General features: G+C 44.4%; 46 protein-coding genes and 1 tRNA gene. 22 read left to right on the plus strand and 25 right to left on the minus strand.

What is annotated here, in order from left to right:
* The 10 genes from fpoL to fpoA form a co-directional block, all read right to left on the minus strand.
* The coding region (gene fpoL, locus EO95_RS05550) for a F420H2 dehydrogenase subunit FpoL (protein ID WP_048132996.1) at positions 1-1,643 on the minus strand (1,643 nt) is incomplete at its 3' end.
* Positions 1,637-1,945 (minus strand): F420H2 dehydrogenase subunit FpoK, encoded by a 309-nt coding sequence (fpoK, locus tag EO95_RS05555; protein WP_048132999.1) that lies wholly within the window; start codon positions 1,943-1,945, stop codon positions 1,637-1,639. The genes fpoL and fpoK, both read right to left, overlap by 7 nt.
* The gene (gene fpoJ / locus EO95_RS18430) at positions 1,942-2,193 is read right to left on the minus strand and encodes a F420H2 dehydrogenase subunit FpoJ (RefSeq protein WP_048133001.1); all 252 of its coding nucleotides are present in this window, start codon (positions 2,191-2,193) and stop codon (positions 1,942-1,944) included. Before fpoJ ends, fpoK begins: the two co-directional genes overlap by 4 nt.
* A complete protein-coding gene (locus tag EO95_RS18435; RefSeq protein WP_048133003.1) occupies positions 2,183-2,473 on the minus strand; it encodes an NADH-quinone oxidoreductase subunit J in 291 nt (96 codons plus the stop codon). Before EO95_RS18435 ends, fpoJ begins: the two co-directional genes overlap by 11 nt.
* On the minus strand, positions 2,470-2,880 hold the full coding sequence (gene fpoI, locus EO95_RS05570; RefSeq protein ID WP_048133005.1) for a F420H2 dehydrogenase subunit FpoI: 411 nt from the start codon (positions 2,878-2,880) through the stop codon (positions 2,470-2,472). The genes EO95_RS18435 and fpoI overlap by 4 nt, the downstream gene beginning before the upstream one ends.
* A gap of 4 nt (positions 2,881-2,884) precedes the next feature.
* Complete coding sequence (gene fpoH / locus EO95_RS05575) at positions 2,885-3,922, minus strand: F420H2 dehydrogenase subunit FpoH (protein WP_048133007.1); 1,038 nt, start codon at positions 3,920-3,922, stop codon at positions 2,885-2,887.
* 5 nt (positions 3,923-3,927) lie between these two features.
* Complete coding sequence (gene fpoD, locus EO95_RS05580; RefSeq protein ID WP_048133013.1) at positions 3,928-5,052, minus strand: F420H2 dehydrogenase subunit FpoD; 1,125 nt, start codon at positions 5,050-5,052, stop codon at positions 3,928-3,930.
* Positions 5,053-5,062: 10 nt separating this feature from the next.
* Positions 5,063-5,539, minus strand: coding sequence for a F420H2 dehydrogenase subunit FpoC (gene fpoC, locus EO95_RS05585; protein ID WP_048133016.1), 477 nt, complete (start codon positions 5,537-5,539; stop codon positions 5,063-5,065).
* 30 nt (positions 5,540-5,569) lie between these two features.
* On the minus strand, positions 5,570-6,121 hold the full coding sequence (fpoB, locus tag EO95_RS05590) for a F(420)H(2) dehydrogenase subunit B (RefSeq protein ID WP_048133018.1): 552 nt from the start codon (positions 6,119-6,121) through the stop codon (positions 5,570-5,572).
* Positions 6,109-6,498: a F420H2 dehydrogenase subunit FpoA gene (fpoA, locus tag EO95_RS05595; protein ID WP_235282881.1), complete on the minus strand. Its 390-nt coding sequence runs from the start codon at positions 6,496-6,498 to the stop codon at positions 6,109-6,111. Before fpoA ends, fpoB begins: the two co-directional genes overlap by 13 nt.
* A 1,318-nt stretch (positions 6,499-7,816) precedes the next feature.
* Between fpoA and EO95_RS05600 the strand changes: the two genes are divergently transcribed.
* From EO95_RS05600 to cofC, 6 genes are all read left to right on the plus strand, one after another.
* Entirely contained in the window at positions 7,817-7,978 is a 162-nt protein-coding gene (locus tag EO95_RS05600) for a 4Fe-4S binding protein (protein WP_048133022.1), read from the plus strand.
* The gene (locus EO95_RS05605; protein ID WP_048133024.1) at positions 7,975-9,252 is read left to right on the plus strand and encodes an NAD(P)/FAD-dependent oxidoreductase; all 1,278 of its coding nucleotides are present in this window, start codon (positions 7,975-7,977) and stop codon (positions 9,250-9,252) included. The genes EO95_RS05600 and EO95_RS05605 overlap by 4 nt, the downstream gene beginning before the upstream one ends.
* Positions 9,253-9,291: 39 nt before the next feature.
* The gene (cofG, locus tag EO95_RS05610) at positions 9,292-10,323 is read left to right on the plus strand and encodes a 7,8-didemethyl-8-hydroxy-5-deazariboflavin synthase CofG (protein WP_048133026.1); all 1,032 of its coding nucleotides are present in this window, start codon (positions 9,292-9,294) and stop codon (positions 10,321-10,323) included.
* Entirely contained in the window at positions 10,320-11,450 is a 1,131-nt protein-coding gene (gene cofH, locus EO95_RS05615; RefSeq protein WP_048133029.1) for a 5-amino-6-(D-ribitylamino)uracil--L-tyrosine 4-hydroxyphenyl transferase CofH, read from the plus strand. Before cofG ends, cofH (EO95_RS05615) begins: the two co-directional genes overlap by 4 nt.
* 185 nt (positions 11,451-11,635) lie before the next feature.
* Complete coding sequence (gene cofH, locus EO95_RS05620; protein WP_048133031.1) at positions 11,636-12,790, plus strand: 7,8-didemethyl-8-hydroxy-5-deazariboflavin synthase subunit CofH; 1,155 nt, start codon at positions 11,636-11,638, stop codon at positions 12,788-12,790.
* 79 nt (positions 12,791-12,869) lie between these two features.
* On the plus strand, positions 12,870-13,496 hold the full coding sequence (gene cofC / locus EO95_RS05625) for a 2-phospho-L-lactate guanylyltransferase (protein ID WP_048133033.1): 627 nt from the start codon (positions 12,870-12,872) through the stop codon (positions 13,494-13,496).
* Positions 13,497-13,613: 117 nt separating this feature from the next.
* Here the strand turns inward: cofC and EO95_RS05630 are convergent, their stop codons facing one another.
* Complete coding sequence (locus EO95_RS05630) at positions 13,614-13,904, minus strand: hypothetical protein (protein WP_156163987.1); 291 nt, start codon at positions 13,902-13,904, stop codon at positions 13,614-13,616.
* Between the two features lie 15 nt (positions 13,905-13,919).
* Here EO95_RS05630 and EO95_RS05635 point away from each other — a divergent pair, with 15 nt between their 5' ends.
* The 3 genes from EO95_RS05635 to EO95_RS05645 all read left to right on the plus strand — a co-directional run bounded on the left by EO95_RS05635 (position 13,920) and on the right by EO95_RS05645 (position 16,566).
* Positions 13,920-14,558: a TetR/AcrR family transcriptional regulator gene (locus EO95_RS05635; protein ID WP_048133038.1), complete on the plus strand. Its 639-nt coding sequence runs from the start codon at positions 13,920-13,922 to the stop codon at positions 14,556-14,558.
* A 605-nt stretch (positions 14,559-15,163) separates the two neighbouring features.
* A complete protein-coding gene (locus tag EO95_RS05640; protein WP_048133040.1) occupies positions 15,164-15,340 on the plus strand; it encodes a 4Fe-4S binding protein in 177 nt (58 codons plus the stop codon).
* Positions 15,337-16,566, plus strand: a complete 1,230-nt coding sequence (locus tag EO95_RS05645) for a digeranylgeranylglycerophospholipid reductase (protein WP_048133042.1) — start codon at positions 15,337-15,339, stop codon at positions 16,564-16,566. Before EO95_RS05640 ends, EO95_RS05645 begins: the two co-directional genes overlap by 4 nt.
* 123 nt (positions 16,567-16,689) lie before the next feature.
* Here the strand turns inward: EO95_RS05645 and EO95_RS05650 are convergent, their stop codons facing one another.
* The 8 genes from EO95_RS05650 to EO95_RS05690 all read right to left on the minus strand — a co-directional run bounded on the left by EO95_RS05650 (position 16,690) and on the right by EO95_RS05690 (position 26,917).
* Positions 16,690-18,120, minus strand: a complete 1,431-nt coding sequence (locus EO95_RS05650; RefSeq protein ID WP_048133044.1) for a TrkH family potassium uptake protein — start codon at positions 18,118-18,120, stop codon at positions 16,690-16,692.
* Positions 18,121-18,563: 443 nt separating this feature from the next.
* On the minus strand, positions 18,564-19,910 hold the full coding sequence (trkA, locus tag EO95_RS05655) for a Trk system potassium transporter TrkA (RefSeq protein WP_048133046.1): 1,347 nt from the start codon (positions 19,908-19,910) through the stop codon (positions 18,564-18,566).
* 266 nt (positions 19,911-20,176) lie between these two features.
* Complete coding sequence (locus EO95_RS05660) at positions 20,177-20,398, minus strand: hypothetical protein (RefSeq protein ID WP_048133048.1); 222 nt, start codon at positions 20,396-20,398, stop codon at positions 20,177-20,179.
* A 61-nt stretch (positions 20,399-20,459) separates the two neighbouring features.
* Positions 20,460-21,806, minus strand: a complete 1,347-nt coding sequence (gene trkA / locus EO95_RS05665) for a Trk system potassium transporter TrkA (RefSeq protein ID WP_048133050.1) — start codon at positions 21,804-21,806, stop codon at positions 20,460-20,462.
* A 545-nt stretch (positions 21,807-22,351) separates the two neighbouring features.
* Positions 22,352-23,521, minus strand: coding sequence for a molecular chaperone DnaJ (gene dnaJ, locus EO95_RS05675; RefSeq protein ID WP_048133056.1), 1,170 nt, complete (start codon positions 23,519-23,521; stop codon positions 22,352-22,354).
* 111 nt (positions 23,522-23,632) lie between these two features.
* Entirely contained in the window at positions 23,633-25,483 is a 1,851-nt protein-coding gene (dnaK, locus tag EO95_RS05680) for a molecular chaperone DnaK (RefSeq protein WP_048133058.1), read from the minus strand.
* A gap of 276 nt (positions 25,484-25,759) precedes the next feature.
* Positions 25,760-26,389 (minus strand): nucleotide exchange factor GrpE, encoded by a 630-nt coding sequence (grpE, locus tag EO95_RS05685; RefSeq protein ID WP_048133060.1) that lies wholly within the window; start codon positions 26,387-26,389, stop codon positions 25,760-25,762.
* Positions 26,390-26,515: 126 nt separating this feature from the next.
* Positions 26,516-26,917 (minus strand): heat-shock protein, encoded by a 402-nt coding sequence (locus EO95_RS05690; protein ID WP_235282882.1) that lies wholly within the window; start codon positions 26,915-26,917, stop codon positions 26,516-26,518.
* Between the two features lie 524 nt (positions 26,918-27,441).
* Between EO95_RS05690 and EO95_RS05700 the strand changes: the two genes are divergently transcribed.
* From EO95_RS05700 to EO95_RS05740, 9 genes are all read left to right on the plus strand, one after another.
* On the plus strand, positions 27,442-28,404 hold the full coding sequence (locus EO95_RS05700) for an ATP-grasp domain-containing protein (RefSeq protein ID WP_048133066.1): 963 nt from the start codon (positions 27,442-27,444) through the stop codon (positions 28,402-28,404).
* Positions 28,405-28,459: 55 nt separating this feature from the next.
* The gene (locus EO95_RS05705; RefSeq protein ID WP_048133090.1) at positions 28,460-29,449 is read left to right on the plus strand and encodes a hydantoinase/oxoprolinase family protein; all 990 of its coding nucleotides are present in this window, start codon (positions 28,460-28,462) and stop codon (positions 29,447-29,449) included.
* A gap of 126 nt (positions 29,450-29,575) precedes the next feature.
* The gene (locus EO95_RS05710) at positions 29,576-30,253 is read left to right on the plus strand and encodes an amino acid kinase (protein ID WP_082105941.1); all 678 of its coding nucleotides are present in this window, start codon (positions 29,576-29,578) and stop codon (positions 30,251-30,253) included.
* Positions 30,254-30,449: 196 nt separating this feature from the next.
* Positions 30,450-30,620: a zinc finger domain-containing protein gene (locus EO95_RS05715; protein ID WP_048133068.1), complete on the plus strand. Its 171-nt coding sequence runs from the start codon at positions 30,450-30,452 to the stop codon at positions 30,618-30,620.
* Between the two features lie 97 nt (positions 30,621-30,717).
* Positions 30,718-30,987, plus strand: coding sequence for an elongation factor 1-beta (locus EO95_RS05720; protein ID WP_048133070.1), 270 nt, complete (start codon positions 30,718-30,720; stop codon positions 30,985-30,987).
* A gap of 66 nt (positions 30,988-31,053) precedes the next feature.
* A tRNA-Ala gene (locus EO95_RS05725) sits at positions 31,054-31,125 on the plus strand.
* Positions 31,126-32,241: 1,116 nt separating this feature from the next.
* A complete protein-coding gene (locus EO95_RS16675) occupies positions 32,242-35,823 on the plus strand; it encodes a PAS domain-containing protein (RefSeq protein ID WP_162197348.1) in 3,582 nt (1,193 codons plus the stop codon).
* Positions 35,820-36,233 carry a response regulator gene (locus EO95_RS05735; RefSeq protein ID WP_048133072.1) on the plus strand — a complete coding sequence of 138 codons (414 nt, stop codon included), beginning with the start codon at positions 35,820-35,822 and terminating at the stop codon, positions 36,231-36,233. The genes EO95_RS16675 and EO95_RS05735 overlap by 4 nt, the downstream gene beginning before the upstream one ends.
* A gap of 427 nt (positions 36,234-36,660) precedes the next feature.
* Complete coding sequence (locus tag EO95_RS05740; RefSeq protein WP_048133073.1) at positions 36,661-37,059, plus strand: response regulator; 399 nt, start codon at positions 36,661-36,663, stop codon at positions 37,057-37,059.
* A 346-nt stretch (positions 37,060-37,405) separates the two neighbouring features.
* On the opposite strand, the gene EO95_RS17485 is transcribed toward EO95_RS05740, so the two are convergent.
* Both EO95_RS17485 and thiI read right to left on the minus strand, forming a co-directional pair.
* The gene (locus EO95_RS17485; RefSeq protein ID WP_156161132.1) at positions 37,406-37,555 is read right to left on the minus strand and encodes a hypothetical protein; all 150 of its coding nucleotides are present in this window, start codon (positions 37,553-37,555) and stop codon (positions 37,406-37,408) included.
* 589 nt (positions 37,556-38,144) lie between these two features.
* Positions 38,145-39,383 (minus strand): tRNA uracil 4-sulfurtransferase ThiI, encoded by a 1,239-nt coding sequence (thiI, locus tag EO95_RS05750; RefSeq protein ID WP_048133097.1) that lies wholly within the window; start codon positions 39,381-39,383, stop codon positions 38,145-38,147.
* Between the two features lie 479 nt (positions 39,384-39,862).
* On the opposite strand from thiI, the gene EO95_RS05755 reads away from it, so the two are divergent.
* On the plus strand, positions 39,863-40,042 hold the full coding sequence (locus EO95_RS05755; RefSeq protein WP_048133077.1) for a hypothetical protein: 180 nt from the start codon (positions 39,863-39,865) through the stop codon (positions 40,040-40,042).
* A 474-nt stretch (positions 40,043-40,516) separates the two neighbouring features.
* Here the strand turns inward: EO95_RS05755 and EO95_RS05765 are convergent, their stop codons facing one another.
* Positions 40,517-40,963: a hypothetical protein gene (locus EO95_RS05765; protein ID WP_048133080.1), complete on the minus strand. Its 447-nt coding sequence runs from the start codon at positions 40,961-40,963 to the stop codon at positions 40,517-40,519.
* Between the two features lie 466 nt (positions 40,964-41,429).
* On the opposite strand from EO95_RS05765, the gene EO95_RS16680 reads away from it, so the two are divergent.
* Both EO95_RS16680 and EO95_RS05775 read left to right on the plus strand, forming a co-directional pair.
* Positions 41,430-43,490, plus strand: a complete 2,061-nt coding sequence (locus EO95_RS16680) for a histidine kinase dimerization/phosphoacceptor domain -containing protein (protein ID WP_052733516.1) — start codon at positions 41,430-41,432, stop codon at positions 43,488-43,490.
* Between the two features lie 85 nt (positions 43,491-43,575).
* Positions 43,576-44,016, plus strand: coding sequence for a universal stress protein (locus EO95_RS05775; protein WP_048133082.1), 441 nt, complete (start codon positions 43,576-43,578; stop codon positions 44,014-44,016).
* Positions 44,017-44,259: 243 nt separating this feature from the next.
* On the opposite strand, the gene EO95_RS05780 is transcribed toward EO95_RS05775, so the two are convergent.
* Together EO95_RS05780 and EO95_RS05785 are read right to left on the minus strand one after the other, a co-directional pair.
* Positions 44,260-44,538: a hypothetical protein gene (locus EO95_RS05780; RefSeq protein ID WP_048133084.1), complete on the minus strand. Its 279-nt coding sequence runs from the start codon at positions 44,536-44,538 to the stop codon at positions 44,260-44,262.
* A 2-nt stretch (positions 44,539-44,540) separates the two neighbouring features.
* On the minus strand, positions 44,541-45,299 hold the full coding sequence (locus EO95_RS05785; RefSeq protein WP_048133086.1) for a PspA/IM30 family protein: 759 nt from the start codon (positions 45,297-45,299) through the stop codon (positions 44,541-44,543).
* A 390-nt stretch (positions 45,300-45,689) separates the two neighbouring features.
* Between EO95_RS05785 and EO95_RS05790 the strand changes: the two genes are divergently transcribed.
* Complete coding sequence (locus EO95_RS05790; RefSeq protein ID WP_048133088.1) at positions 45,690-46,430, plus strand: V4R domain-containing protein; 741 nt, start codon at positions 45,690-45,692, stop codon at positions 46,428-46,430.
* A gap of 166 nt (positions 46,431-46,596) precedes the next feature.
* Here the strand turns inward: EO95_RS05790 and EO95_RS05795 are convergent, their stop codons facing one another.
* Positions 46,597-47,292 (minus strand): DUF2110 family protein, encoded by a 696-nt coding sequence (locus tag EO95_RS05795; protein WP_048133101.1) that lies wholly within the window; start codon positions 47,290-47,292, stop codon positions 46,597-46,599.
* Positions 47,293-47,365: the final 73 nt, after the last annotated feature.

Below are 47,365 nucleotides of genomic sequence, written 5' to 3' on the forward strand. Positions count from 1 at the left end.
AGATGTGTATAAGAGACAGGTCCTGCTGCCTCTACAAGCTCGTTTCCGCCTATGCCGGCAAGGCTTCCTATGTCAAGGTTTACGAAACTGTTGGCAAAGGTCTCTTCAAGGAACTTCATGAACCCGGTATGGGTCAGTGCGCCGAAAACAAGGGCAAAGAGTGCCAGAATGGAAAGAGGAATGGTCATAATGGCAGGGGACTCGTGCCCGTGATAGTTGCTTCTCGGCTTCCCTGTAAAGGTCATGAAGATCAGCCTGAAGATGTAGAGGGATGTCAGGAAGGCAGCAGCAATTGAGAATATGTACGGGATCCAGTTGTTGCTGTGTTCTCCGAAGAGGTATGCAGCTTCAATAATTGCATCCTTTGAAATGAAGCCGCTTGTCCCTATTGAGGTCCCGGGGATACCGAAACCTGCCAGTGCAAGAGCTGCAATTGTCATGGTGGCAGCAGTAATTGGCATTACCTTTCCTACGCCTCCGAGTTCCCTCATATCCTGGGTGCCGACTGCATGGATTACACTGCCTGCACAGAGGAAAAGGAGAGCCTTAAAGAAAGCATGGTTGATCAGGTGGAAAAGGGATATACCAACTGCTTCAAGCCCTATTGCCGAACCGAGACCAAGACCCAGCATCATGTATCCGAGCTGGCTGATGGTTGAGAACGCAAGTACACGCTTGAGGTCGTTCATTACAATGCCCATTGTGCCTGCAAAGAGAGCGGTAAAGCCTCCAAAGTAAGCGACTACCATAAGGGAGTCAGGGGCTGCAATAAACATCGGGAAGGTCCTTGCGACCAGATAAACACCGGCAGTAACCATTGTTGCTGCATGGATGAGAGCTGAGACGGTTGTTGGGCCTTCCATTGCGTCAGGCAGCCACACATGGAGGGGAAACTGCCCGGACTTTCCTACTGCTCCTCCGAAGAAAAGCAGGGTGATAATAGTAAGGTGGCTTATTTCAAAGCCGAAAATGTTTGCCTGCAGAGCCGAAAGCTGGGGGATATAACTGAAGATTTCATCAAAACGAAGCAGGTAAACTCCGTCCTGGAACCCGCCTGCAACCTTAAGAAGATCGGAAGTGAGCACGATTATTCCAGTAAGGAACATTACGTCTCCGATCCTGGTTGTAAGGAAAGCTTTCTTGGCTGCGGCTGCAGCTGAGGGTTTTTCGAACCAGAAACCGATCAGGAGATAAGAACAAAGCCCGACAAGTTCCCAGGAAACAAAGAGCTGCACAATGTTGTCCGAGAGGATCAGGGAAAGCATTGCCGCGGTGAAAAGTGCGGTTTCTGCAAAATACCTGGCCTTTCCGGCATCATGGGACATGTAGCTAACTGCGTAAATATGGATCAGCAGGCTCACGAAGGTGACCATTGACAGCATGACTGCAGCCAGGGGGTCAATTAACACTCCGAGATTGAGCACTGCAAACCAGGAATAGGACTGGTTTACGACCTCTTCGGGGTTTGCCAGCAGCCCGAGGGTAATCGCAAAAGAGATTACGAAGGAGGCAGCAATGGCAAGGATGGGAACGATTGCCCCTCCGGATGGCATTTTCTTGCCAAAGAAGAAGGTGATCGCAAAAGCCAGTGCCGGAAGCAGGGGGATCAAAAATGCAAATTCTTCCAGAGCCGTTTTTACCACCTCAGGATGTTAAGCTCATCAAGATTAATTTTTTCGTGCATTCTGTAGATTGCCATGAAAATCGCAAACCCGACTGCTGCTTCAGCAGCTGCAAGGGCAATCGAGAATATGGCAAAGACCTGCCCGTTAAGGGTATCCGTATAGCTTGAAAAAGCCACAAGGTTCAGGTTTGCGGAGTTCAGCATGAGCTCTATACACATGATCATCCTGATACCGCTTTTGTGTGTCATCACGCCATAAAGCCCGATTGAAAAGAGCAGGGCTGCCAGGCCTAGATAAAATGTTAATGGAATAGCAGTCATCTGTTGCCCTCCCCTTTTGCCATGTAGATTGCTCCTATAAGGGATGCGAGCAGGACAATTGACAGGACCTCGAAAGGCACTACATACTGGGTAAAGATCAACATACCTATGCCCTCGATATTGCTCGGGTCAGCCGGATTCTCAGGGAGTTCCGAAACCGTATTCCAGGAAGTCCCAAAAACTCCTGTAACAACAACAGCAACAAAGAGCAGGACTACGAGAAGAGCCGGGAGTCTGTTAATTCGCACCGGACCCACCTCCCAGTTCGCGCTTTGTAAGCATAACTGCAAAGAGGATCAGCACTCCGATTGCTCCGATATAGACCAGCACCTGGACAACTCCCAGGAACTGAGCGTTTAAGAGGATATAACACGCTGCAATGCCGAACATGCACATGATCAGGGAAAGCCCGGCTCTTACAACGTCCTTTGCAATAACAACAAAGATTGCAAAGAAGACTGTGACAACCGCAAGAAGCCCGAAGACAGCCATTTCCAGAGCTGCTCCGATAGTTTCAATTCCGATCATTTTTCATCACCTTCATCGATATCTACTTCCCTTGCGAGTTTGTCAGGAGTCATGAGCAGGTCTTTATGAGTCCATTTCACCATGCCTTTGGCGTATTCTTTCCCGCTGGAAAGAGCACCTTTGGGACACTGGTCAATGCAGAGCCCGCAGAAGAGGCAGTGGCCTATGTCGATTTCAGGGAACCACCTCTGTTTGCCGCTGCCAGGGGCAACCGGGGCTTTAATGATCTTAATCGCGCTGTTAGGGCAGGTGTTGGCACAGATTCCACAGCCAATACATTTGCTTTTATCGAGGATCTGAAGCCCTCTGAACCTGTCGGAGAGCGGAGTTTCCACTTCCGGGCACAGCCTGGTTACGCGTTCTTTAGGGATGTTTTTAAGCGCATATCTGATGTTTTTAAGAACCATACTCTTAAGCCCCCAGATATAGTCCAAGGCCCACTGCCCAGACAAGGTTCAAAAGGGACAGAGGGAGGAGTTTCTTCCAGCTAAGGTCTACTACCTGATCGATCCTGTACCTTGGGACAGCCCATCTCATTCCGATGATCGTCATCAGCACAAGCACGGTTTTAAGAAGCAGGAAACCTGTGGGGACAATAAAACCAAGCACCGGGCTGTTTGAAACAAAAGCCGGCACGTTCCAGCCGCCAAGGAAGAGGAGTGCAACAAGGAAGGAACCGAGGATCATGTGGATATACTCGGCAAAGAAACCGAGACCGAAACGCATTCCACTGTATTCGGTAATCCATCCTGCGACCAGTTCTTCTTCAGACTCGTTCTGGTCGAAAGGAAGCCTCCCCATATCAGCCATAAGTGCAATAAAGAAAACAATGAATCCGATCGGCTGCAGGAAGATATTCCAGAGAAGCCCCTGGGCGCTGGCAATTTCCACTATGTTCAGGGAACCTGTCATTATACCAACACTGACAACAGTGATCCCAAGGGGCACTTCATACCCGACCATCCGGGCAAAGTTCCTGAAAGCTCCGAGAAGGGAATACTTGTTGTTAGAACCATAGGCAATCATGAAGATCCCGAAAATGGTAAGCGCAGACATTGCCTCAATATAAAGAATACTGATATCCATCTCGGTTACAGCCAGAGGGTACTCGACCCCGTTGATGAAGACTGCACCTACCGGGATTGCGACAAGCATCAGGAAAACCGAGCTCATCATGAAGATCGTGGCGTTGTCAAAGAGCATGCGGTCAGCATTCTTCGGCCTCAGGTCTTCTTTAGTAAAGAGCTTAATAGCGTCAGCCACCAGCTGCAGGAGCCCGAACTTACCTACTCTTGAAGGCCCGTACCTGAACTGGATGTCGGCTGAGAGTTTACGCTCAATCCAGACAGCACCCATTGCTCCAAGGAAGATGGCTCCCACAAGAGACAGGCCCACAAGCCCGCGGATCCAGGGGATAAAGGGAATTATTAATTCAGGGATTTCTATCATTACAATCACCTGTCCGCTTCACTGGTGCAGCCGTCCATACTGCCTGAAATCGCTGCAACGTCTGCAACTGTTGTGCCCTTGATCAATGGAGGCAGAGCCTGAAGGGTCGGGAAGTAAGGTCCTCTGACTTTTACCCTGTATGGCTTGTCTGTGCCGTCGGAGATCATGTACATGCCCATCTCGCCTCTTGGGTCTTCGACTCTGTGGAACACCTCACCTGCAGGAACTCTCATTACAGGAGTCCTTCTGCCGTAAGGGGTCCCTTCAGGGAATAGAGGGCCATTGGGGATCTGGTCAAGGCACTGTTCAAGGATGTAGATACTTTCCCGCATTTCGTTAAGCCTGACCTGCACCCTTGCAAAACAGTCGCCTGCAGTTTCCGTGCAGACCTTGAAGTCGAGGTCTTTATACACAAGGTAGGGTTCATTCTTCCGGATATCGAAAGGAACACCCGTTGCCCGCAGAGCAGGCCCGGAAACCCCGAAGCTCTTTGCAACGTCTGCAGTCAGGACTCCGACTCCTATGGTCCTTTCCCTGTAAATTCTGTCCGAGTAGAACATTCCCTCGTAATCTTCAATAACTTTCTTGAGGTTGTTCAGGATCGGGAGAGCTTTTTCTTTGAACCCGGCTGGCAGGTCGTCGCGTACCCCTCCGAATTTAAGGTAGCTGTGAGTGACCCTTGCCCCGGTGACCATATCAATAAGGCCTACAACTTCTTCCCTTTCCTTAATCGTATACATGAACATGGACACGAAGCCGATGAACTCCCCGAACTCTCCCAGACCAAGCAGGTGACTCTGGAGCCTGGAGAGTTCTTCTAAAATAACCCTTATATACTGTGCTCTCTCCGGCGGTTCGATGCCTAACAGCTTTTCGGCGCAGCCCACAAAACATTCTTCGTTTGTCAGGGCTACAAGGTAACAGATCCTGTCAACTATCGTGATTCCCTGAAGGTAGGTCTTGTTCTCCAGGATTTTTTCAATGCCTTTGTGAATATAACCCAGTTCCACTTCAGCATCCATCACAGTTTCCCCTTTCAACCTCAGGTTTAACCTGAAAGGTCCGGGCTGCATGGGATGCTGGGGGCCCAGGTGTACGATCATTTCATTTGGTTCAAGCATTTCTTCCATTTTTCACCCCTCACACCAGGTTTCTTGCGGTCTTATTCGGGAAACCCTCGTAGTCTTTTCGAAGAGGCCACTCACCCAGCATATCTTCGGGGAGCACAAGAGGCTTCAGATTAGGGTGGTTTTTAAACATAATCCCGAAAAGTTCGTAGGTCTCTCTCTCATACCAGTTTGCATTCCAGTATACCGGTACAATAGACTCGATTTCCGGAGTATTCCTGGGCAGCCTCGCTTTCAGCATCAGAACTACAGGATGGTCATATGAAGCTATATGATACACCGCTTCCAGCTCGTTCCTCGGAGGGTAATCCACTCCGCAAACGGAACAGAGGTGGTCGAACTGAAGGGAGTCCTTAAGGTACTGGCAGACTTCTTTTGCTTTCTCCTTATTCACATATGCCCGGATACGGATCGGAGATTCGATCCCGGCTTCGGAAATTGCCTCCGGAAATTTGCCGGTTAATGATTCTATGATTGTTCTGGCATCCATTGTATTCCCTCAAATAAGCCTGAAATCTCCTCAGTATTCCGTTCCCAGGTCTTTTTTGGCTGTTATCTTTTCCTGCAGTTCCACAAATCCCTGGATCAGGGCTTCGGGTCTGGGAGGACATCCGGGAATGAAGACATCGATAGGAAAGAGCTCATCGATATTCTGCACCGTGCTGTAGGACTCATAAAAGGGACCGCCGCTGATCGAACAGTCTCCCATGCAGAGAACCCATTTAGGAGCAGGCATCTGTTCCCAGAGCCTCTTCAGGGCCGGCAGATATTTTTTTGTCACATAACCACTGATGATCATGACATCTGCATGCCTTGGGGAGTTCCGGGGAATGATCCCGAAGCGGTCAGTATCATAGTGGGCACAGCCCGTAGCGATCATTTCCACACCACAGCAGCCCATTGGCTGGGTCATGAACCAGAGCGAGTTTTTCCGCCCCCAGTTGATAAGATCCTGAGCCTTGGTTTTCTTAAGGAATTTGTGGATTGCACTGGTGGTTGTTGTGATAACGCCGGGGATTTCTTCCGGAGTTTCTTTTGAGTAATTCGTTTTTTTCTCCTTCACTTCACCCATGTAAGGGCCTCCTTCTTCCAGAGATAAACGTATCCGAAGAGCAGTATGAAGATAAATGCAAACATCTCAACTACTGCAATTGAGGTAATCCCATGCCCCTTATAGACTGTAGCCCATGGGTAAAGGAAAAGGACCTCAATATCAAAGAGAACAAAAGCAATCGCATAGAGATAATACTCGACATTGAACTGGATCCTGGCAGTTCCTATAGGAACGGAACCTGATTCGTATGTCGTGTATTTGCTGGCTGCCTTGCTCCTCGGACTCAGTTGCTTTACGATAAACATTGTCATGGGCGGCATGACCAGTCCCACGGCAAGAAATATTGCAACCGGTATATAGCTATCAATTATTCCAGACATTGTATCACCTATCAAAGTGCAGCAATCTGAAACTGCAGTTCCGCATGATCATAATTTTATATTTATAAAGATGAGCGGACAAAAAAACTGTATCCGGATTCCCAGGTTATTTAGAAAAACCATAATGATCCGAATACAGGTCCTGTAGGGAATGCCCGTATCCGGGTACCCCCTCTTCCGAATAGGGCCCTTTGAATACAGACACCTGACTGCCGGGCTCTGAAAAATTTATTTTTTCCTTGCCCTATTTTAGGTAATAAATTACCGAAAGTCAGGGGAAACCCTTCTTCCGGTGGCATGGATTCAATTGCCGTGAAAGTAGTATTATTAATAATTAAGATTCCAGGTAGCTATGCTAGTTCTGCAAATGAATCAGGGGTTATTTATAGCTATTTGCTAGATAATTAATATTATATAAATATTAAGTCTAAATAATTAAAACTCTGTTTTTAAAATATACATATGTTGAAATAAATCTGAGGAAAAGCCTTGACCTGCTGACGAAATTATATATACAACATAAATATGTTATTATCTTTGAACCGCCACAAAATTTTGTGAATAATTTAATATAATGACAACATTTTCTCCGGAAATGGCAAGGAATTATATATATCAGCTAATTATTTTAGTTTCCATTAAAAATCCTCTGAATATAGTATAAATAATAATGATAAATCCCGAGGATAAAAGGCTCTTGAGGCAACCTTTAAAATAAAAATAATAAGGAACTGAAAGTGCTGAAAATTTCCTGCTTAAGTGCGGGAGAGACGGCACTCAATTTCCTTCAAATATGCAGGTCAAGGGCATCAGATAGAAAAGAGTGATCAAAAGATTTGATTGTCGTCAAAAAAAATACAACACTTGTCAAAAAAATACTAGACCGGTCAGAAAAAACAATAACTATCATACCATGTGGCATATCAGAAAGGTCATAGTAGCTATATGCAATGGTGTACTGTCATGTGCGTTTACTATTCCCCGGGGATGTATCCATTAAAAGGCAGTACAACAGTTGCTCACATCCCTTTGTGCTATACTTCAGTACAATCCCTTAGTAATTAATATATGTACACTTGTACCTGCCTGAACTCAAAATAATCTAATATTGATGAGGAAAACGGGTCTTCTTGACCATTTGACAGCGTTCTTTGAAGCCATATTATGTTCTGAAAGGGATAAATCCATAGTGTGCTACCGATTACATATTACAACAAGCACATTATCATAAGGGAAGCCCGCTTTCCATTGACCCTGAGAAACTAATATGAGCAAAACGCTATACCAACACATTATAATAAGTCTTTTCACGATAGAAAAGCTGGTGGATCGCATGAAGATAAACGATAATTGTGTAGGATGCGGCCAGTGCGCTTCTTTTTGCAAAAAAGGAGCAATAGAAGTAAGGGGAAGAGCACGAGCTACCGATGCCTGCGTAGAATGTGGGATGTGCATCCCCTACTGCCCTGTAAAAGCCATCGAGGTACCGGCATGAAAACGATTGTAATCGGTGCAGGCCTTGGAGGGCTCTTAAGCGCTGCCAGGCTCTCTAAAGCAGGGCATGAGGTTGAAGTTTTTGAAAGGCTTCCTATTACAGGAGGCAGGTTTACCAATCTTAATTATAAAGGGTTCCAGCTCTCAAGCGGAGCTTTCCATATGCTTCCGCACGGACCAGGGGGCCCACTTGCCCGGCTTCTCGGGGAGATCGGAGCTGAAGTGAGGGTAGTGCGGTCAGAACAGACCACTATACGCGTTCCTCTGAACCAGGGAAAACCCGATTATGCAGAAGGCTTCAAGGACATCTCTTTTATCGAATTTCCATCACTACTTTCGCATAAGGACCGCCTGAAAATTGCTTTTTTGATCGTGAGCACAAGGAAAAATCGCCCTTCAGGAGTCACTCTTGAGGCCTGGATAAAAACTCAGGTTAAGGGCGAATGGCTGGTAAGGTTTGCCGACTCTTTCTGTGGCTGGGCACTGAGCCTGAAAAGCAATGAGGTCCCTGTAGAGGAGATTTTTGAGATAATTGAAAATATGTACCGGTTCGGAGGTACAGGCATCCCGGCAGGAGGGTGTAAAGGAATTATTGACGCCCTTGAAGCCGTGATTCTGGAAAATGGTGGGAAAATATATACCGAGCAGGAAGTTTCAAAAATCCTGGTTGAAAAAGGAAAAGCTGCAGGGGTGATTTCTGAAAGCAAGAAACATGAAGCTGACCTTGTTATCAGTAATCTGGGGCATGCTGCAACCGCTTTGCTCTGCAGCGAAGCCCTCTCAGGAGAAGTGAATGCAGGTTACCTTAAAATGCTTGAGACCATTCAGCCATCTGCAGGCATAAAGATTTGCCTTGCCGCGGATGAGCCTCTGGTCGGGCACTCCGGAGTCCTGCTAACCCCCTATACAAGGCGTATAAATGGGGTCAATGAGGTTACTCAGGCTGACCCGAACCTGGCACCTCCGGGGAAGCATCTTACTATGTGTCATCAGTATGTAGCCCCTGAGAACGTAAAGAACCTCGACTCCGAAATAGAGATGGGACTTGCGGACCTCAAAGAACTTTTTCCCGGCAAAAAATACGAAGTTCTTCTTATCCAGTCCTACCATGACAGCTGGCCCGTAAACAGGGCAGCCTCAGGTACGGACCCTGGCAATGAGACCCCGATTCCCGGGCTCTACGTCGTAGGGGACGGAGCCAAGGGAAAAGGAGGCATAGAAGTCGAAGGAGTAGCCCTCGGTGTGGCTGCAACCATGAAAAAAATCCTCGGCTAAACCCAGAGAAAAAAAACAAAACTCAGCAGGTGTTTTACCATTCCACCGGAAAACCCTCCTTTCGTAACCTACTCTAAAAACGTATTCATCCCAGTAACCAACATCTGCAGGAACCACTGCGGCTACTGCGGCTTTAAGCGGGAACCCGGACAACCCGGCGCCCGGCTGATGAAGCCTGAAGAGGTAGTCCCGATTCTTGAAAAAGGAGCAAAGGCAGGGTGCACTGAAGCCCTCTTCACCTTTGGGGAGTATGCAGAAGAGGTACCTGGGTACAGGGAATGGCTTGAAGAGCTTGGATATTCTTCAACCCTGGAATACCTTGTTTTTCTTTGTGAAACCGCAATCGATATAGGGATTCTCCCTCACACGAACGCGGGGATTATGACACGTTCCGAACTGGAAGTCCTCAAGCCCTTAAATGCGAGCATGGGGCTGATGCTTGAGACTACGGCAATTCTGGAAGCCCATAAAGACTGCCCCGGAAAGGTTCCGGAACGCAGGCTTGAGACTATCCGGGAAGCCGGGAAGCTCAACATTCCCTATACAACCGGCCTCCTTGTAGGGATCGGAGAGAGCAGGGATGACAGAATAAAGTCTCTAGAAGCAATCACAAACCTTCAAAGGGAGTACGGGCACATTCAGGAAGTCATTATCCAGAACTTTTCCCCAAAAGCCGGGACACCCATGGAAAACTTCCCTGAACCTGCAGTGGAAGAGATGATGGATACCGTAGCCCTTGCCAGGCAGATCCTGCCGCGCGATGTGGCAGTACAGGTCGCCCCAAACCTCATTGATCCAAAAGCCCTGATAGTAAAAGGGGTAACGGACCTGGGAGGGATATCACCCCTGACCATTGACTGGATCAATCCTGAGGCCGAATGGCCGGATGTAAAAGACCTGCAGGAAAAGCTCGGGGCCATCCCGCTCAGAGAACGCCTCCCCATCTACCCGCAGTACGTGGAAAAAAGGTGGTACTCGGACAGGATCGGAGAGCTTATAGAGCGGCTCTCGGACGGGGAAGGTTACAGGAAGTTGCCCGAAAAAAGGCACGCGAAGGAGTCTGAAAAATGAACAGTAAAATTCCTGAAGACCTCATAGAACGCGCATACCAGGGGAAGAGCACAAAAGAAGATGCTCTCCTGCTCCTGGAAACACCCCCTTTTGAACTCTTCAAGTTTGCAGACGAACTTCGTTCTCTTGCAGTAGGGGACACAGTGACTTACGTCGTGAACAGGAACATAAATTTCACAAGCCGCTGTGTGGGGACCTGCGGATTTTGCGCATTCAGGACAAACGATGGCAAGGTCCTGAGCATCGAAGAAATTATGGAAAAGGTAAGAGAGGCAGAAAAGGCCAATGCCACTGAAGTCTGCATCCAGGGAGGACTGCTTCCCGACGTGGGCCTCGACTTCTACCAGGGGATTGCCGAAGCCATAAAAGCCGAATTTCCGGAAATGCATATTCATTCTTTTTCACCAATGGAAGTCTACCATGCCTCCCACATCAGCGGGATTACGGTAAGTGAAGCCTTAAGAAGGCTCAAAAGAAGCGGGCTTGACACCATGCCGGGCACTGCCGCCGAAATCCTCTCTGACAGGGTGAGGGAAATAATCTGCCCTTTGAAAATCAAGACAGGAGAATGGGTCGAAGTGGTCAGGCAGGCGCATGCTGCGGGAATTCCAACCACTGCAACCATGATGTACGGGCACGTGGAAACCCCGGAGGAAAGGATAGACCACATGTTGATCATAAGGGAAATCCAGAAAGAAACCGGAGGAATTACCGAATTTGTGCCCCTGCCTTTTATGCCTTACAACAACCCTGTAGGGGAGAAAATGATCAGGGAAGGCAAATATGCCACTCCGGGCCTGGAAGACCTGAAAATCTACGCAGTCTCACGAATTCTCTTTCACGGGCATGTGGACAATATCCAGGCAAGCTGGGTGAAACTCGGGAAAAAATTTGCCCAGTTTGCCCTCCACTGTGGAGTCAACGACCTTGGCGGAACCCTTATGGAAGAAAGTATCTCCAAATCCGCAGGGTCCTGCCACGGGGAAATGATCACGCCCGAAGAACTGGAGTGGATGATCCACGGAGCCGGCAGGGTCCCTAAAGAGAGGACTACCCTGTACAGGGAAGTGCATGAGCTGGCTTCCGGGAACTCCCGAAGGATGTCAAAGTGCGGAGCTTCCGAATAAACCAGATGCCCATTACCCTACTTCGGTAGTGGGGAACGATTATTTAATTCCCATTACAATAATAAAAAACTAATTAAATAAATAGCAGGGCTGGAGTTGACGCATTCCTTCCCCACCTACCTCCTTCGGAGTCGAGGAAGGGGTATCCTGCTTAAAAGAGATGAAATCTGAAAGGAACGATAGGGATGTACACGAAAAAACCGGCAACCCCTGAGGCTGTCATTGAGAGAGCACATCAGGGAAAATGCACTAAAGAAGACGCCCTTCTCCTGCTTGAAGGAAACCCATTTGAGCTTTTTGAGCTTGCAAATGAACTTCGAGCCAATGCGGTAGGCGACATTGTCAGTTATGTGGTAAACAGGAATATCTACATCACAAACAAATGTATCGGAAACTGCGGGTTCTGCGCCTACAGGACCGAGACAGGTTATATACTGAGTGTGGAAGAAATCCTGAAAAAAACAGAAGATGCAAGAGCAGCCGGAGCCGTGGAGATCTGCATCCAGGGAGGTTACACCCCGGAAGCTGATATGGAGTTCTACCTGGAAATTATAGAGTCCATAAAATCCAGTTTCCCTGATATCTGCGTCCACGCCCTATCCCCGATGGAAGTAAATTACGCAGCAGGAATTTCCGGCATGTCCGTAGAAGAAGCGATGCGTAAACTTAAAAAAAGCGGGCTCGACTCTCTTACCGGAACCTCGGCAGAGATTCTTTCCGACAGGGTAAGGAAAATTATCTGCCCTGGAAAAATCAATACCCAGCAATGGATCGATACGGTAACTGCGGCACACAGAGCAGGGATTTCCACCAATTCAACCATCATGTACGGACACGTGGAAACCCTGGAAGAGCGCCTTGACCATGTCTTTACCATCCGCAAAATCCAGCAGGAAACCGGCGGGTTTTCGGAACTCATCCCTATGTCTTTTTTGCCTTACAACAACCCTGTAGGGGAAAAGATGCTCGCATCCGGAAAGTTCTCAAGCACAGGGCTTGAAGACCTGCAACTCATTGCCATTTCTCGCGTGATCCTGCACACCCATATAAACAACATCCAGGCCACCTGGGTAAAGCTCGGGAAAAAACTTGCCCAGTTTGCCCTGCAGTGCGGTGCAAACGACCTTGGAGGCACACTTATGGAAGACCAGATCTCGACAGCATCCGGCGGCAACTACGGAGAATACGTGTCTCCTGCAGAGTTTGAATGGATGATAAAAGGTGCCGGAAGAATTCCCATGCAGAGGGACACCCTGTACCGGAAAGCAGAACCCAGGTTTCCTTACCGGGAAGGCGCGCTGCCTAATTGTGGAAGAGCTGGAATAGGCAGCAGGGAATAAGGAAAAAAGAATCCGGAAAAAAGTATCAGAAAAAAAGAATCAGGAAATAATAAAAAGAGTAATAGTTGCAGGAGTCCAGATGAGAGCCGTCATCCCCTATAAGAAAAGCGGGGCAAAATCCCGATTATCCCCTGTCCTGAGCCTGGAAGAAAGGGAAGAGTTTGTAGAACTTATGTTAAACCAGGTAATAGATTCTCTCAAGGAAGCCGGAATTGAAAAAATCGACGTTCTCAGCCCTTCGGCCTACGGACTTGAGGGCATGACAAAAGCGAGAGTTCTGCTGGACGAAAAAGACCTGAATGAAGCCCTTAACAGGTACCTCGAAGAGGCAGAAGAGCCCGTCCTGATTGTTATGGCTGACCTGCCTTTACTCTCCCCGGACCATATAAAAGGGATAACTTCAACTAAAAAGGATATATGCATCGTCCCCGGAAAAGGCGGAGGTACGAATGCCCTGTTTATAAAGAACCCTTCCAGATACAGGGTAAAGTATTACGGCTCGAGTTTTCTAACCCACTGTTCGATTGCAACCGATTCCGGGCAAAATTATGAAATATATGACTCCTTCCTTGCAGGCACGGATATCGATGAGCCCGAAGACCTGGTAGAACTCCTTATCCATGGGAAAGGAACTGCAAAAGACTACATTAACCGGAAATTCAAGTTAGAGGTCAGCCGGGGAAGGGTTGGACTGGTCCCTCTTTGAGCCCAATAAGTTAAATGGAAGGACATGGAAGAGTTTTACATCTGTTTCTAACTTTTATTCTTCCATGTTTTAATTTAGTTCTCCCATGTTTTCTCTTTCGTTCTTCCACGTTTTAATTTAGTTCTCCCATGTTTTCTCTTTCGTTCTTCCATGTTTTAATTTAGTTCTCCCATGTTTTCTCGTTCGTTCTTCCATGTTTTCCCTTCCATTGTTCATCTCTTCGCCCGGGATTTGTGAAGGAATTATTATATAAGATTGTATAATAGATCCAAAAATTTTAAATAGATAGTATTCACAGTGTGCTATGAATAAAAAACCAAAAAATTCATTGATATTATTGGTTTTTAATTCTTGAACAGATAAGCTCAAATTTGCCTGAATATAGCAAAATCCAGAAAGGCAGTTCACAAAATAGGTGAGCCTGTGAGATCTTTTACAGATGAAGAAAGAGAGATCATAAAACGAAAAATAATTGACAGAGGGAAGGACTGTTTTGCCAGATACGGGATTAAGAAAACAGGTATTGAGGACCTTACCGAGGGTTTGGGAATTGCAAAGAGTTCTTTTTATTCATTTTTTAACAGCAAAGAAGATCTCTTTCTGCAGATATTTAAGGAAGAGCAGGAAGCTTTAAAGGATAGCATACTTGAAAATTCCTTCCTGAAGTATAGGACGGAACCCGATAAAGCTATCAGGGCTTATCTCAGGCATGTGTTGCAGATAGTAGATAACCACCCGATCTGGAGAAAAATTTTCATTGAAAACGAGCACCTTGAACTGACAATTTCCCGGTTCTCCGAGGAAGAAATACAAAATATTCGTAGAGATAACGTGGCAATAATTCTGCCTTTTTTTGAAGAGTGGGCGAATAATGGGCTTCTTATCGATAAACCTGCCAGAATTCTTGCAGAAACTACTCAAGCGGTCCTTTTCCTTATACACTTCAAAAAAGAAATTATAGATGATGATTTCTCAGAAATTATGGACATCTTAATTGACCTGCTGGCAAACAACATTGTAAAAAAAGGAGATCGAGCTCCAGGCAGGAGTTTGAGGGAATAAAAGCCTCCGGTTAGAATATAAATAAATAAATAAATAAATAAACAAATAAATAAGCAAGTAAATAAAACTCTTCGTGCAAGGTCAAAAATAAAATTTATGGAGATAACTATAAATAATTTTATACTAAAGCGATCGCATCAAATGGTGCTTTCTGAACATAGTTTACATACTAAAAAGTGTGCAATGGGCAACATAATAAAAAAAACATAAAAAAGTAACTGAAAGAGAAGTATATTACTGAGCACGTCGGCACGGTAGCCAATAACTTTAAAGTAGATAAATACAATAATGTGGAAACTGATTCAAAAAATAAATTATATTTAAAGGATAAACCTGAATTTGAAAATTACCTTTCTCAAAAAGAAACTCAAGTAATAAAGAATAGACATTAAGAGCCGAAAAAAGATTAATTAACAGAATATAATTTTCGGAAGCATTGTAATCAAAAAAGAGATATTCAGGAATTCAGGAATTATATTAAAGTCATTAGTTTAAATGATGTAGAATTATATTGGCGAGCCTTTCTATTCACGCCATATATTTGCAAGAGACGACATCTGCTGGTTAAATATCATGATTTACCTTTAAAAGTTACAGGTGAGCTGGTGAGCATCAACATAAACAGATATAAATGTGGATACTGTGGGGCCTGTGTGGGAGTTTGCCCTAAGGGAGCACTCGAACTTGTAGAAACCTGGATTGAAGTAGATGAAAATATCTGTATCGTATGCGGGATATGTGATCGTATCTGTCCTGTGGGAGCAATCGAGGTAAAGAAATGAAGGCCACATATGATGTTCTGGTAATCGGAGCCGGTCCTGCAGGTTCCATTGCTGCAAAAACAGCAGCTGAAAAAGGGCTTGATGTACTGTTAATTGAAAAACGCCAGGAAATAGGTGATCCTGTACGCTGTGCCGAGGGTGTGAACAAAGAGTATCTTAAAAAACATGTGAAGATCGACAAGCGGTGGATCTGCGCTGACCTTAAAGGCTCCTGTATTCACTCCCCTGACGGTACCAGGATAGAGATGGCTGAGGAAATCTCCGGAGGAGAAGTCGGCTACGTACTTGAGAGAAAGGTCTTTGACCGCGCCCTTGCGGACCTGGCTGCAAAAGCCGGGGCTGAAGTCAGGGTAAAGACAAGAGCTACAGGGCTTATCATTGAAAACGACTTCGTAAAAGGAGCCAGACTCATGCATCTCGGGAAAGAGTATGAGGTGCGTGCCAAAATAGTAATAGGAGCTGACGGAGTCGAATCGAAGGTAGGCAGGTGGGCAGGGATTGACACAGCCCTGAAACCTGTAGATATTGAGACCTGTGCCCAGTACCTGATAGCAGGTGCAGACATAGACCAGGAATACTGCGAATTTTATGTAGGAAACGACATTGCACCCGGCGGCTATGTCTGGATCTTCCCTAAAGGGGAAGGCAAAGCCAACGTGGGAGTCGGACTTCTCGGGAGCAAGACAGGAAAATTCAAGCCCAGACCTGTCGATTACCTCAATAATTTTGTGGAGAAAAAGTTCCCCAATGCCAGTATCGTAGAAATGGTCTTCGGAGGAGTCCCGGTATCCGGCAGCATCGAGAAGACTTCAACTAACGGGTTGATGCTTATAGGAGACGCCGCACGCCAGTCAGACCCGATCACAGGTGGAGGGATCCTCAACGCCATGGACGCAGGTAAGATGGCTGGAGAAGCTGCTTACACAGCCATATCCGCAGGAGATGTCTCACTGGGAAAGCTTGAAGAGGTCTATGAGAAAAAGTGGAGAGCCACGATAGGGCACGATATCGATATGAGCCTTATCGTAAAGAACTGCTTTATCAACCTTAACGACGAGGACCTTGACTCTCTTGCCCATTCGTTAAAAGACGTAAAATTCGAGAGAATGAGCCTCCTTGACCTGCTACAGGCTCTCTTCAAAGCCAATAAAAAACTGCTCTGGGACCTTCGCGTGCTTTTCAAGGATGCAGCAAAAGAAGTGATAAAGAATAAAAATAATGCCTGAAAATCAGGCATTTTTTATTCTGCATTTTTTATTCTATTTTAGACTTTTTTCAGTGGATTTTTTCTACAAACATCGTTTTTTTAAAACTTTGCTTTTTCTAGGTTTATTAGATTTTTTTAAAAATTACTTGTTCCAGAACTCCGGCGTAAAGAGCACGATTACGGTGTATACTTCAAGCCTTCCAATCCACATGTTTGCTATCAGGATTAATTTCCCGAGAGGGGGGATCGGGTCAAAAGTGCCCATCGGTCCTACCACATTCAGGCCCGGACCGATGTTCCCGAGAGTGGCTATGGAAGCAGTAACTGAAGTTATGATATCCATACCCAGGACCGAGAGGATAAGGGCACTTGAGATAAAAATCAGGAGATAGATCACTACAAAGGAGAAAATAGAGTTTATAACCTCATCTGGTACGTTTTTATTGTTGAATTTTAAACTTCTTATGGCTCTCGGATGAAGGGACTTGAAAAGTTCCACTCTCCCGTGCCTGAGGAGCATGAGGATACGCACAACCTTTATGCCACCGCCTGTAGAGCCAGCACAACCGCCAATGAACATAACAAGGAGAAGAACCATCTTTCCCGATTCGGACCAGAGGTTAAAGTCCGTTGTGGCAAACCCGGTAGTTGTCATGATGGAAACTACCTGAAAGATCGAAAGCCTGAAAGAATCAAAAAGACCTGTACCAAGGTCGCGATAGAGAAGAAGAGTCAAAAGCCCGGTTGCTGCAAGGGTGAGGGCTGTATAGAAGCGGAATTCATCGTCTTTAAGAAGGAAGTCCTTGTCAACATAAATTGCCCTGTAATGAAGAGCAAAGTTTGCACCTGCGACGAACATGAAGAAAGTTATTATGAATTCGACCAGAGGGCTTCCAAAAGCTTCAACGCTCATCCCATAAGGCGAGAAACCTCCGCAAGCCATTGTGGTAAACGTATGAGTAACTGCATCGTATAGTGAAAGACCTGCAAGCAGGAGAGCAACAACCTGCACGAATGAAATTACAAAGTAGACCATCCACAGGATCTTTGCAGTTTCCCTTATTCTTGGTTTTAACTTATCTTCCGTTGGACCTGGGGCTTCAGCCCGGAAAAGCTGGCGACCGGCAACTCCGAGTTTTGGCAGGATAGCAATGAAGAGCACAATAATGCCCATACCGCCCAGCCACTGCATCATACACCGCCAGAAGAGGATGCCTTTAGGATGGCTTTCTATATCAGTAAGGATTGTCGAACCTGTGGTGGTAAAGGCCGACATGGATTCAAAAAGGGAATTGAGGGGAGAAATTCCGTCCAGCATGAAAGGAATTGCCCCGAAAACCGCAGCAGCAAGCCAGCCCAGAGCAACGATTGCAAAGCCTTCTTTGCGCATCCAGTCTTCATCGGTCTTGTAGGAAAGCAGGATTAAGCCGGTAAGGACGGTTATCACTATAGAAACAAGAAAAGGCGTCAGGCTTTCCCCGTAATAGTATGCTACTCCGAGAGGAACAACCATTAGCATCCCGAGAAGCCGGAGTAAACCGCCAAGCACATAAAAAACAATCTTAATATTCATGCATATCCTCTGTTTTTGCAGCTTATGACTCTTTTAATGTATTCATATTTATTGAACGAAGCGTAAAAACCCCAGGTTTAGCCTGTGGAATATAAGCAATAACTTCTACAATACTCGTTTCGTTATCTTTTTACTTGATATACATCGAAACCAATATAATACTAAGTACTGGTTACGAAAACCGGGTAGCCAATGCAATATCTGTTCACCTTCAGGCTCACCAGGTCATGGGAAATACACCATTTCTAGCTTGAAACTATATAAAGCCGAAACAAGCGACAGAGCGGGACATAGTAGGGCAGGAACTGCCCGAATTAACGCCTTTGGGGGCTCCGGAAGGTAGTCTATGAATTAGGAAACCCGTTAAATCCTTAGATTTAGCGGGAAGTTCACTGCTTACGAGAAAGAAGGGAGAAAGCTCCTATGCTTTAGCCAGGAGTAGTTCACCGAAACAACTTCTCAACATGCGGGACAGCGGAAGAAAGAGCAAAAACGATGACTCTATCCCCTTCCCGGATGATAAACTCCCCTTTGGGGATAACGACATCATCATTGTGGACCACCATGGTGATGATTGCACCTTTAGGAAACTTGACCTTGTTGAGCGGTTTTCCGACGATTTTTGACTGCCCTGATGCCGTATATTCGATAATTTCGGCTTTTTCTCCCTCAAGAGTTGCAAGAGCTTCTATGCCTTTTCCCATAGTAAGTTTGAGGACTTCGTTTACGGTTGCTGCTCTTGGGCTTACTGCAATGTCGATTCCCACCATCTCGAAAAGAGGCACATAGTCCGAGCGGTCAGCTCTTGCAATCACTTTTTTGGCGCCCATTTGCTTTGCAAGCAGGGCACATAGAAGGTTCTTTTCGTCGCTGTCCGTAACTGCAATAACAACATCCATGTCCTCGATACTTTCTTCCCTGAGAAGGCTGACATCAGTGCCGTCCCCATTGAGTATAAGAGCATTTTCCAGCACCTCGGCCACTTCTATGCAGCGGCTTTTCCGGTACTCAATAACCTTGAGATCCGCGTTTTCATCCTTATCGATAATCTTGGCAAGGTAGAAACCCACAATTCCGCAGCCAATAAGGAGAATTCTGTTTCTGTGGGGCACTTCGTTCCCGAAAACGCTCTCGAGATCTTCCATGGCTCTGGGCTTGCCAATGATCACCATGTGATCGTTTTTTTTGATTATATCGTCCCCACGAGGGATGATTATTTCGTTTTCCCGGAAAATCGCACTGACAATGCAGCAGTCTTCAAGCTTGAGGTCCTGCATATACTTTCCTACATACCTGTTGTCAGGACGGATGGCAAATTCCATCATCTGAACTTTGCCTCCGGCAAACATTTCCGCATCTATTGCAGAAGGGTTTGAAAGCACCTCGGCAACCTCTGAGGCGAGCGCGAGTTCAGGACAGATCATAACGTCCACGCCTACCTGAGCTCTGGAAGTAACAGGTACATCTATGTAGTCAGGGTTACTAACCCTGGCAATAGTCTTTGTTTCTCTCCAGCCTGCATGGGATTTAAGGATCAGCTTTGCGGTCATACAGGCGACGATATTAACTTCATCGACCCCGGTAACAGCAACGAGAATATCCGCATCAGGAAGAATACTTGCAAGAACATCGGCGTTTGCGCCGTTCCCTTCCACGACCTGAACATCCAGCTCATCCGCCCGTCTCAGGGCGTCCTCATCGTTCTCGATAACAACCACATCGTGTGTGAGGGAAAGAAACTTTGCGATATGATATCCAACTTCACCTGCGCCGATTACCACTGCTTTCATAAGATTCCCTCGAAGAAAAGACTGTTTGCAAATAGATTATCCTGCTTGCTTAAGTAGTCTTTGGAAAAAAGAAAACGTAAATGGGCGGATTTCTAAGAAATAGTTAGTATAATGAACGTCCTCCCCCTAACCCCCTCGCCTGAAGGCTCAAAGATTTGAGGAAGGGGACTTCCCGCTTTCGAGTAAAAACTTATGATACGTGGGAAAAAACAGAAGCCAGAACAAATTTAGAGGCAACTGTTTTTGAGCCTGTGAAAACCTCCAGCTCAGGAGTGCCAGAAATCACTTGTAAAGAGTACCAGTACGGTGTATAATTCAAGCCTGCCAACCCACATATTGCTTATCAGGATAATTTTTCCCAGCGAGAGAAGCGATTCATAGTTTCCCATTGGGCCAAAAAGATTAAAGCCCGGGCCTATGTTTCCGAGGGTCGTGATCGAAGCCGTAACAGAGCTGATTAGCTCGACTCCGAGCAGGGGCAGAAGCATTGAGCTGAAGACAAAGACGGATATGTAGATTATTCATGGAAAAACCCCGATCTCGTAAAACTTACCGGAATATTTTTTCCACTTCAGAAACAGCAGAAGCCATGGAGAAAATAACTACACGGTCTCCGTTGTTGATAACGAAATCCCCTCTTGGAATGATGGTCTCTTTTCCGCGTACTACCATGTTTATAAGAGCTCCTTTAGGGAATTTTACTTTGCTTAAAGGCTTGCCGACAATCCTGCACTTCTCGGAAGCCGTATATTCTATGATTTCGGCTTTTTCGCCTTCGATAGTTGTGAGCGTCTGTATGCCTTTGCCCATGGTAAGTTTGAGGACCTCATTTACAGTTGCTTCCCTGGGACTTACGGCCATGTCTATGCCGACCATTTCAAAAAGAGGCAGGTAGTCCGAGCGGTCAGCCCTTGCAATTACCTTCTTTGCCCCGAGCTGCTTTGCAAGCAGGGCACAGAGAAGGTTCTTTTCGTCACTATCCGTAACTGCAACAACAACATCCATATCCTCAATATTCTCTTCCCTGAGAAGGCTGACGTCAGTCCCGTCTCCGTTGAGCACAAGGGCGTTTTCAAGCATCTCAGCTACTTCTATGCAGCGGCTCTTCCTGTGCTCAATAATCCTCAGGTCAATGTTTTCTTCTTTGTCGATCAGTTTTGCCAGATAGATGCCCACAATTCCGCAGCCAATAAGGAGAATTCTGGTTCTGTGAGGCACCTGGCTCCCGAAAACATTTTCAAGGTCATCCATGGCTTCTGGCTTGCCCACAACTACCATGTGGTCGTTTGCCTTGATTAAATCGTCTCCATGAGGAATTATTATTTCACTATCCCGGAAAACCGCACTGACGATGCAGCAGTCAGCAAGCTGAAGGTCCTGCATATGCTTTCCCACAAGTCTGCTTTCCGGATTTATTGCAAACTCAGTCATCTTTACTTTTCCCTCGGCAAACATTTCCGCATCTATGGCAGAGGGGCTTGAGAGCACATCAGCAATTTCCGATGCGAGTGAAAGTTCAGGGCAGATCATAAGGTCAACGCCAACCTGAGACCTTGAAGTAACTGGCAAATCTATGTAATCGGGATTACTAACCCTTGCTATGGTCTTTACATCCTTCCAGCCGGTTTTGCTCTTTGTAATCAGCTTGGCGGTCATGCAGGCAACGATGTTGACCTCATCAACGCCTGTAACAGCCACGAGAAGATCAGCATTCTGCAGGACTTTTGAAAGAATATCAGCGTTTGCGCCGTTTCCTTCAATTACGAGCACGTCAAGTTCATCTACTCTTCTTGACGCGTCCTCATCTTTCTCTATAATTACCACATCATTTTTAGGAGAGAGGGCTTTTGCAATATGATAGCCTACTTCCCCTGCACCAATAATTACAGCCTTCATAGAACACCTTCAAAAAAAACTGTTTTTAATGAATCTACCACTGCATAAATTATTGAACAAGAAGCAATGAACATAGGGCGGATTAAAATAAAAGTAATTAAGGCGAAAGTAGTCAAAGTGAAAATAACCGAAGTGAAGGTAGTCAAAGTGAAAATAACCGAAGTGAAAGTGGTCAAAGTAAAAGTGATCAAAGCTAAAATAATCATAAAAAAGATACAAGGCATAATTTTGAAGTGTAAAATGCTGCCCGATACATTATCAGTTGTAGTAAAATTAATCAGCGTGTTTACCATCTCTGGAAATTAAAAGTTTTGCAAACCAGAATTTCTCAAACCAATGCTTTTGCGAATGAAATATGATTCCTAGCCATAGAATTAAACGGGTATATATAAATGTTTTCAAGCTCCCGATATAGAAAAGAATCTAAACAAAAAAGAATTATATAGAGAGAATTATTGATCGAAACAGAGAGTTAAAAGAAAAAGAAAAAGAGAAAATTAAAAAATACCTGAAAAGAATTGAAAATTGAGCCAGAAGCTTTATTCTCAACCCTCTAAGGCATCTTTTACCTTTTCAAAAAGCCCCTTACTCTTTCTGGACTTCTCGCCTTTTTGCTTCTCAGCTTTACCCTTTTCCTCTCCTTCAGGCTTCTTTCCATTGCTCAGGTATTCGAACTGGCGGAGAAGCTCCTTTTGTTCCTGAGTAAGTTTTGTGGGAGTCTTGATTATTACTCTTACGAGCTGATCTCCTTTACCGTGCCCTTGCAGGTGCTGTATGCCCTTGTCCTTGAGCCTGAAGACTGAATGGGTCTGAGTCCCGGCCGGGATGTTCATTTTGACATTGCCGTAGAGGGTATCAACCATAACGTCCGCTCCGAGTGCAGCCTGGGTGAATGGTATTGACAGTTCGGAGATTACATCGTAATCGACCCGCTTGAAATACCTGTGTTCCATCACATGGAGGATAATATAAAGGTCTCCGGAAGACGCTCCTGGTTCTCCTGCATCCCCTTCTCCGCTGAGCCTGAGGGTCATGCCTGAGTCTGCTCCTGCAGGTACGTTAACTGTTATTGTTCTCCGGCTCCGGACTCTGCCTGCACCGCTGCAGACGGAACATGGCGACTCAATCATCTGGCCTCTGCCGTGACAGGTACCGCAGGTGGTGGTGCTCACGAACTGCATTCCTAAAGTTGAACGGGTAGTACGAACCTGCCCTGTACCGCCGCAGGTAGGGCAGCGCTTTGGGCTTGTGCCCTCTTTTGCACCTGTTCCTGAGCAGGCAGAACACCTTTCTGTCCTTGGAATATCAATGTCTTTACGGACTCCAAAAGCAGCTTCCTCGAAGGTTATATAGAGGTCGTACTGGAGGTCTGAACCTCTCCTCGGCCCCATAGGACCCCCTCTTCTACCGCCTCCGAAAAACATTTCAAAAATGTCTCCGAACCCGCTGAAATCCGCGCCCCGGAAAATGTCCTCTGCACTATATTGGCCATCAATTCCGGCATGCCCAAAGCGGTCATACTGAGCCCGTTTTTCAGTGTCTGAAAGAATGGCGTAAGCCTCGGATATTTCCTTGAATTTTTCCTCAGCCCCTGCTTCTTTGTTCCTGTCAGGATGGTATTGCAGTGCAAGCTTTCGATACGTCTTCTTTATATCTTCGACTGGGGCGTCTTTAGATACTCCGAGAATTTCATAATAATCACGTGTTGTAGCCATCAGGATTCCCTGTTGTTTTAAAAAAGGATAAAAGTCCGGAACCTGCAGGCAGGTTTCCGGTCATGCCTGCGAATAATCAGGCGCTTTTTGTTAGTGTTAATTCTTCTTTAATTACTTACGCTTTTCGTCGTCAACTACCTCATAGTCGGCATCAACGACTGTCTCATCAGGACCCCTTGCGTCCGTGCTTCCTGCTTCGCCTGCAGCCTGCTGGGCCTCCTGAGCTTTCTGATACATGGCTGTCGAAATCGGATATACGGCTTCCTGAAGAGCCTCTGTCTTTGCCTTGATATCTTCAATATCCGTGCCTTCAAGGGATTTTTTCAGGTCTTCGATTGCAGCATTGACCTTTGACTTCTGGTCTTCGGTAGCTGCATCTCCGGCTTCCTTGATAGTCTTTTCTGCGGCATTGATAAAGGCTTCGGCATCATTTCTTGTCTCGACTTCTTCCTTGCGCTTCTTGTCCTCTTCGGCATGCAGTTCCGCATCCTTGACCATGCGCTCGATTTCGTCATCAGAAAGTCCGCCGGGTTTCTTGATGGAAATAGACTGTTCCTTGCCTGTGCCCAGGTCCTTTGCACTCACGTGCAGAATCCCGTTTGCATCAATGTCAAAGGTAACCTCAATCTGAGGAATGCCTCTCGGAGCAGGAGGTATGCCGTCAAGGGTGAACCTTCCAAGGGTCTTGTTTTCGGAAGCTATCCCGCGCTCCCCCTGCAGAACATGGATCTCGACTGAGGGCTGGTTGTTAGCAGCAGTTGAGAAGATCTGGCTCTTTTTCGTAGGAATGGTGGTGTTCCTCTGGATGAGAGGGGTTGCAATGCCTCCAAGGGTCTCGATACCCAGGGTAAGGGGATTAACATCGAGCAGAAGGACATCTTTGACCTCTCCGCCCAGGACTCCTGCCTGAATGGCTGCACCGATTGCAACTGCCTCATCAGGGTTGATGTTCTTGTAGGGTTTCTTGCCTGTGAAATTTTCCACAAGTTCAACCACTGCAGGCATCCTTGTTGCGCCTCCGACAAGGATCACTTTTTCAAGGTCATTTGGTGTAAGCTTTGCATCGCTGAGTGCGCGGCGCATGGATACAAGAGTCTTTTCCAGGAGGTCTTCAGTCATCTTCTGGAACTGGGCTCTGGTCAGGTCAATATCCATGTGCTTTGGTTCCCCATCAGAACCGACTGTCAGGAAGGGAAGGTTGACGTTGGTGCTGGCAACTCCGGAAAGCTCTATCTTGGCCTTTTCAGCAGCATCTTTCAAGCGCTGGAGGACAGCTCTGTCTTTGGAGAGGTCAATTCCTTCTGTTTTCTTAAATTCGGCGAGCAGGTAATCGATGATGCGCTGGTCGAAGTCGTCACCTCCAAGGTGAGTGTCTCCGCTTGTGGATTTTACTTCAAAGATTCCACCTCCGAGTTCCAGAATGGATACATCAAAGGTTCCGCCTCCAAGGTCGTAGACAAGGATTTTGTGGTCCAGATCCCCCTTGTCAAGCCCGTAAGCAAGGGCTGCAGCTGTCGGCTCGTTGATAATCCTGAGGACTTCAAGCCCTGCAACTGAGCCTGCATCTTTTGTAGCCTGCCTCTGTGAATCGTTGAAATAAGCGGGAACTGTGATTACAGCCTGCTGTATTGACTCTCCAAGATAAGCCTCTGCATCGGATTTGAGCTTCTGGAGGATCATTGCAGAAATTTCCTGCGGGGCGTATGCCTTCCCATTAAGTGTGACTTTGTAGCTGGCTTCTCCCATGTGCCTTTTAATGGAATAAACAGTGTTCTCAGGGTTTGAAATAGCCTGCCGCTTTGCGACCTGACCCACAAGTTTTTCCCCTTTCTTAGAGAATCCGACGATTGAAGGAGTTGTTCTGTTGCCTTCGGCATTCGGGATCACAACAGCTTCCCCACCTTCCATCACTGCCATACATGAGTTAGTAGTACCAAGGTCAATACCCAGTATTTTTGCCATGTTATATCCTCATAGTAAATTATCAATTAATTATTTATTATCAATTAAATTCTTTAGTTAGGTTACCTGGTTAAGCGGTTTGTTAGATTAGTCAGTTAAATTCCTGGTAAAGTTACGCGGAAAAAATACTTAACAAACTTACTTGATCTGATCATAGGTTCTGTAATTTAGTTAAATTATTTAGTCAAAGAGGTCAGTCAAGTTACTTTTCAGTTAAGCTACTTAGTTAAGTTATTTAATAAATTTGTTCTGTTACGAACAGGATTAATTCAGTCTTTAGTTCTCTGTCTCTTCAGGGCTTTTGGCCACTGAAACCATGGCGGGTCGGACAATCTTTTCTTTCAGTGTATATCCCTGTTTGTAAACGTCAACTATAGTATTGTCCGGAACTTCGGAGGTTTCTATGTGCTGGACAGCCTCATGTTTGTGAGGGTCAAACTCGCCTGCCTTTTCGCAGATTATTTTCTCAAGCCCGTATTTTTCCAGGATAGAGAAAAACTGCTTTGAAAGCTGCTCGATTCCACTTACAATCGAGCCCATATCTTCTGCAGTCCGTGCAGATTTCAGGGCACGTTCGAAGTTATCGGTCACTTCGACAAAGTCCAGAAGCACCTGCTCAAGCACAGCTGTTCGGTTTTCTTCCATCTGACGAACGGTTCGTTTTCTGAAGTTATCAAAATCAGCTGCAAGCCGGAAAAGCTGATCCTTGAGAAGTTCGTTTTCCTCTTTACAGACCGCTTCAGGACTCTTTTCAGTTCCGGAACTTACAGATTCATTTTCAGAACTTACTGTTGTTTCCTCGGCTTTTTTAGCCGAAGATCCAGAGTTCTGAGCTCCGGAATTTCCAGCCTGTTTCTGGTTATCTTCTTTAGAGTGCATATTTTCCTTTTTACTGGACTTCTTCATTTATCGATACCCCTAAAATTATTGCAACTGTTACACTCGTCTTGATCTGTGATTGTTTGTAATTCTATAAATACTTTTTGGAGTCACCGGTGGCAGATCTACCTGAGAAAGCAAAAAAAAGAAAAATCAGTAAAAGTGGTTCTGAAGTTTATAAGATAGTGCTTTGAGCATTATGACGCCTGCAATCATGCAAGCCGCGACTGCCGAAATTACCTGTTCCCATCCAAGAACGGAAATTCCTCCTCCTAACGCAAACTGCACGCCTCCTACAAGGGAGACAAACACGAATGAAAGCCCAAAACCTGCAAGCGCTCCACCTATAAGAGAACTCAGAGTGTCCAGGCCCTGTCTCTCATAGAAAACCATTCCCCCTATAAACACCACGGCAAAGATCATGAGTACAAATGCAGACGGCAGGGGACTTGATTTAGTAGAAAATATATCAAATAGCCCGAGCCCCATGTCAACCAGGAATATGCCCATGAGAACCGCAATAGAGAGGGTTTTGACAAAAGGATTTTCAAACAAAGACTGAGAATTTGGGTTTCTGCTGTTGATTTTACCAGCCACCATCAAGTATTACAATGTTTATCATAATGTTTACCTTTTAAGCTATAAACTATATAAATTATATAAATCTTTACTTACGTAATCGGCTTAATTTCCTCTGCTCCACTTTATCATTCAGATTCCCTTATTAATTTATTTGCCTAACTTTAGATCGCCCGTTCCCGTGTTTATCAGTGTTTTCCATAGTTATAGAGTTAGGTAAATGTAAACATTCACACTGGGCCTGTTTCCGAAAATAGAATTTTGTTTTGTTTGACTTCCGTTTAGTTCTGCTGCTTTTATTTGTTTGTTTCTGGTTGGTTTCTTGCTGACTCCCCCGGTCTTTTTTACTTATTGCTTTTTTCTCTCCTTTTTTGTGGAAAAGGCAGCTTGAAGGTGAGAGTGGCCGAAGCGGTGTGAGATAAGAAGTGACTTTTTTCAGGGTATATTTCCTTCCGTGCAGGACAAAAAGTAATATAAAATGACCGGGTGTTTCTTCTCCGATGAAAATCCTGGTTGCAGAATTCGCTGTCGGCACGGATATCGATAAGTCCCTGATTCCGGAAGGGGCAGCTATGCTAAAAACACTTGCCGAAAGTTTTGTTCGTGTGGGGCATGAGGTGTACTACCCATCTGCAGGTACAGAAATAGGTACAGGTACATCATTGAAATCCACGGCTGAAAGCTTCAGGCAGGTAGTTGAAAGGGAGGCAAAGAAGTGTGATGCCGGACTGCTTATTGCTCCTGACGGAATGCTTCCAGAACTGAACAGGATCCTTGAAGAAAACACCGTAAACCTGGGGTGCTCGCCGGAATCGGCAGCCTGCTGTGCAGATAAAGTCCTGTGCACAAAAGCCCTGAAAAAAGCCGGAATTTATGCTCCCGGGATTGCGGAAAAAGCTGAAAAGGGCAAAAAGTATGTCATAAAACCAAGATTCGGATGCGGGGCAGAGGCAACAGATCTTGTTACGGAATTCGAAAAGACAGAAGAATTCATTGCAAGTGAATATATTGAAGGAAAACATTTGAGCGTAAGCCTTATTGCAGGAAAAAAGCCGCTGCCACTTACGGTAAACCGCCAGTTCATCGAGTTTGAAGAGAAAAAGGACAGGGAAGGAGTAAATCCTGAGAAAAATAGAGTTTCGGGCATAAAATACAACGGCAGCCTGACTCCTTATAAGACTTCCAGAAAAGATGAACTCTATGAAACTGCAATCTCGACAGTAAAATGTCTGGATTGTTTTGGGTATATGGGTGTGGATATCGTACTTTCGGATCGTCCTTATGTCGTGGATGTAAACCCAAGGCCTACAGCTTCATTATTCGGGATTAGCAGAGTCATGAAGGAGGAGATAGGCGAACTTCTTCTTAAGAATAGATTCGGAGAACTCCCTGATTCAGTGCAAATCGAAGGGGAATATCACTTTTCAAAAGATATGCTTGGCGAGCTTTTCGGAAGGAATTGAAAACAAAGAAAATGTTAATAATTACATACCTGGAAAAACACGGAAAGGAATCAAAATGCATTCAAAAATTATAGGGCTTGACATTGGAGGAGCGAACACAAAGCTTGCTTCCTCGGACGGGACTCTTGTGGAACTTCACTACCTGCCTCTCTGGAAAAATACCAGGCTTCCGGAAGTCTTGAAAGAGATTGCGCAAAGGCTAAGGCCTGAAAGAGTTGCTGTTGTGATGACAGGAGAGCTCGCGGACTGTTTTGAAGACAAAGAGCAGGGCATCCGCTTCATAAAAGAAACAGTTGATTCGGCTTTCGGCTCCGAAAGGGTCTCGTATATAAACAGCCAGGGAAGGTTCCAGAATGAAGCTGAGAACTTGAGGGAGCTTGCTGCCGCGAACTGGGCAGCCTCAGCCAGGCTGATAGGGAAAGAAGTAGGAGACTGCATTTTTGTTGATGTTGGCAGTACCACAAGCGATATTATTCCGATCATATCAGGGGAACACAGGGCAGGGCTTACAGACTTTGAACGCCTGCTCAGGAGCGAACTTGTATACGCAGGCACCCTCCGAACAAACCTCGCCGCACTTCTTGAAAAGGTAAAGCTTGAGAAAGGCATGTGCAGGACGTCCTCGGAACTCTTTGCAACGACAGCAGATGCTTATCTCATACTCGGGAAGATCGATGAAGATGCGTACACATGTGAGACTGCCGACGGGGCAGGCAGGAGCAAAACAGATGCCATGCGCAGAATTGCAAGGCTGGTCTGTGCAGACCTTTCAGAGGTAGGGGAGAGGGAAATATACGAGATCGCAGAGCAGGTAAAAGAAAAACAGATCTCTGCCCTGGCTGAAGCGATCTTCGAAGTTGCGGAAAGAAATGGACTGAAGACCATTGCATCAGCGGGCCTGGGGGAATTTATGATAAAGGAAGCTGCTGAAAGGCTTGGATTTGAATGCGTTTCTGTTTCCGGGCGATGGGGAGAAGAGATCTCCAAGGTTTTTCCGGCATATGCGGCTGCCCGCTTACTGGATACCGAAAAACCCGGGAACTAAAACTCCAAAAAATCTATATCCATAAAGAAATTAACAGTAACTGAAAGCTATTAATGGAGAAAAACCTTAACGAATCAACTACCCGCTAAATCTAAAGATTTAACGGATTTCCTGCTATAAGGTTTTATGAAAGCTATGAGGATAGTTATCAAAGTAGGAGGAAGCCTGATCAGCGAAGCTCCGGAACTTATTGACAGGCTCGTAAAAGAATTTGGCTCCGGACATTCGGGGGCTGCTCCTGATGAGCAGGTTTCCGATAAAAGTATTTTTTCCCTCCTTATCGTACCCGGAGGAGGGGTATTTGCAGATGCCGTAAGGAGAGCTGACGGGAGGTTTGGACTTGGAGACGACGCAGCTCACTGGATGGCTGTGCTTGGTATGGAGCAGTACGCCTGCTACCTTCAGGACAAAAGCGGTGCAGTGGGTACGGATTCAATAACAGAACTCCCTGCCGGCGTTTCGATTCTTTTTCCCTACAGGCTGCTGAAGGCAGAAGACCCTCTGCCCCACTCCTGGAGCGTAACTTCGGACACAATCGCTGCCTGGGTTGCGAAGCAGACAGGAGCCCTGTTCATTAAGGCTACGGATGTTGACGGGATTATCAGGGAAGGAAAACTGGTCAGGGAAATTTTCACCTCCGACTTTTCAGAAAACTTTGAAAGTTGTATCGACCCTTTCCTGCCCGGATTCCTTCAGAAAAACAGGATGGGGTGCAGAATTATAAACGGTAAATTTCCGGAAAGGGTAATTCAGGCAGTGTACGGGAAGCCTGTGCCCTGTACGGCGGTAAAGGGGAATATTTAAATTGTATATCGTATATGACTAGGGAGAGAAGCAAGCCGTGTCCAAAAAGCATCATTACATTCAGTTCATCAGACTTGTTGATGTTAATACAGGTGCCGATAAAAGCAGGATACTGAAGCTTTAGGAAAGTGCCTGATTCACCGGTTAATTTATTGTAGTTCACATAAGGAATAAGGAATAATTAAGGAGAAGAAAAATGTCGTCACAGAAAATTGAATACTGTACCTCATGCGGAATCCGTCTTGTGGAAAAAGGCTATGTGAAGTTTCCCTGCCCCCAGTGCGGAGCAGAGATCGGAAGATGTACAAGCTGCAGGCAGCAGGGTAACGTATATACCTGTCCTAAATGTGGATTCAAAGCTCCGTGATTTTGGGCAGAGTGCCAAAAGAACCAGAAGCGCATTGTAAAAGCAGCTTGAAATTGGTCAATAGAATCATCTGAATAAAATTACAAGAGGGATTGAAATGGGCGAAGTTGCAGCAAAAATGAAAATCATGCCAGAAAGCATTGACACCGACCTTGTAGAGCTGAAAGAGAAGCTCAAAACCGCAATTCCGGCAGGAGCCGATCTTCACGGGGACATAGCTGAAGAGCCAATAGCCTTTGGATTAAAGGCCCTGATTCTTACGCTGATCGTTAACGACGAAGAAGGCGGAACCGAAGCCGTAGAAGAAGCCTTTGTAAAAGTTTCTGGTGTCGAGAACGTCCAGATTCTGGAACTCTACCGTATCTGAGAAGGAAAAAAGAACCGGACACCTGTGTTCGGAAAATCTTTTTTCACTATTCTCTTTTTCGTAAAAGGGCTCGTAGATCAGGGGTAGATCGTTACGTTCGCAACGTAAAGGCCGCGGGTTCAAATCCCGCCGAGTCCACTAAGAAAGTAAATAGATAGAAAAAACCTGTAAGTTACTTAGCAGAAAAAGTAAATTAGCCAGAAAAAACTTAAGGATGAACAGGGCAGAATTACTCTACCTCAAAAATAGCCTTTTTCAAGTATATTCATTCCTTCTTCTACTTTTTCTTAGTTTTCTACAAACTGCCAGGCAAGTTAGCGGTGGCTTCCCGTGACCTGTATATTAAAAAGAGGTTTCCGAGGTAAGAGAAGTATTTTTCATCCCATGTTGGGTATTTCTTCATAGTAGTAGATCTCCCTTAATAGCAGCAGCTGTTTACGTGTTGTTTTTTATCTGGCTGGCAGGCAGGCAGGCTGCAGCCATGTACGGTGATTACTTATATTGTCTTCAGCAGGCAGAATCTCAGACTATTTGATACTGGCTGTTGAGCTCAAATAGATAAAAATGATAATTAAATGACCCGAATACATTGTCAATTTTTTTAATGAATTGCTTAAATAGTTATTAGATACTAAAGAAAAGTTGACCCTTCAAGATACCGAAAATGGAAGAGATTCAGCATAATACAGTATAAAAAATGCAAAGAATTAAATACAAATAACTCTTTTTAAATATTCGTTGGGTAATCCCACGCTAGAATAACCCCCTCAGTTGGCCAGGGAAAATTGAAGCTCCCCTGGCCGACTATAAAATAAAAGATTAACTTTAAAAGGAGACGTTTTCAGTTAAACGCCTCTATTTATATGGTATTTTACGCCTCTATTTCTCTTCATCCTATTTTCTGTGCTTTTGCTTTCTTGAGGCTCATCCTCCGGCAGAAGAAGTAACATACGAAAAATTAATCATTCTCAGAAAAGCTCATTGAAGTTTTTCCGGGAAAACGATATCTGAAGAACATCCGGTTTAATAATATCCGGATCTAAACTTTACAAAATCCGGGGACACATCATATACTTTTTAAATAATGGATACCTAACAGACCAGCGTATATTTTTTTACAATAAAACCCCGATACGTCGGATTGAAGGGTGCAAATAGCGGAAAAATGGGAAGATCCGCAAAAGGCTATTTTTAACCCTGTTTTTAAGCGAAAATATGATTCTCGCTCTGAGATCTAAGAGACTAAGGCAAAAAGTGAAAAATGGGGGACTGGAAGTTATTAAAAGTAACAGCTTTCCCGAGAAAAAAGAAGAGGCTGGGGAATCAGAACCTGAAAACTCAATAGAGCTGCACGAAAAAATAATAGAGCACATTCCTTCGGAGAACCCTAACCCTGTCCTCAGGATAAAAAAGAATGGAAAGGTTCTTTATGCCAATAGAGCAGCCTGCATTCTTCTTGAACACTGGGGTATAAAAAAAGGAGAAGAGCTTCCTCAATCACTGAGGCACAGTATAAGAAGGATTCTTTCACAGAAAAAGCCTGAGAACCTTGAAATCAATATAGAGAATGCTACGTATGCTCTAAAGCTTTATCCTCATTCGGAAGATGGGTACACAGACATCTATGGGTTTGACATAAGTTACAGGGTACGGGCTGAAGAGAAATTCAGGTCCCAGCATGAGAGCCTGGAAAAACTTGTTGAGCTAAGGACCCTTGAGTATATAGAAGCAAACGAAAAACTTGCACAGGAAGTAACCGAGAGAAAGAAGATTGAAAAAACCCTTCGGAACAATCTCCAGTTTCTTGAGACACTTCTTGACAGCATTCCAAGCCCTGTATTCCAGAGGGATCTGAATGAGAATTATGTAAACTGTAACGAGAGTTTAGCCAGGCAAATCATGGGGCTTCCAAAGGAGATGGGCATAGGGGGATCATTCTCTGAGTTTCAGAAGAGGGTTCCAAAAGAGCTGGCTGAGATCTATTACAAAAATGACAGGGAACTTCTGGATAATGGGGGAAGCCATTACTACGAGACCAGGGTTATCTGCGCTGACGGTGTGAGCAGAGACTTCCTGTTCCATAAAGCTACTTACGAGGACAGTTCCGGAGAGATTGCCGGAATCGTGGGCGTAATGCTGGATATTACCCCGCGCAAAGAAGCTGAAAAATTTTTAAGGAAAAGTGAGGAGAGATACAGGATTGCTGCTGAGCAGACAGGGCAGCTAGTTTATGATTATGAGGTGGAATCAAAACAAATTGACTGGGCGGGAGCAATCCCACAACTTACAGGCTACAGCCCTGAAGAGTTCAGGCAAGTAGACCTGGAAAGCTGGATAGAACACGTCCATCCGGAAGACCGCGAAAAAGCATGGGAAATGCATGAAAAGTGTATGAAAAACGGGGGGAAATACCTTGAAGAATACAGGTTCAGAAGGAAAGACGGAAGCTACTTCCATGCAGAAGATAGCGGCGTGTACCTTCAGGATGACCTTTCCCAGGTTTACCGGATTGTCGGAGTGATAAAAGATATTACAGAAAGAAAAATTGCCCGGGAAATCCTTGAAAGAAGCGAGGAAAGGTTCCGCATAACAGCCGAACAGACAGGGCAACTCGTTTATGATTATAATGTAAAATACGATCACAGTTCCTGGGCAGGAGCAATTGAAGAACTTACAGGATATAGCTTTGAAGAGTTTCAGGGCTTCACTCCCGAAGTATGGGCTCAGCACGTCCATCCTGAAGACCGGGAAAAAGCAGTAAAAGCCCACGAAGAGTGCATAAAAAATGGGGGAAAGTACTCTGAAGAGTACAGGTTCAGAAGAAAAGATGGAAGTTACATCTGCGTTGAAGACAGCGGCATTTACCTGCAAGCCGAGAACAGAGATATATGCAGGGTTCTTGGAGTAATAAAAGATATCACTGATAGAAAACTTGCCCATGAGGAACTGGTAAAGAGTGAGAGCCGCTACCGTTTGATCGCAGAAAAAACTAAAATGCTTTTATATTACGATAATTTCACAGACGGCAAAATTGACTGGGCAGGAGCAATTCCGCAGATTACAGGGTATAGTTTTGAGGAGTTCAAGGACATCAGGATCGATAGATGGATGGAACTGATCCACCCGGAAGACCTCCAAAAGGTAAGGTATGCTCACGAATGTTGCCTGCAGCATGGGGGAGATTTCCATCAGAACTACAGGTTCAGGAGAAAGGATGGAAGTTACTTCTATGTAGAGGATGAGGGAGTTTACCTGAAAGATGAAAAAGGCTGTGTGTATATGGCAGCCGGAGTGATAAAAGACATCACAGAAAAGAGATCTGCTCAGGAAAAACTCCTGGAAAGTGAAGAGAGGTTTAGAATAGCTGCCGAACAGACCGGGCAGATAGTGTTTGAACATGACCACGGGGGAAATATTATCAAGTGGGCAGGAGCCATCCGGGATGTTACGGGATATACGGTAGATGAATTTAATAAATTTGACAATGTTTTGTGGGCAAACCATATTCATCCTGAAGATAGGGAAAAAACACTTGGTGAACTCAGGACATTTCAAGAAAAAGAAAATAAGTTCCGTATTGAGTACAGGTTCAGGAAGAAGGATGGGAGCTACATCCATGTGGAAGACAGCGGAGTCTATCTGAGAGATGAAAATGGGAGCATTCGAAAAGCTTTCGGTGTAATGAAAGATATAACAGGTATTAAACTGGCGTCAGAAAAACTGAAAGAAAGCGAAGCGCGCTACAGGTCCTTCATGAAAAACTTCAGAGGAATTGCTTTCCAGATGGGACTTGACTTCACCCCGATTCTCGTAGACGGCAATATAGAAGAAACTACAGGATACAGAAGAGGGGACTTCATCTTCGGAAAAGCTGATTGGTACCGGATTGTTCATCCCGAAGACAGAGAAAAGCTTTTTGAGAATAGGGAGAGATTGGTAAACGACCCCTTACTCCTTATAGAGCACGAGTATCGGATAAAGCACAGGGATGGAAAGCTAAGGTGGATCCGTGAGATTATCCAGAATGTTTCCGATCCCACGGGCAAAAAGAGAATTCTACAGGGTACAGCCTATGATATTAGCAAACAAAAAGAAGCTGAAGAATCTCTTGCAAAAATGGAAGAAATCCGTAAAAAGGAAATACATCACAGGATAAAGAACAACCTGCAGGTAATCTCAAGCCTCCTTGAACTTCAGGCAGAGAAGTTTAACGATATAGAAGTTCTCGAAGCTTTCCGTGAGAGTCAGAACCGGGTTGCTACAATGGCAATAATTCATGAGGAACTGTACAGGTCAAAAAATAACGAGAGCCTGGATTTTTCAGCTTATCTTCAGAAACTGACAGCGGACCTGTTCCACTCATACACAGTCAGAAAAGGGGATGTCAATATGCATCTCGATATCGAAGAGACTTTCCTGGGAATGGATACTGCAATTCCTCTCGGGATAATTATAAATGAGCTTGTATCCAATTCTCTGAAACACGCTTTTCCATCAGGCAGGAAAGGTGAAGTTTGCATCAAACTCTGCAGAACAGAAGAAAATAGTGAGAATAAAAGTATAAGTAAGATCATTAATAATATTGATGATAAGAGTTCAGTTGATAAAAATATCCAGTACACACTGGTAGTTTCGGACAATGGGTTGGGTTTTCCGGAAAATATTGATTTCAGGAACACGAGCTCTCTGGGTCTCCAACTGGTAAATATACTTGTCGAGCAACTGGAGGGCACGATTGAACTTGAAATATGTTCGGGGACTAAGTTCAAAATCTGGTTTAAGGAGACCTGCCAGTCATCTGAAAAAGTATCCAGTATCAAAGGGGAGATACAATGAAAAAGGCAAAAATTCTGGTTGTTGAAGACCAGAACATCGTCGCTCTAAACATCAGAAATAAACTCAAAAATCTGGGTTATACGGTACCCGGTACTGCATCCACAGGAGAGGAAGCAATAAGAAAAGCAGAGCTGACGAGTGCGGATCTTGTTTTGATGGATATCATGTTGAAAGGAGACATGGATGGAATTGAAGCTGCCCGTGAAATAAAAACCCGCCTTAGAATTCCTGTACTATATTTGACAGCTTATACTGACGATGAAACCCTTGAAAGGGCTAAAATGACAGAACCGGCAGGATATATTTCTAAGCCTTTCAAAGAAGAGGACCTGCATAGCAATATTGAGATGGCGCTCCATAAACACAGAGCCGAAAAAAAAGAGATTGAGAGTTCCAGTAATGACGAATAAAACTCTTCAATACACCTTAAATAAAGCCTGTATCCGGTTAAAACGGATACATGGTTCTCAAAAATAGAAGAAATTTTATTAAATTGTATGCTACCGTTCTTAAATGGTATGCTACTGTAATTAAAAGGCATACTGCCGTTCTTAAAAGGCATACTACAGTTCTTAAAAGGTATACCACAGTTCTTAAAAGGTATACCACACAGATTTTAGCTGAGTTTTGCTGCTCCAACGCTGCATGGGATGAAAATTTTTCGCGGATATTTGTTCCGGAAATACAGGTCGTATGTATTTAGTAGGCGAGAAAAAGAATAAGCCTTAGATAATTCGCGATGGGGATAAATATCAAACTCGATAAAAACATGGGGTCAACTGGTTAATAAATCAGAATATATCCCGGAAGATGAAAAGATAAAAACGGGGGGAAATAATGTACAAAGCAAAGATTCTGATCGTTGAAGATCAGAATATAGTGGCTCTGAACATTAGAAATAGGTTAAAAAACATGGGGTATACCGTTCCTGTGACTGCTATTTCGGGGGAAGAGGCAATAAGAAAAACAGAGCTTACAAATCCTGATCTTGTTTTGATGGATATTATGTTGAAGGGAGACATGGATGGGATTGAAGCAACCAGGATTATCAAATCACGCTTTTCAATACCTGTTATCTACCTTACAGCCTATACTGACATTAAAACTCTTGAGAGGGCAAAACTAACAGAGCCTTCAGGGTATATTTCAAAACCCTTCAAAGAAGAGGACCTTTTCAGCAATATAGAAATGGCTCTCCATAAACACAGGTCGAGAAGGGCAAATGAAGAAAAGTAAGAGAAGGGTAAATGAAGAAAAATAAGAGAAGGGCAAATGAAGAAAAGTAAGAGAAATCCATTTAACTTTGGGGAAAGATAAAAGGAGGAAGGGGAAGCAGTCCACTTTATATTAAAGAGTAAAAACCTCACTGGCAGACCCTGATAAGTCAGTTGAGATATTCAACATAGTCAAAATAATTGAAAATGGTATTTTTCGGTTTTTTGCTTTGTATTGTAGATAAATCCTGCACCTGACCTAAGAAACATTTTCCCTGCTCTGGAAACCGCTTTTCAACCAACCCAATATAATGTACCCCCGCCAGCTTACCTGGAGCAGCCTGCTTAAAAAATTCTAATGGGATTTTCTAGCGTCTGGAGTTCAGGATAGTGACTACGTTAAAAAAGAGCCAGATGCCGCAGAAGATCCAGAATACAGGACCTGCGGTGTTTACAAGAAATTCGCCTGGTCCGGGATTATCAGGGTACATATCGATATACAGTGAACCGGCAGTCATCAACAGGAAACTTGTAATAGTGAATAAAAGTAAAACTGTTCGTATTCGGGAAGTTTTTGGGTCTGAGCGAGAAAAGCCATTCATAGAATAGATTAGCAGGAGTAGAAATAAATAATTTTTTAAATAATTTCATTTTAGAGAAATGCATACATCTGTTGATAAAAAATAGATATGTGTGGTTTGAATAGCAGCCTGATAAAGAGAAGGGCTTTAACTGCATTATAAAAGTTGTGATTATGGATTGGGGACTTTAACTGCATTATAAAAGTTATGATTATGGATTGGGGACTTTAACTGCATTATAAAAGTTATGATTGTGGATTGGGGGCGTTAACTGCATTATAAAAGTTGTGATTGTGGATTGAACCTGTGGATTGAACTGGAGGTTGGATTATGAACTCCATTAGAAGTATAACGCCCAGAATATTAAACGTAAGAGATCTTATATAAATCATTACAGTTTTTTATACTTTAAAAAGTATAAAACCGAAATAGATATAACTTAGAAGTCAACTGAACTAAAAATATAATAGAGAATTAAAGCTATGCTCAATGCTAAAATTCTCTATTCAAAAGCCCATGGTTCCAATTAGAGCTTAAGGACCTTTGCGGCTTTCAAAGCATCGCCAACCATAGTCTCAATATCAAGCTTTTTTTCCTCAAGAACTATGAGGTCATAGTTTGCCTTGACTTCGGGATGTTCCGGAACTGCAGCACAACTTCCGGCTGACCTTGTAGATATATCATAAGTTCCAATTCTGCGGGCAATATCCACGATCTCGCTTTTGTCAAAGGCAATTAAAGGGTGATAAATCGGGATAGCAAGCTGGTAGATTTCGGCATGCATGTTGGCAGCAGTCTGGGAGGCTACCTGTCCGAGGGAAGAGCCAGTAATAATCCCACTTGCGCCTTCTTTTTTCATAACTTCGTAGGCTTCTCTGTACATCATACGTTTGCAGAGGAGGCATGTGTTTTTTCGGTCGCATGTTTCGATAAAAGCCCCCAGATTTGGACCGTGGAGGAGCTCATAAGTTGTGAACTGGTGCCCTGGAGCCCAGGCCTGTAGCTGGCGGATGCAGTCAAAAGCACGTTCCTTTGCCGCATCCTCTGCATAAGGAGAGTTATTGCAGTAAACAGGGATAATCATTACACCACGCTTCATCATCAGCCATGCAGCGACAGGGGAATCGATGCCTCCGGACATCAGCACTACCATACTGCCCTGTGTGCCGAGGGGAAGTCCTCCAACTCCTTTAACCGTCTCCAGGTAAATATAAGCCAGATTCTGCCGCATCTCTACAAAAATTTCCTTATCAGGAGAACTCAGGTCAACCCTGGGATGTTTTCCTTCTTTTTCAAGGGCGTTCCAGACAGCGTCTCCGCAGTTTCTCCCTAAATCCGCGGAAGTGAAAGAATGGTTTCCGCTTCTTCTAGCCCGGATAGCAAAAGATTCTCCTTCCCGAATGAGGCATGTTCCAAGAAGAGCACAGGTCCTGGCTGCACTCTCAAGGTCTGGTTCTGTTATTAATGCAGAAGAAGTTGAGACAATCCCAAAAACGTCTGCTGCCGCTCCAGCTGCCCGCGGATCTGTCGTCTCAATAAATATCCTGCCCCATTCTCTCCGTATCAGGGAATATGGAATGCTTCTTGAGTCCAGCATTGCGGCAATGTTCTTCATGAGAATTTTCTCATACCAGTTCCGAACGCCTGTGCTTTTAAGAGCAAGCTCCCCATATCTAACTATAACAACATTTGCCTGGCTTTCGAAGCCCTGGCGAGAAGGACCGGAGTCCTGGTTATCCATACTATTAGTAAAAGTATCTGGCATGTTCTCGCTGTCTCTTTTAGTCTTTATATCAATATCAGATGCATTTTTTGCTTCGATCTCATCAGAATTGCCTGTCATGTGTACTTAACGGTTAGGGCGACATGGCGTTTAAAGTTTTCAGGAAAAAGAATTTTTTTTCAGGAAAAAAGGAACCTATTGCGGCAACTTAGAGGAGACCGACAGAAAACTTTAAATAGAGTAATTTTTGGGGAAGATAATAATTGCATGGAGATATATGAAAGAATATTACAAAACATGAAAAATTGCCCCGGTGATATATCATTGTTACTCAGCACAAAAAATATACATACAGTAATATTATTTTTGGAAAATCTATATAAGTCAGGACTATTATAGTATTGTATGCTATTGTGTATTACGCACAATATCGAAGACATTGGGTAAGACTGGGTAAAAATTGCCCACCTATCGAAACGATAAAAACAAAAAAAGACAACCACGCCAGGGGTGGAGTACCAATGGATACTCTGAAAAAGCTTGCCGGAAAATCGATAGTGACAGTGATAGCTGCTTATAGCCTTCTGCTGATACTATTTCCTGTGGGCTGGATCGTTTTGCTCGGGACCGCTATCGGAAAGCCGAGCGCTGAAGAAAGATCTGTCGAAGCGAGAATCCTTGGGGCAGACCTCGAAGTCTGAAACCCCGAGAAAGAAGGCATGGGTGTCAGAAACCAACAAGGAAGTCCACAAGGGGTTTCTGGTAAACATTCTAGCCGCCCAGCACCGGTGTCGAAACAAACAAGGGAGCTCGCAAGGCTTCTGGCCAACATTCGCACCACCCTCTTGCAATCTGAGAACTGGTTTCAAGCGGGTGTCGGAAACAAACAAGGAAACAGCAGTTTCAGGAAAGCAATCCGGCTACCTGCCATATCAAGAGGCGGATCTGGAAGGAACCGGAGGAAAAAGAGAGAACGGCCGTTTCTGGCAACATTCAGGCAACCCACTTTTATTTATTGCAATTTTATTTTGTTCTGTTTTTATTAGTTTTTACAATTATCATAGAAACCAAATACATTAATATCAATGTATATATATTAATAATTAGGGGATACTCTGTAGTTTTTAAGAAATTATTTGCAAGTATAAATTGAAGAGGGGAATAATGTCATTTCTTTATACCTTTTCCCCGAACTCAAGTTTTCTTCCCGCTCCATCAATGATTGTCTTTTTACCATCCGTGTAGACATATCTTATTGAGATATTTCCGTCCTCGCCGTACTTTGTCCAGATCGTGGTATTTTTGTCCTGTGACCACATGTACTCGTATCTGGTGGTGTTCTCTTCGCTTCCGGTTTCTATCATGGCTTTGCAAAGGGTTTTGTTATCGAACTCTTCGGTGCCGGTAATTTTCATATTAAGGGCTTTTCCGGTGGTGGGATTTTTAACCTGGACCTGAGAACCTACAGGGCACCAGTTGCCTTCGGATTGCTCGGGGAGGCTGACATTTATTTCGGTATCATTGCCCGAAATTGACAGTTTTGTTCCGTCTTCCCCCATACAACCTGAAGCGAAAAGGGCAACTGTGAGAAGTAATATACAAATTACCTGTTTTTTTGACAAGAATTATCACCTGAGTTTATCAAAACCTTATTTTCGATCAAAACTTTCCTAAGAATTCTAAAAGATAAAAAACTCTAAACGATAAGAATTTTGAATTTGATGAAACTTTAAAATCAAATCGAATTTTTGTTTTTTATCAGAGTTTTATCTCCTGCAAGTTTTCATTTCCATTTAATATTAGATGCAGCCCATAAAAATTATTCCATTATGCCATTTAAAAGTAGGCAATTTGCAGGGAAAAGAGAAATTCTCAGCATCTAACCTGTTTTTTCATCATGAAATTAAACATTTTGTCCATTTTCAGGGAATTGAATTATCACATTATTAATAAATATCTCTTACCTGAGATCATTTTTATGCAGATCTATCAATATATACGCATAATAAGATATAATTTGGTAGCAAACGGGGGGCGTTTGGCATAGTTATTACTGTAGTGAAAAGTGGAGGGAATGAGCTTCAATGGATGCGTAATCTCCTCTCTACAAACCCTTATCCCATAATGAGAGCTGGAAAAGATGGAATTGTACTTTACGCAAACGAAGCATCAGTTCCTTTACTGGAAATATGGAAAATCGAACCTGGAAAAAAACTTCCGTTGGAAATTCTCCCTTTCTTCCGGAAAACGATCAGAAAGAAAGAAGCTTTAAACATTGAAGTAAAAGAGAATAACAAAGAATACTTACTCACTTTTAATCCGGCGGAAAACGAATGTGTACATATCCACGGAATGGATCTTGCCTCCATGACAGCAAGAAAGAAAATACTATTTACGCAGGAAAAGCAGCAAGACGCATTTTCTGAAAACCTGGCGGACCGGGCTGCAGAGATGGTAGTTTCCGCTCTCAAAGCCGAATTCTGCAGAATTTTCAAGTTTTCTCACGACGGCGTTGACCTTCCGGAAAATCAGCCTTCGATTCAGGAAATCGGATGTATTGGACAGCCTGAGAAGTTAGATGAGCTTGCCGGCGGGATCAGTGTCTTTATAAGAATCCAGGGAAAACCCGGTATAGTTGTAACGCTTTACAGAAACAGACCGGATGAGTTTGCCCCTGAAGAAGTACGTTTTTTAAGGTATGTCCTGTCTCTGGTTCGTAAAGTCCAGAAGTGTAAAAGGATTGATGCAGAACTACAGGACAGGATACATTTTTTAGAATCATTACTAGAGGAAGTTCCGAACCCTGCTTATTTTAGAGATGTAAGCCAGACTTTTCAGGACCGCAGTGAGCTTTTCTCCGGGAAAGCTGCCCACTCTCAAGATCAAAAAACTTCAGGGTATTCGATGCATGAACTGGAAGAAGTAATTCCAAAGGAGCTTGCCGCGATCTACAAAAAGAAAAAAGGAGAGGCTTCAGAAGTATCAGAGGAGTTCGGGATGATGCCGGGAATCTGCAGTATGTTCAGGGAAAGTGAGGAGGCATTGAAAATAGCCCTCGAAGTGCAGAAAGTGTTCTGGACAGTCATCAATAATAGTCCGGCAGTCGTATTTTTATGGCGAAACGAGGAAAAATGGCCTGCGGATTTCGTGTCTGAAAATGTTTCACAGTTTGGGTATGAGGTTGAAGACTTCACCTCCGAAAGAATCCTTTACGGCGATATTGTCCATAAGGAGGATCTAAATAATGTCCAGGAACAGCTTGACAGCTGCGTAGAAGACAACTGCGAAGGTTTCAAGATGGAATATCGGATCTGCACAAAAGAAGGGGAATTGCGCTGGGTCGATGAGAGGACATTCATCCAGAGGGATGCAGAAGGTCGCGCCACTCATTTTCAGGGGGTGGTCATTGACATTACCGAAAGGAAGGTTGCAGAAGAAGCCCTTGAAAGAGCCGAGCAGCTCCGGAAAAAAGAGATCAACCACAGGATCAAGAATAACCTGCAAATAGTTTCTTCTCTGCTGGACCTGCAGGCCGAGAAATTCAGTGATAGAAAGGTAATTGAGGCTTTCAGGGAAAGTGAAAGCCGAATTGTTTCAATGTCGCTTATACACGAAGAACTTTATGAATCAGGAAACCTTGACATTCTTGATTTCTCGTCTTATATCCACAAATTAATAGCTGATCTCCTCCGTTCATACAGTACCGAGAGTTCGGCTATCAGGGTAAACCTTAATGTGGAAAAAGTTTTTCTCGGTGTTGACACCGCAGTTTCTCTGGGCATTATAATCAACGAACTTTTCACTAACGCCATCAAATATGCTTTTCCCCAGGGCAAAGGAGGGGAAATAAATGTTGAACTTTTCGGGGAAGGAACCGGAGAAGCAGTAAACGAAAAGGAAATCTCAGGTAAAACCCCTATTCCGAAGATTCCTGATAAAGGTAAGGATATGCATAAACAATTTACTCTTATCTTTGCAGACAACGGGAAGGGCTTTCCCGAAGATGTCGATTTCAGAAACACGGAAACCCTTGGTTTGCAGCTTGTAAATGCTCTTGTGAACCAGATAGAGGGGAGAATAGACCTTGAAAGGGAAAAAGGTACGAAATTTACGCTTAAATTTAGGGAAAGAATCAGGGAAACGGCCTGAAACTTCAAGACTATTCCATTCAGGATGAAATTCTAATAGTAATACCTGCATATTTTTAATTAGAATATTAAAGGGGGTAGCTTAAATGAGTGGAAATCTTTTCAAAAAAATCCTGATTGCAACGGATGGTTCAGAAAACGCCAAAAAAGCAGCTTCTTATGGAATAGACATTGCGCAGGCAACAGGGGCTGAAGTATATGCTCTGTATGTTGTTTCTACCGAGCACGCCGGAACTGCACGGACAGTTATGGGCTGGACTGAGGCATTTGAAGAATATCTTGCAAATCAGGGAGGGGTTGCAACTGGCTATGTAGAAAACCTTGGAAAAGAAGCCGGAGTTAAAGTGGAACCGATGTATCTGAAAGGTGTTCCGGCTGAAAAAATCCTTGAATATGCAGAGGAGAGTAATATTGACCTGATAGTAATGGGCACACAGGGCCTGACAGGAGTCCAGAGATTCCTTATCGGCAGTGTGGCAGAGAATGTTCTCAGGCACTCAAAAGTCCCTGTAATGATTGTCAGGTGATTGTCAGATGATTGTCAGATGATTGTCAGATGATTGTCAGGTGATTGTCAGGTGATTGTCAGGTAATAGTCAAGTAATACAGCCTGAAAAAAGGCCAGTTACTTTTTGCCGTTCGGATTACCAATTTTCCAGAGCAGCATCCAGCATTATCTGGAAACTGCTCATGGTATCCAGTCAACTACTTTTTAGAAGTTTCTGATTGAACAGAGACTCCTGATCCATTTTTAGGGGAATCACAGCTCCTTAATCCTCAATAATCCCTGCCCCTGTAAATATGGCTTTTGCTTCCTCAAAGCTCAGGTCTTCCGGGGGTACAATGATGTCGGATTCCAAGATTTCTTCCGCGCCAAGTGCTTCCCCTTTCTCCTTAATCTCAGAAATCAGCTTCACAAGTTCTGTTCTGAATTCCTCAGCATTTCCTTCCGCAACAAGGGCTACAATTTTGTTATCGATCTGGTTTAATTCATCGCAGAGGGCTTCAGGCGCCCGGTACTGGCCTTCTCCCATGATCCTTATTATCATATTCAGACCTCCTTTCCTTCTTCCGGACCTTTGCTTTCTCCCCCTGTTTTCGCTTTTTCAGGTCCCTTTCCAGCTTCGGCTTTAAGCTTTGCAAGTTCGGATTCGACACTGCTCTGGGTACTGATTTTTGCAAGTTCGCGCTCGATGTCGTCCCTGCCACCTGTAAGGTCTTCGAGTGCGCCGGCTTCCATAAGCTCGTCAATTGCCTCGGCGCGGGCTTTCATTTCGTCAGTCTTATTTTCGGCCCTCTCAAGTGCAAGTCCCACATCTGCCATCTCTTCGCTGATCCCGGTGACAGACTCGTTTATCTTCACCTGGGCTTCAGCTGCTGAGTACTGAGCTTTAATGGATTCCTTTTTTGTCCTGAAGATCTCGACCTTTGTAGAAAGTCGCTTTTCCGAGGCAATGAGCTTTTCTTCCTGTTTTTCGAGCTCCGCAATTTCCCTGTCAATCCCATCGACCTGCTGCTGGAGGGCTGCTTTTCTCTCAAGAGCCATCCTTGCAAGGTCTTCACGGTCAGCAGCAACCGCCTCCCGGGCCTGCTTTTCAAGCTTCTCATTACTCTGAATCAGTTTTGCCCGCTGGAGCTGAAGGCGTTTTTTCGAGGTTGTCACTTCTGCAACGCCTCTCTTTACGTTCTGCAGCAGTTCCAGCTGTTTTTCATAGGAATAATCAAGCGTTTCTCTAGGGTCTTCCATTCTGTTAAGCACTTTGTTCATCTTTGACTTGAATACTGTTTCCATCCTTGCGAATAATCCCATGTGGTTTCCCCGTTGCTTTATCAAAAATTGTTCTGTAAACAGGCTGGCATTTTTTGCCTTATTTTTATGGAGTATGGTTTTTTGAAAAATCCTGGCACTTTTTTCGCAGGACCCTTTTCTTCCTATGTCTTTTGGCTGGAGTTATATTTTTAGTTTATCTGTACTTTACTTTATTTCACTTTACTTTAGCACGTTACTTTATTTCACTTTACTTTAGCACTTTACTTTAGCACTTTACTTTATTTCACTTTACTTTGCCTTCCTCTTCCCGTTCTTCAGGGTATTTTTTCGGCGGGTTCTTTTATACAGGCATTTTTATATATACGGATTGATTATTCGTAGTCGCGCGAACGTTTTATATATTCAAAATACAACTTATCTAAAGATATTATGGCAAAACCTGAGACCAAAACTGAATTTTTTTATACCGAACGAGGGCTCATAGCCGTAGACAGCCCTGTTAAACTCCAGATATTGAATTTACTCAGGAAAGAGCCAAAATCGTTTGACGAAATCGTAAAATATACGGCAAAAGCCAAATCAACCATTTCTGTTCATCTTAATAATCTCAGATCATGCGAGCTTGTTGAAGAAAATTCTGACCCTGAAGACCGACGCAAGAAGATTTATTCCCTGACCTCTCATTACATGGGCTGCTCCCAGGAACCATTTATCGGGCATTACAGCAGCCTGCTGGAAACAGTTGCTGCAAGCGGAAACGACAGGTTCCGCTTTATGGAAGCCCTTTTTCATGTGATGCGATTTGGTTTTGAAGCATACGGGCTTGATAATGCCCCTGTTGTCAGGATGATTGGAATAGATATTGGCAAGCATCTCTCTGCTAATTTTAAATCAAGTAATCCTGAAGACCTGTTTAATGAGATTGCAGGCTTTATGGAAATTCACGGAGACTGCCGGGTCTCGGTGCTCCGGGGGAGCTCTCCTGTGCTTCAGGTCGAAGATGACTTCAAAGCCAGGTCCATGCCGGCAATAGGAAAACCCTTCTGTGCCCTCAGAGAAGGCATCATTGAAGGAATCCTTAAAGAAAAACTGGGAAAAGAGTGCGGCGTCCTGGAAACCGAGTGTTATGGAACCGGGCACACGCGATGTCTGTTTGAGATTACAATATAAATTATTTAATTATACTTACAGTTTTACAGAATAATTTTTGTCCGGAAATCCGCCTTTTAAGAAACAATTCTTTTAACGCAAACTGTCTCACAAAAAGTATACTGGAAAACCTAATTTTCGGATTCAGGTTGGGTTTTCCTTTCAGGCGGATGCAGGGTAATGAAAGTTAACTGGAATCTCCTATTACGACTCCAATTTCGGATTTAAGGCGAGGTCCTATTGCTGCCACGATTCCGGGCCCGTCCGTTTTTTCACGGCACACAACTGCGTGTTCAAGCAGCCCCAGGCGCTCGATTTCGTAAATGTCCCTGCCGTGCCCTGTCCTTTTTATTGCATTTTTTATTTCCGAACGGGTAGCACCATTAATGACAACTCTGTCGGTGCTTGCTTTTTTCCATCCCCACCAGATGTCAAGCTGTTTTTTGGTGAGGCGAGCTTTTGCTTTTTTGTTCCCCTCAAATACCTCAACTTCAACCGGCAGGTGAGGAACCAGCCCGAATCTCGATGCAAGCTGTTTTGGTTTTCCGCTGCCCAGTGCTTTGAGTTCCTCAGCTTCAACGCGCAGAGGGACACCGATGTTGACCACAAAAGCGTCTTCCGGAAAAGCCTGAAGGAAACCCAGGTACACCTTTCCAATTTCAGCTTTTTTTACAGGACTTCCGTACCTGGATGTCAGGATATTTGCTGACACCACGTCATCTTCACCCTCAAGGGAAAACTCTGCCCAGTTTTCCGGGGTAATAGAAACCTCAACCTTTACTTCGAGGTCTTTCAATTCATTCTCAACCAGGCTTTTCAGCAGTTCAGCCATTCTGTCCCGGTTTTTTCCATAAATATGCTGGAGGGTTACAACTTTTTTCATTTTCATCCTGCCACTTTATTCATTCTCTACCTGTGCCCTGTCTCTTATACACATCTCCGAGCCCACGAGACGG

It is taken from the genome of Methanosarcina sp. 1.H.T.1A.1 (assembly GCF_000979295.1).
GTDB lineage: Archaea > Halobacteriota > Methanosarcinia > Methanosarcinales > Methanosarcinaceae > Methanosarcina.

Coding starts and splice junctions, on each gene's coding strand:
- fpoK (WP_048132999.1), bottom strand. CDS start 1,945: ATGACTGCTATTCCATTAACATTTTATCTAGGCCTGGCAGCCCTGCTC.
- EO95_RS18435 (WP_048133003.1), bottom strand. CDS start 2,473: ATGATCGGAATTGAAACTATCGGAGCAGCTCTGGAAATGGCTGTCTTC.
- fpoI (WP_048133005.1), bottom strand. CDS start 2,880: ATGGTTCTTAAAAACATCAGATATGCGCTTAAAAACATCCCTAAAGAA.
- fpoH (WP_048133007.1), bottom strand. CDS start 3,922: ATGATAGAAATCCCTGAATTAATAATTCCCTTTATCCCCTGGATCCGC.
- fpoD (WP_048133013.1), bottom strand. CDS start 5,052: ATGGAAGAAATGCTTGAACCAAATGAAATGATCGTACACCTGGGCCCC.
- fpoC (WP_048133016.1), bottom strand. CDS start 5,539: ATGGATGCCAGAACAATCATAGAATCATTAACCGGCAAATTTCCGGAG.
- fpoB (WP_048133018.1), bottom strand. CDS start 6,121: ATGGGTGAAGTGAAGGAGAAAAAAACGAATTACTCAAAAGAAACTCCG.
- EO95_RS05600 (WP_048133022.1), top strand. CDS start 7,817: ATGAAGATAAACGATAATTGTGTAGGATGCGGCCAGTGCGCTTCTTTT.
- EO95_RS05605 (WP_048133024.1), top strand. CDS start 7,975: ATGAAAACGATTGTAATCGGTGCAGGCCTTGGAGGGCTCTTAAGCGCT.
- cofH (WP_048133029.1), top strand. CDS start 10,320: ATGAACAGTAAAATTCCTGAAGACCTCATAGAACGCGCATACCAGGGG.
- cofH (WP_048133031.1), top strand. CDS start 11,636: ATGTACACGAAAAAACCGGCAACCCCTGAGGCTGTCATTGAGAGAGCA.
- cofC (WP_048133033.1), top strand. CDS start 12,870: ATGAGAGCCGTCATCCCCTATAAGAAAAGCGGGGCAAAATCCCGATTA.
- EO95_RS05645 (WP_048133042.1), top strand. CDS start 15,337: ATGAAGGCCACATATGATGTTCTGGTAATCGGAGCCGGTCCTGCAGGT.
- EO95_RS05650 (WP_048133044.1), bottom strand. CDS start 18,120: ATGAATATTAAGATTGTTTTTTATGTGCTTGGCGGTTTACTCCGGCTT.
- trkA (WP_048133046.1), bottom strand. CDS start 19,910: ATGAAAGCAGTGGTAATCGGCGCAGGTGAAGTTGGATATCATATCGCA.
- EO95_RS05660 (WP_048133048.1), bottom strand. CDS start 20,398: ATGCTTCTGCCCCTGCTCGGAGTCGAGCTAATCAGCTCTGTTACGGCT.
- trkA (WP_048133050.1), bottom strand. CDS start 21,806: ATGAAGGCTGTAATTATTGGTGCAGGGGAAGTAGGCTATCATATTGCA.
- dnaJ (WP_048133056.1), bottom strand. CDS start 23,521: ATGGCTACAACACGTGATTATTATGAAATTCTCGGAGTATCTAAAGAC.
- dnaK (WP_048133058.1), bottom strand. CDS start 25,483: ATGGCAAAAATACTGGGTATTGACCTTGGTACTACTAACTCATGTATG.
- grpE (WP_048133060.1), bottom strand. CDS start 26,389: ATGAAGAAGTCCAGTAAAAAGGAAAATATGCACTCTAAAGAAGATAAC.
- EO95_RS05700 (WP_048133066.1), top strand. CDS start 27,442: ATGAAAATCCTGGTTGCAGAATTCGCTGTCGGCACGGATATCGATAAG.
- EO95_RS05705 (WP_048133090.1), top strand. CDS start 28,460: ATGCATTCAAAAATTATAGGGCTTGACATTGGAGGAGCGAACACAAAG.
- EO95_RS05710 (WP_082105941.1), top strand. CDS start 29,576: ATGAAAGCTATGAGGATAGTTATCAAAGTAGGAGGAAGCCTGATCAGC.
- EO95_RS05715 (WP_048133068.1), top strand. CDS start 30,450: ATGTCGTCACAGAAAATTGAATACTGTACCTCATGCGGAATCCGTCTT.
- EO95_RS05720 (WP_048133070.1), top strand. CDS start 30,718: ATGGGCGAAGTTGCAGCAAAAATGAAAATCATGCCAGAAAGCATTGAC.
- EO95_RS05735 (WP_048133072.1), top strand. CDS start 35,820: ATGAAAAAGGCAAAAATTCTGGTTGTTGAAGACCAGAACATCGTCGCT.
- EO95_RS05740 (WP_048133073.1), top strand. CDS start 36,661: ATGTACAAAGCAAAGATTCTGATCGTTGAAGATCAGAATATAGTGGCT.
- EO95_RS17485 (WP_156161132.1), bottom strand. CDS start 37,555: ATGACTGCCGGTTCACTGTATATCGATATGTACCCTGATAATCCCGGA.
- thiI (WP_048133097.1), bottom strand. CDS start 39,383: ATGCCAGATACTTTTACTAATAGTATGGATAACCAGGACTCCGGTCCT.
- EO95_RS05755 (WP_048133077.1), top strand. CDS start 39,863: ATGGATACTCTGAAAAAGCTTGCCGGAAAATCGATAGTGACAGTGATA.
- EO95_RS16680 (WP_052733516.1), top strand. CDS start 41,430: ATGCGTAATCTCCTCTCTACAAACCCTTATCCCATAATGAGAGCTGGA.
- EO95_RS05775 (WP_048133082.1), top strand. CDS start 43,576: ATGAGTGGAAATCTTTTCAAAAAAATCCTGATTGCAACGGATGGTTCA.
- EO95_RS05780 (WP_048133084.1), bottom strand. CDS start 44,538: ATGATAATAAGGATCATGGGAGAAGGCCAGTACCGGGCGCCTGAAGCC.
- EO95_RS05785 (WP_048133086.1), bottom strand. CDS start 45,299: ATGGGATTATTCGCAAGGATGGAAACAGTATTCAAGTCAAAGATGAAC.
- EO95_RS05790 (WP_048133088.1), top strand. CDS start 45,690: ATGGCAAAACCTGAGACCAAAACTGAATTTTTTTATACCGAACGAGGG.
- EO95_RS05795 (WP_048133101.1), bottom strand. CDS start 47,292: ATGAAAAAAGTTGTAACCCTCCAGCATATTTATGGAAAAAACCGGGAC.